This window comes from Bacillus sp. 275, from assembly GCF_001999205.1.
In the GTDB taxonomy this organism is placed as follows: Bacteria; Bacillota; Bacilli; order Bacillales; family Bacillaceae; genus Bacillus; species Bacillus velezensis.
In genome coordinates this window covers 171,376-229,046 of the sequence record NZ_CP019626.1, presented here as the reverse complement: position 1 = coordinate 229,046, position 57,671 = coordinate 171,376, and the positions used below count along the sequence as shown (strand labels likewise).

Genomic DNA, 57,671 nt, shown 5'->3' with positions numbered 1-57,671 from the left:
GGAAACAGGCGGAGCACTGCGGCGGGCCTGTGTCAGCTCATTCGGCTACAGCGGCACAAACGCTCATCTCGTTATCGAAGAGTATCAGCCGAAAGACCGGGGAAGCCGTAAGCCTGATGAGACAAACATTTTTGTGCTGTCGGCGAAAAAAGCGCCTCAGGTAAAAACCTATGCCGAGTCTGTGATCGAATTTGCAAAAGCCAATCAGAATATCAATCTTTCAGATATGGCGTACACGCTTCAAACCGGGCGTGATGCGATGGATTACCGTCTTGCGGTTACAGCCGGTTCGAGAGAAGAACTGGTCAGCCGTTTAACCGATTTTGTAAACGGAAATACGGGTGAAGGGATATATCAAGCCCATATCAAAACGGCTAAAAAAGAAATCAAAGCATTTGAAACGGACGATGACCTGAAGCAGCTTGTGAGGTCATGGTTCGATAAGAAAAAATACGCCAAAATAGCAGAATTGTGGGCCAAAGGGCTCCAGATGGACTGGGACAGACTCTATCAAGGCGAAAAACCCCGCAGAATCAGTCTGCCGGCTTATCCGTTTGCGAAGGAGCCGTACTGGCTGCCTGAGCCGAAAGTCATACCGCAGGAAACAGAAGACCGGCGCGAGGCTGTGCTTTTAGAAAAGCAATGGGTTCCGTGTGAGATCGATTCGGCCGGTGAGAAAAGCGGCAGGACGGTCATGATTCTGGCTGATGGAAGAACAGCGGAGCTAGCCGAAGAGACTGCAAAGCATTTCGCTGACTCATTCATTCTCCCGGTCGATTCGGCTGACACTGCAGCTAGCGATTGGAATCACATAGATGGCGCAATCGATCTGACGGGATGCGGAGACGAAGACCCTTCACTGGAAGGGATCAGCCGGCTCCAGACTCTGATTGATACAAGCCGCCGGCAGGCGCGGCCGCTGACGCTGCTATATGTAACAAAAGGCTTGGAGCCATTTCAGCAGAAAACGATTCATCTTGCAGGAGCGGCAAAAAGCGGCCTGTACAGAATGCTTCAAAATGAGTATCAAAACGTGACGTCCAGACACATGGATGCCGATACAGATACGGATCAGCAGACGCTTGCCAAACAGATTGCAGATGAATTTGCGGCGGACAGCACAGAACCGGAAATCTGCCGCCGAAACGGACAGAGATACCGTGCTTTATTCAGGGAGATTCCAAGCGGGAAGCGAGCAGAACATAAGCCCGCACCGTTTCCTGAAGACCATGTGCTTTTCATTACCGGAGGCACGAGGGGACTGGGTCTCTTATGCGCCCGCCATTTCACAGAAAAACACGGCGTGAAAAAAGTAGTGCTGACAGGCAGGGAGCCGATTCCTCCCCGCGATGAACGGTCAGCCGTTAATACGAGGCTGAAAGAGAAGATACGGGCGATTGAAGAGCTTGAAGCAAAAGGAGTGCAGGTGGCGGTGATCAGTCTGAAATTGTCTGATCATGATGCGGCGGCAGCGGAAATTGAAACGATCCGGCGCACGATGGGACCGATAGGCGGCGTCATTCACTGTGCGGGATCGGTTAATTCAGTAAATCCGGCGTTTATCAGAAAGACTGCCGACGATATACAAGAAGTGCTGGAACCGAAAGTCGCCGGGCTTCAAACATTAAGCAGCCTTTTCACAAATGATCCTTTGAAATTTTTTGTCTTATTTTCTTCAGTATCTGCAGTCGTTCCGGCGCTCGCGGCGGGACAGTCGGATTATGCGATGGCAAATGCGTACATGGATTATTTCGCGGCGGCTCATCAGCATCAATATCCGTTAGTCAGCATTCAATGGCCGAACTGGAAGGAAACCGGATTGGGTGAAGTCCGCACAGAAAGCCTGAAGCAGACCGGGCTGCTGGGACTGTCCAACGCGGAAGGACTTGACTTGCTGGACCGCATTTTATCTGAAAACATCCGCCCGTCCGTTCTGCCGGCTATCATTGATCGGAGCGAATGGCATCCTGACAGGCTGCTCTGTCAAGAGAAAACACAAAAAGCCGTAGTAAACGGCAAAGCCGCTGAAAAACATTCAGACAGAGAACTGCTTCTTGATACGAAGGCGTGGCTTGTGAAACTGTTTTCCGATGAGCTGAAAATCGCTCCGGAAGAACTGGAAACAGACGAACCGTTTCAGGATTACGGGGTTGATTCGATCATTTTAGCGCAGCTTTTACAGCAAATGAATCAAGCGCTCAAAGAGGACTTAGATCCGTCTGTTTTATATGAACATCCGACGATTGACGCGTTTGCCGAATGGCTTGTATCCAATGGGCAGCCGCTGCTTGCAGAAAGGGAGGAGCCTGATACACAAATCTTGGTTCCGGCTGCCGTACAAACGGTTCACACTGAACAAAAGCGTGATGCCGTAACTGAAGACATTGCCGTCGTCGGAATGAGCTGCCGTTTTCCGGGAGCGGAATCGTTAGAACAATATTGGGACTTGCTGAGAAGCGGCAGGTCCGCAATCGGCTTCGTCCCGGCGGAACGTTTCGGATATGCAAATCAATACGTTGCGGGATTGATTGACAATATGGATCACTTTGATTCCGAATTCTTTTTCATTCCGGAAAACGACGCGAAAGCGATGGACCCTCAGGCATTGGCGGTGTTGGAAGAGAGCTTGAAACTTTGGTGCCATGCCGGCTATTCCCGTGAAGAAATCAAGGGTATAGAGGCCGGTGTGTATATCGGAGGCCGCAGCCAGCATCAGCCTGATCCTGAAATTCTTGCGAATACCCGCAACCCGATCGTTGCGGGCGGGCAGAATTATTTAGCGGCAAACGTTTCGCAATTTTTTGATCTGCGCGGGCCGAGCATCGTGCTTGATACGGCTTGTTCATCGGCTTTGACAGGAATGAACATGGCCGTTCAGGCACTGAGGAGCGGCGATATCAAAGCGGCGGTAGTTGGCGGTGTCAGCCTGCTGAACACGGATGCGGCGCACCGGATGTTCCAAGAGCGCGGGCTGTTAAACGAAAAGCCGGCATTTCACGTATTTGACAAGCGTTCAGGCGGAGTTGTCCTCGGTGAAGGCGTCGGCATGGTGCTGTTAAAAACAGTAAGCCAGGCGCAAAAAGACGGCGACACGATACACGCGGTCATTAAGGCCGCCGCCATGAACAATGACGGCAGAACGGCAGGCCCGTCAGCTCCTAATATGCAGGCGCAAAAAGATGTCATGCAAAGCGCGCTTTTCAAAAGCGGCAAAAAGCCGGAAGACATCAGTTATATCGAAGCAAACGGATCGGGTTCCGCTGTAACTGATTTGCTTGAGCTGAAGGCGATTCAATCCGTATACCGCTCTGGCCAGCATGTTCCGCTCGGCATCGGGTCAATTAAGCCGAACATCGGGCATCCGCTTTGCGCAGAAGGCATCGCAAGCTTCATTAAAGTCGTATTAATGCTGAAGCATAAACAAACGGTTCCGTTCCTCTCAGGAGATGAACCGATGCCGCATTTTGATATAACAAAGACAGATTTTCATTTTCATAAAACAGCCGGCGAATGGGATGCATCCAGACCGTCAGCAGCCATCAACTGCTTTGCCGACGGCGGAACGAACGCCCACGTCATTCTGGAAGCTTGGGAAGAAAAAGATACCCGAATGAAAAGAAAGCCGCTGCCGGTACCGTCATTAAGACGTAAGGCTCTGGTAAAAGAACCTGACGTACTAGCGGAGAAACAAGAGCTTCCTGCGAAAAAAATGTTTTGGAAAGCATTTAAATGAGAGAGGAGTGGGAAGGAATGATATCGGAAAAAATCAATATCTCACTGGATCATCCCATCATGAAGGGCCATAAGGTCTTTGGTGAAGCGGTATTGCCCGGTCTTGCTTATATCGATTTGATTTATCAGGTTTTTCAGGAACACGGTTATGTATACAATGAGCTCGAATTGAAGCACGTTACGATTTATCAGCCTTTAACCGTCAGTGAAACGGCTGCAATCATTCTGACCATTCAATGTTCTGATAGCGGAGATGGAAAGTGGCTCATCTCCCTTTCAGGGCAGAAACAGCAAGGTGACGAGCTGTCAGACAATATACAATATGCGACAGCTGAAATGGTGAAAAGAGACGCTGTGACATTTGACGAAACCATTGATTTCGGCGATGTGAAGCAGTCAGGCAGATCTCTGAATCTTGATGACATGTATAACCGATGCCTGGATCATGACTTGGTTCATTCCGGCATGATGAAATCGAACGGACGATTGTACGAAACAGAAGGCGGAATGCTGGCTGAGCTTTCTTGCGAAGAAGGAAAAGATTTCTTTTTATTCCATCCGGCACTTTTGGATGCGAGCGGAATCGGGGCGAGCGGTTTGCTTTCTGAAACAAACCGGCTTCATCTGCCTTTATATTATGAATCGTTCACGGCCGCCGACAGGCTGCAATCTGAGTGCACGGCGCGTATCGCCGCTTCCGGCGTCCGTCAGGAAAAAGAACTCACAACGATGACGATCGAGTACTTCAGCCGATCCGGACAAAAGGTGGCGGAGCTTAAAAACATTACGGGAAAAGCGGTTCGGTTCGAAGAAGACGAGAATACAGCCGAACAGAATCAACAGGCTGCAACTGAGCCGGAAAGCGCAGATGAAAAAGACATCATTCTGTTTTTAAAGAAGCTTTTGGCTGATAAGCTTGGGCAGCCTTGGGAGACGCTGGACGTTCTTGCAGGCTACTATGAGCTTGGGCTGGATTCATCTTCTTTGCTTGAGATTGTACAGGATATCAATAAAAAGACGGGTGCGGACCTCGCGCCCACTCTTCTCTTTGAATATACAAATATAAAAGAACTCGCAGCCTATCTGAAAAAGACCGTTTCATTTGAATGTGCGGAACGTGCAGCCGAACCATCACGGTCTGAAGCTGAAGCGCCGGACGCGCCAGAACATCATAAAAACACCGGAGACATCGCGATTATCGGAATGGCCGGCCGCTATCCGAAAGCGAAAAGTGTGGCGGAGTTTTGGGAAAACCTGAAGGCAGGCACGGATTGCATCACTGAAGTTCCGAAGTCCCGATGGGATTGGAAAACATATAAAAACGTAACGTCCCCGTCAGGAAAAACAGTATCAAAATGGGGCGGTTTCATTGAAGATGCCGACTGCTTCGATCCGCAGTTTTTCAGAATCTCACCGCGTGAGGCGGAAACGATGGACCCGCAGGAGCGCCTGTTTTTAGAAACATGCTGGGAAACGATTGAAGATGCGGGGTATACGCCTGAAACGCTGGGAAATAAAGGGGAGAAACAGCATCCGATCGGCGTATTTGCAGGGGTGATGCATAAAGATTATTCCTTAATCGGCGCAGAACAATTATCTGAGACTGATCCGTTTCCGGTTTCACTGAATTATGCGCAGATCGCCAACAGAGTGTCCTATTATTGTGACTTCCACGGGCCGAGCATCGCGGTGGATACCGTTTGTTCCTCATCATTGACCGCCGTCCATCTGGCCATTGAGAGCATCCGCCGCGGCGAATGTGAGGCCGCGCTTGCGGGAGGGGTGAACTTGTCACTGCACCCGGCGAAATATCTCAGCTACGGAAGCGTGGGCATGCACTCAAGTGACGGCCGCTGCCGTACATTCGGCGAGGGCGGGGACGGCTACGTTTCCGGAGAAGGAGTCGGTGCGGTATTGCTGAAGCCGCTGGAAAAAGCCGAACAAGACGGCGACCGCATTTACGCGGTCATTAAAGGAAGCGCCGTTAACCACGTCGGGAAAGTAAGCGGAATTACCGTCCCGAATCCTGCTGCACAGGCAGAAGTCATTAAGGCCTGTCTGAAAAAAGCAGGTATCAGCCCGCGGACCGTCAGTTATGTGGAAGCCCATGGCACAGGTACTTCGTTAGGAGACCCGATTGAAATTGAAGGTCTGTCAAAAGCGTTCAGCCAAGGGACGCAGGATCAGCAATTTTGTTCCATCGGTTCGGTCAAATCAAATATCGGTCACGCAGAATCAGCGGCGGGGATCAGCGGGTTAACAAAAGCGGCGTTGCAGCTTCATCACAAAACGCTTGTCAAATCACTGCATTCTGCGGAATTAAATCCTTACCTGAAATTTGAGGAATCTCCTTTTTACGTACAGCAGCAGACTGCTCCGTGGAAGCAACCGTCAGCTGAAGAAAACGGTAAAGTCACACATTATCCGCGCAGGGCCGGGCTCAGTTCCTTCGGTGCATCAGGTTCGAATGCCCATATCATTTTAGAAGAATACATTCAGCCTGAACAAAAAGCGCCTGCACCTGAGAACGATGCAGCAAAACTCATCCCGCTGTCAGCAAGAAATAAAGACAGGCTTCTGGCCTATGCGGAAAAACTAGCCCGATCGCTTTCAGAAAAGACGGTGCTGTCTGAACTGGCTTATACAATTCAGACAGGACGTCAAGCAATGGAGGAGAGAGCTGTCTTCCTTGTAAATGACATCCGCGACTTGAAGCAAAAGCTGAATGATTTCGTAAAAGGAAACGAAAACATCCCCGGTTTATGGCGCGGACAAGCTGAGCTGCCGGAGATGAGCGAAGCCGCTCCTGAGACGGATGATCCGATACGGCTTGCCGAGGTATGGGCAGAAGGGAAAACAGTAGATTGGAATAAGCTGTACGGTTCGGATAAACCGCGTAAAACAAGCGTTCCGACTTATCCGTTTGCAAAAGAACGCTATTGGATTCCGAAGCAGAAAAAACAGGAGAAAAGCCCGTCAGGCACAGTGCTGCATCCGCTTTTACAAGAAAATACGTCAGATTTTTCGCAGCAGCGCTTCACGTCTCTTTTTACGGGAGATGAATTTTTCCTATCTGACCATGTCGTCAACGGACAAAAAATACTGCCGGGCGTCGCCTATTTGGAAATGGCCGCAGAGGCGGTCAAAAAGGCTGCTGCCGTGACGGAAAAAGACCATAGCGTCACACTCAGGCAGGTTGTTTGGGTCCGGCCGGTCATGATTGAAGACAAACCGAAGGAAATACATATTGCCCTTTACCCAGAAGATAATGGTGAGATTACCTATGAAATATACAGTGAGGCAGAAAACGGCGAAGATCCGGTTATTCACAGCCAGGGTGAAGCGGTCATTACCGAACCGGGAAGCGCCCAGATTGATATCGAGTCTGTCAAAACTTCCTGCAATTTAGGAATTGTGACTGCGGAAGAATGTTACGGTGCTTTTGAGAAGATCGGTCTGGATTACGGAGAGGCATACAGGGGCGTACAGCAATTGCTGATCGGAGAAGACCGATTATTGGCCCGTATTTCACTCCCAGCAGCTGTACATGACAAAAAAGAACAGTATACGCTTCACCCGAGTATGATGGACGCCGCTTTTCACGCATCCGTCGGTCTGCTTGTCCGATCGATACATGACGATGCAGACAGCCACGAGCTTTCTTTGCCGTTTGCGATGCAGGAAGTGGAAGTGTTCGGGCCGTGTCCTGAACATATCTGGTCATATATCCGGTACACAGAAGGCAGCAAAGCAGATGACAACGTAAGAAAATTTGACATTGATATGTGCGATGATGCCGGTACAGTTTATGTCCGGATGAAAGGCGCGTCCGTCCGGGCGCTTGACACAGGCCAAACAGCGGGCGGAGAAACCTCGGAGGCGCCTGTCGGCCATACAATGCTGATTCCGGCTTGGGAGCCTGTTGCGCTTGAAAAAGCCGGGGAAGCAGCGGTGGATAAGCAGACGGCAGTATTCGGCGGAACGGATTCGAGACATACGCGCATAAAAGAACACCTGCCGAACGCTTCCTATTATCCGATCAGAGGTACGGATGATATCACATCTCTTACGCACATGCTTGAAGGACAAAAAGAACTGGAGCAAATCATTTGGCTTGCTCCGCAGGCTGAGAGTGCGGACAGCCTCAAAGAACAGGAAAGAAACGTTCTTCATGTGTTCAAGCTGATGAAAGCATTACTTGCCTTAGGGTACGGAGAAAAACGTTTGGACTGGTGCATCGTCACAGCAAATGCCCAGCCGTTTTCGGATCAAGACAGCGCCGACCCGTCACAAGCCGCAGTCAGCGGACTTGCCGGAACAATGGCGAAAGAATATCCGCACTGGCATATCCGCATGATTGACACAGAAACGGACGGCAGCTGGCCGATCGAAGAGGCGCTCAGTCTTTCTGCCGGGAAAAACGGTCAAATTTGGGCGTACCGCAATCAGCAGCTGTTTGAGCGGCAGCTGATACCGCTTGACAATATGCCGAAAAACGGCACGCTGTACCAAACAGGCGGGGTTTATGCCGTGATCGGAGGCGCGGGGTATCTTGGCGAGGCATGGAGTGAATACATGATCCGCCGCTACAAAGCACGCATCATTTGGATCGGAAGAAGCACACTGAATGATTCCATACAGGCGAAACTCGACCGGCTCAGCGCATTCGGCCCGGCGCCTGAATATGTTTCCGCCGATGCCGCCGACAGTGCTTCCTTAGAGAGGGCTTATCAGTTCATAAAAGAGCGCCACACAAAAATGAACGGAATCATCCACTCGGCAATGGATCTGTCTGAGCAAAGCTTAAATAATATGAAGACAGAAGAGTTCAAATCGGTGCTGCGGGCAAAAGCCGATGTAAGTGTGTCCATGGCGGAGGTATTTGGACGGGAGCCGCTTGACTTTGCGCTCTTCTTCTCCTCGCTTGTGGCATTTATCCATAACGTGAAACAAAGCCATTATGCCGCAGGATGCGCTTTCAGTGACGCATTTGCGAAAGAACTTGATCAGACATGGAATTGTCCGGTCAAAGTGATGAATTGGGGCTATTGGGGCAACAGCGAAGCGGCTGAAGACGGCGACTTTATTCAGCTGATGGATCAGATCGGATTGGGATTAATCGAACCGGACGCTGCAATGGAGGCGCTTGAAACCCTTATGACGCTGCCGGTTGATCAGGCGGCTTTCATTCATACGACAAAACCGGTCGCAGTCGAAGGGATGAATGAAAGAGAAAAGATTTCCGTTTATCCGCCTCAGCCGCTTGTCTTTTCACAACAGCCGAAGGTCGCTCCGCCCGGCGCACGTCTTGTTAGAGAGGCTGAACATCAGGAGCTTGATGATTTTCTGTATCAGCTGTTGATCGCCCAGCTTAAAGAAGCAGACTTGCTGACGCCGCAAAGCCTTAAAGCGTATGAGCCCGAACATGAATACTTTAAAAAATGGCTCAATCAAACGATCGCTTTCCTTCTGGAACATGGCTATCTGGAAGGGAATGCGGATTCATATAAACTGTCGGCGCGAGCCGAAAACACAACCGCCGCGCTATGGCAAAAATGGGAGCGGGAAAAAGAGGAATGGCTCAATAACGCCGATACAAAAGCGATGACTGTTTTAGCCGAGACGATGCTTAAAGCACTGCCGGACATTCTGCGCGAAGACGTGCCGGCGACAGACATCATGTTCCCGCACTCTTCAATGGAACTTGTTGAAGGAATTTATAAGCACAATCAAGTCGCGGATTACTTTAACAGCGCCCTGTCAGATACATTAACGGCTTATGTGAAAGAAAACATCAGCAAACATTCAAAAGCCGAGATCCGCATACTGGAAATCGGAGCGGGCACAGGCGGCACAAGCGCAGGCATATTTGAAAAGCTTAGGCCGTATCAAAACCATATAAAAGAATACTGTTACACCGATGTATCGAAAGCTTTTCTCGTGCATGCGGAGACGGAATACGGCAAACGGAATCCTTATCTGACGTATAAGCTTTTTAACGCAGAAGCGCCGCTTGCCGGCCAGGACATAGAGCCGGGCGCATACGACATCGTCGTTGCGGCCAATGTGCTCCACGCGACGAAAGACATCCGCCAGACGCTGAGAAACGCCAAAGCCGTTTTAAAAGACAACGGTTTGCTGCTCTTAAATGAAATGGCGGGAAACAGCCTGTTCCCGCATATTACTTTCGGACTGCTTGAAGGCTGGTGGCTGCATGAAGATTCTGCCCTTCGTATTCCGGGGTGCCCGGGCTTGTATCCGGAAAGCTGGAAACGCGTGTTAGAAAGTGAAGGCTGGCATTCTGTCTTCTTCCCGGCAGAAGCGGCACATGAATTAAGCCATCAGATTATAGCGGCAAAAAGCAACGGCATTGTTCGCCAAAAAACGCTTAAAGCAGGGGCCGGAAAACGGACCGCTCCGCCAAAAGCAGTACATGCGCCGGAACTTCAGGCGCAAACAACGGTGCAAAAAGGCGACACGTCTTTAACAGAAAAAAGCACCGAGTACTTGAAAACGTTAATCGGAGAAACATTAAAAATTCCGCCGGCTCAAATTGATCCGAAAGCGCCGCTTGAAAAATACGGAATTGATTCTATCGTCGTCGTACAGCTGACAAACGCGTTACGAAATGTATTGGACCAAGTCAGCAGCACTTTATTTTTTGAATATCAGACGATTGAGGCGCTCGTCGCTCACTTAATCAAGACGAAAAAAGACGCGATGATCAAACTGACGGGACAAACGCCTGTTCAGGAAGAACGGAAGGCATCACTAGAACCGCAGGCTGTACAGCCTGCTAAGCCGCTTCGCACTGACTGGCGGCGGAGGGAAAAACGGGCAGCCAAAGAGACCGTCCGGCAAAGTTCGGTTCGCGACGTGGCCATCATCGGTGTTTCAGGACGCTACCCGCAGGCAAAAACAGCGGCTGAGCTTTGGGCTAATATTAAAAAAGGAAAAAACTGCATAGAAGAAATCCCGCGGGAACGCTGGAACTGGCAGGATTACTACGATGAAGAGAAAGGTAAAGAAGGCTCTATTTATACGAAATGGGGCGGCTTCATTGAGGATATGGACAAGTTTGATCCGCTGTTCTTTCAGATTTCTCCTTTGGAAGCGGAGCGAATGGACCCGCAGGAGCGATTATTTTTAGAAACGGTGTATGCGAGTATCGAGGATGCCGGCTATACGCCTGACAACCTGTGCCAAAGCAGAAAAATCGGTGTTTTTGCCGGCGCGATGAACAAAAACTACCCGACAGGCTACGGCTATTGGTCCATTGCCAACAGGGTATCTTACCTTTTTGATTTCCAAGGGCCGAGCATTGCCGTTGATACAGCCTGCTCTTCTTCTTTGACGGCCATTCATCTGGCGCTTGAGAGCATATACAGCGGTTCAAGCGAATGTGCGATTGCCGGGGGCGTAAACATAGTGACCGACCCGATCCATTATATGAATCTGTCAGTCATGAACATGCTTTCCGCAGGCGACACGTGCAAATCGTTCGGAGACCGCGCGGATGGTTTTGTCGACGGAGAAGGGGTAGGAGCGGTCGTATTAAAGCCGTTGGACCGAGCGATTGCCGACAACGATCACATTTACGGTGTGATTAAAGGAAGCACCATTAACAGCGGAGGCAAAACGAACGGATACACCGTTCCGAATCCGAATGCGCAGGCCGCCTTAATAAAAGAAGCTTTCGAAAGGGCAAACGTCCCGGCGCGCACCGTCAGTTATATTGAAGCCCACGGTACGGGGACCGCATTAGGAGATCCGATTGAAATCGCCGGATTAACGAAAGCATTTGAAGAGGATACAACAGACAAACAGTTTTGCGCCATCGGCTCCGCAAAATCAAATATCGGTCATTGTGAAAGCGCCGCGGGCATTGCGGGTCTGACAAAAATACTATTCCAGCTCAAAGACCGCCAAATTGCGCCGTCCCTGCACGCGGAACAGCTGAATCCGAATATTGATTTCGCGTATACGCCGTTTGCCGTTCAGCAGGAGCTCGGTGAGTGGAAACGTCCCGTCATCGGCGGCAAAGAGCTTCCGAGAAGGGCGGGGTTAAGCAGCTTCGGCGCGGGAGGAGCAAACGCCCACCTCGTCATAGAAGAATATACGGCAGACAAAGAGCCTGATGAGATGCCGGCAGATCAGCCCGCCATCATCGTCCTGTCCGCGAAAAACAGCGAACGGCTCACTGAAAAAGCAAAACAGCTCAGAGACGCCATCCGTGAAAAAAGATACAGCGGCAGCGACCTTATGAGCATAGCCTTTACTCTTCAGACTGGCCGGGTGCCGATGGAAGAGCGTCTCGGTTTTATCGTCCATTCACTTCATGAACTTGAGGAAAAACTGAATGGATTTATCGCCGGACAAAACAGCGCCGGACTGCACCGTGACGGCACGGAAGAAAACAAACGGATGCTTGCCGTATTTTCGGCGGATGATGATCTGGAAACAATCATAGACGCTTGGATCAGCAAACGGAAATATTCTAAGCTGCTTGAGCTTTGGGTAAAAGGATTGGACATCGATTGGGCGAAATTATACGGAGACCGTCCTCCGGCCCGCATCAGCCTGCCTGCTTATCCGTTTGCGAAAGAACGCTTCTGGCATCAGCAGCCTGTACAAAGCAAGGCAGCGCCCGTTAACGCGCCGGCTGATGAAAGTGATCCGGCGGAACAATTTGAAGTAATGGCTTTTAGAGAAGTTCTTAAAGAACAGGCTCTGCCGGCAGCCGGAGAAAAGAGAATCAAAACGGTGATTTCTTTCTTATCTGATCAGAAGAAGCAGCAGGAAGCCGTCTCTGTGATCAAATCGTATGACAGTGGCATTGACGTTATTTTTATCGCTCAGGGAGACCGGTATGAGGCTCTGTCCGCCGGCCGCTGCCAAGTGGTGCGGGAAGATCCGCAATCATATGTGAACGCTTTTGCGGATATTCAAAAAGAGTACGGTGAAGCTTCTGCCATTTGGTATTTATGGGCGCTTGAAGATAAAAGCTGCATCGAAGATTATTCATGTATCGTCCATATTCTCAAAGCAATGGCTGAGACCGATCTGCAGCCGGAAAGGCTGTTATTGGCGGGGGAATATGCATCCGGTCTGGAAAGGTGCTACTTGGAATCATGGATCGGCTTTGAGCGTTCGCTCGGCATTGTTCTCCCGAAAACAAGTGTTACCGGCCACTTCAGAAAAGCCGGTGCGGCCATAACGGACTGGATGAGAACCATTTGGGACGAGCTGAAAGCTGAAACAGACCAAACCGTTTTCTTGGAAGAGGGAAAACGATATGTCTATCACACCGAACCAACCGGACTAACGAAAGAAAACGGCAGGATCAGAACCGGCGGAACATATCTCATTACAGGCGGATTAGGAGGGCTCGGCTACTTATTTGCCCGCCATCTCGCCCGGAACTACCAGGCAAATGTCATTCTCACGGGGCGGTCGCCGATCAATGAAGAAAAGAAAGAAAAAATGAAAGACCTGGAAAATCTCGGCGCAGGTGTTCTTTACGCCGAAGCCGATGTTTGTGATCCGATCGGAATGGGCGACTGCATCAAGCGCGCGAAAGAACGATTCGGAGCCATTCACGGCGTCATTCATGCGGCCGGCATCGAAAGCAGAACATCCGTCTTTGAAAATGAAATCGGGAATTTCCGCAGTACGCTTGAACCGAAAATAAACGGAAGCCTGCTTCTTGACGAGTGGCTGAAAAACGAAACGCCTGATTTCATCTGCTACTTTTCATCCACATCGGCTGTTTTAGGAGATTTCGGCTGCTGTGATTATGCGGTCGCGAACAGGTTCCAAATGGCGTATGCCAACTATAAAAACGAACAATCAGAAAGCGGAAACGCTTTTGTCATCAACTGGCCGGTCTGGAAAAACGGCGGAATGGCCGTCGGCGGTGAAGAGACGACGGGCATGTACCTGAAATCAAGCGGCCAGCGCCTGTTAGAAACAGATGAAGGCATTGAGCTATTTGAGCGCGTCATTTCTCAAGACAACACCCAGTGCCTTGTCATTGCCGGCGAAAGAAGCCGTGCCGAACGATTTTTAGGCATACGGCGGGACGATTCATCAAAACCGGATGCGCTTTTGGAAACCGTGAGCCGCCGCATCCCGGAAGAAAGCGCAGAAAAACGGCTCGAAGCGGATTTGAAAGAGCTGATACACAGTCTGCTGAAAATATCGAAAGATAAACTCGTCCTGCATAAAAACTGGGCGGAATTCGGATTTGATTCCATCTATTTAGCCAAATTTGCCGCTCTTTTGACGAGTCATTACGGCATTGAAGTCACTCCGGCGTTATTTTACAGCTATGCCACGCTCGGAGACGTCATCAGCTATTACTTGACAGAACACAAAGAAACGATCGAAACGTTTTACAGAACGGAAGAAACCGAAACAGAAGCCGCCGCTCCGGATAACAAGGAGTATACGGATCAGGAGATCATCGCCATGATGAAACAGGTCTCTGAGGGGACATTAGATTTTAAAAGAGTGCAAGACATCATAGAAGGGAGTAAGACCTATGAATCATAAAGAACTTCTCGATGCCTACAGATCAGGAACGCTCACCATCGCTGAAGTAGAACAAAAGCTTCAGGCTTTCAAGCGGACAACTGCAAAACGTCCGCTTTCTGAAGGCCAGAAAGGTTTGTGGATGCTTCAGAAAATGTTTCCGGAGATGAGCGCATATAACATTCCGTTATGCTTTCGTTTTCAAAAGCTGGATATCGAGACATTCAAAAACGCCCTTTTGTCCGTGCAGCGCCAGCACCCTATTTTGACCAGTGTGATAAAAGAGGAAAACGGCCTTCCGTATCAGATAGAAGATACGGATCGGCATTTTTCGATTGAAGAAATGGATCTTTCTGAATTAAGCGGGCGTGATGCGCTTACGTTTATTAAAGAAAAAGCAAAAGAACCGTTCTCGCTTGAAACCGGGCCGCTCCTGCGTGTTCAAGTATTCCGGCGGGCGAAGCGGGAGCCGATTGTGTTAATCACCATTCACCATATCATTTTTGACGGCGTCTCTCTTATGACGTTTATGTCGGCGCTGCTGGACGCTTATGTAAAAGCAAGCGAAGGCAAAGAACCTGTCATGCTTCAGCAGGCCGCAGATTATCATGACTTTGTGAAATGGGAAAAAGAGCTGCTGGAAAGCGAAGCGGGAAAAGCGCATCTCTCTTATTGGAAAAAGCAGCTGGAAGGACCGCTGCCGGTGCTTGAGCTTCCGTCGGATTATCCGAGATCATCGGTTCAAACTTGCAAAGGGCAGGCGTATCAGCGCTTGCTTCCTGATGAACTGAACCGGCAGATTAAAGTTTGCGCCCAAAAAAATAATGTCAATGAATCCGTTGTGTATCTCGCTATTTTCAAAGGACTGCTTTATCAATATACGAATCAGGAAGATGTCATCGTCGGCATGCCGACGATGGGGCGTTCTGAGGCTCAATTTGAGTCTGTCATCGGATACTTTATTAATATGATCGCGGTCAGAAGCAGGGAGACGGGCGCCAAATCTTTTACGTCGTTTTTGAAGGAGCTGCAGCTGACACTGGCAGAAGGGCTGTACCATGCCGCGTATCCGTTTCCCGCGCTTGTCAAAGAATTGAAGACGGAACGCTCGCCTGCGGTTTCGCCTGTTTTTCAAACCGCGTTTTTCTATCAAAACTTCTTCCGGACAGAAGGAGCGGAAAAGCTGGCGGAACTATATCAATCACTCGGCATTGAAATGATAGAAGACATTCATCAGGAAGGCGAATTTGAGCTTGCGCTTGAAGTCTATAAAAAAGAAACGGGAACCGTCCTGCAATTTCTGTACAACCCGGATGTCTACAGCCCTTCTTTCATCGAACGAATGGCGGAGCATTATATGAAACTGGCAGAAAAGGTGCTTTCTGATCCGGAGATCGCTTTTGAAGCCTGTTCCGGCCTGCTCAATCAAAAACGGGATGAAAGCCGTTCATCCCATCAGCCGAATGAGCGCTGCATTCATGAAGTGTTTGCGGAAAAAGCCGGACGCCACCCTGACAGAGAAGCCGTCACATTCGGTGAAAACAGTCTTACATATCGCGAATTAGATGAACGAAGCACGGCGCTCGCTGTGTACCTGCAAGAAAAGGGCGTCACACCGGAATGCCCGGTCGGCATTTGTACGAAGCGTTCTTTTGAGATGGTCATCGGCATCCTCGCCATTTTAAAAGCGGGAGGCGCGTATGTACCGCTGGACCCGGCTTTTCCAAACGAACGGATGGCCCACGTGTTGACTGACAGCGGCGTGTCAATCGTATTAACACAGGAAAAGACGCGCGGCATGATTGAACAGTTGGCCATCGGCGGTGTGAGCACGGTGGAAATTGAAAACAGCGGACGTTCTGTCAGCGGGGCAAAACTGACGCCGCGTTCAAAACCGCATCATCTCGCTTATATTCTATATACGTCCGGAAGCACGGGAAAACCGAAAGGCGTCATGGTTGAGCACAGAGCCATCATGAATACGCTGCAGTTTTTGGAAGCTGAGTATCCGGTCGCACAAGAGGATGCCTATTTGTTAAAAACGAATTACGTATTTGACGTTTCGATTTCTGAATTATTCGGCTGGTTTATCGGAAACGGACGGCTTGTCATTTTGCCGCCTGGTGCAGAAAAAAATCCGCAGCTTTGCATGGAATATATCCAAACCCACCAGGTCACGCATCTGAATTTTGCGCCCGCCGTGTTTAATGTATTTCTGGAAACGGTAAAGCGGCATACGGCATTTACAGAAGACGGCCCTGTGAAATATGTGATGGTGGCCGGAGAGGCGTTTCCGAAAGATTTAGTTAAAAAGTCAGTTTCCATCTTCAAACATGCCAGAATTGAAAATATATACGGCCCGACGGAAACATCCATTTATGCCGCTTACTACAGCTGCGGCCAAAAGGAAATCACAAGCAGGAATACGCCGATCGGGAAACCGATTCACAATACGCGGCTTTATATCGTCGATGAAAAGCTCAGCCCCGTCCCTGACGGTGTGGCCGGGGAGCTTTGCGTGGCCGGCGCCGGTCTGGCCAGAGGCTATTACAATCAGCCTGAGCTGACGGCGGCATCATTTATTGATAATCCGTTTAGTGAAGGAGAAAAACTTTACAAGACAGGTGATTTGGCCAGATGGCTGCCTGACGGAAATATAGAATATGCCGGCCGGATTGACAGTCAGGTGAAAATTCGCGGCTTCCGCATCGAATTGGGAGCGATTGAAACGAAATTGAGCGAACATCCGGATATCCTTGACCAGGCGGTTGTGGTTCAGGAAAAGAACGGACATAAAAAGCTGATTGCTTATTATACGGCCCGCTCCGGTCATACGGCAGACGAAAAAGCGCTCCGCAACCATCTTTTATCGAGTCTGCCGGATTATATGGCGCCTGCCCATTTTATCCGTCTGGATGCGCTGCCGTTAACACCGAGCGGAAAAGTGAACCGCAAAGACCTAAAACAGCGCAAGGTAATCGTTCACCGGTCTGAAAAGACGGGCAGACTGCCGTTATCAGAAGCGGAAGCGAAAGTGACCGCAATATGGGAAGACCTGCTGAATACGGCGGGCATCAAAATCGAAGACGGCTTTTTCGATGTGGGAGGCGACTCGCTTCTGGCTGTTGCGGCGGCAGAACGCATTAAACAGGAGCTTGAATGCGATTTTACCGTCACGGATTTATTCGAACACTCTACCATTCAGGCGATCAGCCGATTTATTGTTGAAACAAAACAGGCGGCTGAATCAGAGGCGTCCTGCCAAGATGAGAGAGAAAGAGAACAAACACCGCAAAACGGGGTGCCGTCTTACTTTGATGACAGTGTGGCGATAGTGGGGATCTCCTGCCAGTTCCCCGGCGCGAAAAATCATCATGAGTTTTGGAAGCAGTTAAGAGAAGGAAAGGAAAGCGTCCGGTTCTACTCGGAAGAAGAACTTCGGGAAGCCGGCGTGCCTGAAGATTTGATCGAAAATCCCGACTATGTGCCGGCATTATCGACGATAGAAGGAAAAGATCTCTTTGACCCTGAGTTCTTTCACATTTCTCCGAAAGACGCAGAATTTATGGATCCTCAGCTTCGGCTTCTGCTGCTTCATTCTTGGAAAGCCGTCGAGGACGCGGGATATGTATCGAAAGAGATTCCGAAGACAAGCGTTTATATGTCGGCAAGCAATAATTCGTATCGGTCGCTTTTGCCGGAAAAAACGACAGAAGGCCATGAATCTCCCGACGGCTATGTGTCATGGGTGTTAGCGCAGAGCGGCACGATTCCGACGATGGTTTCCCATAAGCTCGGATTAAAAGGGCCAAGCTATTTCGTTCATTCCAATTGCTCATCATCATTAGTCGGTCTTTATTCAGCCTACAAAAGCATAACGAGCGGAGAATCGGAATACGCGCTCGTCGGCGGAGCAACTCTGCATGCAGCGAGCAGCATCGGCTATGTGCACCAAAACGGATTGAATTTTTCAAGCGACGGGCATGTCAAAGCATTTGACGCTTCAGCCGACGGTATGGCGGGCGGAGAAGGAGCGGCCGTCATTCTGCTGAAAAAGGCGTCACAAGCCGTTCAGGACGGAGATCACATATACGCCATGCTCAGAGGCATCGGTCTGAACAATGACGGAGCGGATAAAGTCGGTTTTTACGCACCAAGTGTAAAAGGTCAGACTGACGTCATCCAGCATGTTTTAGACAGCACGAATATTCACCCGGAGACGATTTCCTATATCGAAGCGCACGGCACAGGAACGACATTGGGTGATCCGATTGAAATGTCCGCGCTGCAGCAAGTGTATAAACGTTACACGGACCGGGAGCAGTATTGCGGGATCGGCTCCGTAAAAACGAATATCGGACATTTGGATACAGCAGCAGGTCTGGCCGGGTGCGTCAAAGTCGCCATGAGTTTATATCATCGGGAGCTGGCGCCTACCATTAATTACACGTCACCGAATCCGAATATCAAATTCAGCGGTTCGCCGTTTTATGTGGCGGATAAGAGAAAACCGCTGCCGGAGAGAGAGACGCCGCACCGCGCAGCGTTAAGCTCATTCGGACTCGGAGGAACAAACGCACACGCCATTTTTGAACAGTATGAAAACAAAACGATCAGCGGATCAAATGACGGACAGCCGCCTTATATCGTTCCGCTGTCAGCGAGAAATAAGCAGCGTCTTACTGCCTATGCATCTTGTTTATCCGGCTTTCTGGATGAAGCCGAAAACGATGTTTCCTTGCATGATCTGGCATTTACGTATCAGACCGGACGTGAAGCGATGGAAGAGAGAGCCGTTTTTATCAGTCATGATCGTCACGATTTGAATCGTCAGCTGCAGGATTTCATCAACGGCAATGACCAAAACATCTTACGGGGCGAAAAAGTGAGAAGCAGAGAAGTGTCAGCTCAGGAGATGGAAGAGCTTGCGGCATGTCAGACACGGGATGAAAAGCTGAAAGCACTCGCGGCGCTCTGGGTTGAAGGAGCGCGTGTCGATTGGGGCTTATTGTATCCGGATTCCGCGCCGCAAAGAATCAGTGCGCCGACCTACCCGTTCGCAGAGGAGCGCTTCTGGCCGGAGGAAACGGTGAAGCAAACGGATACCAAACTTTTGCATCCGCTGGTACATCAGAATACATCCGTCTTGCAGGAGCAGCGGTTCAGTTCGGAATTCACGGGAAAAGAGTATTTTATTGCTGAGCATATCATTAAAGGAATGGCGATCGTGCCGGCTGCCGTTACCCTTGAGATGGCACGGGCCGCGGCGGAGAAAAGCATCGGCGGGGCAACAGAGGAATCTCTGGGCCTGCGCTTAAAGAATATTGTATGGGTCCGTCCGGTGATAGCCGATCAGGAGGCTGTCCGTGTCCATATCGGACTTTATGAAGAAGAGGACGGACAGATTCATTACAGAATGTACGGGGGTAACGATTCTATCGGTGAAGAAGCTCCTCTTTATAATCAGGGCATCGCTGAAATCATCCGGAAGGAACCGGAGGAAGCGGCGGATATTGAGCAGCTGAAGCGCCGGTGCACGCAGGGAACAATCGAATCTCAAGCGTTTTACAAAGGAATGATCGGCGCTGATTACGGGCCCGGATACAAAGGGGTGCAGCTTGTATACAAAGGCGAAGGCCGGCTGCTTGCTAAATTGAAGCTTCCTGAATCCGTCTCTCATACAAAAGCTGATTATATCCTTCATCCGAGTATGATGGACGGTGCGCTTCAGGCCGCCGAATATTTGCAAAACGTGACGAGAGCGCTGCTTGCAGAAAGCGGGGAACCATTCAAAGCCGCATTGCCGTTTGCTTTAGAGGAGCTGGACGTTCTGAATCCGTGCGCTGATGATATGTGGGTGCACGTCACATTCAGTGCGAACAATAAAGCCGGCGATCCTATCCAAAAAGCCGATATTGATTTATATGACAATAACGGCGGGCTTTGTGTGCGGATGAGAGGTTTCTCAACGCGGATCATGGAAGAAAACGCGGGTGCCGGCGTTTCGGTCAGCCGTACGGACACATTGCTCGCTGAACCGATCTGGAAAGAGCAGACGGAACCGGCGGACCACGAGCCAACGTATGAAGAGCATATTATTTTCCTTTGTGAGTACGATGAAGCCGTAAAACAGGCCGTGGAAGCAAAGCTTGAACATGCAAGCGTCATTATCTTGGACGATCGTCCCGCATCTATTGCAGAGCGGTATCATTCTTATGCGGGCCAGCTGTTTGACCATATCAAAACCATAATGAAAAGCAAGCCGAAGGGCAGCGTTCTTTTTCAGGCTGTTACGCGGTCAGCAGGCTTACAGCAGGTGTTCTCAGGCATTACCGGCCTCTTAAAAACCGCATGCCTTGAACATTCCAAGCTGATCTGTCAAATGATCGAAGCCGAAGAGAAAGAAAGTGCTGAAGGCATAGCGGAAAAAGCGTTCGAAAACCGTATGCATGCCGAAAGCGTCCATGTGAAATATGAAAACGGCAAGCGCTTTGCCGCTGATTGGGGAGAGATGGATATTTCTCAAGCGGAGCCGGACATTCCGTGGAAAGACGAAGGTGTTTATCTCATTACAGGAGGTGCCGGAGGTTTAGGTCTGATCTTTGCAAAAGAGATCGCAAACCGTACAAAAGACGCCGTCATCATACTAACCGGCCGATCCGTTCTCAGAGAAAAGCAGAAAGACATGCTGGAAACAGTACGTGCTGCCGGCGCTTCTGTTTTCTATGAGCAGACCGATGTCACGGACGAAGCAGAAGTATACCGATTGATCCGCAATATCCGCAAACGGCATGGCAAGCTGGACGGGATTGTTCACAGTGCCGGCATTATAAAAGACAACTACATGGTGAAGAAGACGGCAGAGGAATACCAACACGTTCTCGCTCCGAAAGTGAAGGGCCTTGTGTATCTTGATGAAGCGTCACAACATGAGAAATTAGATGTCTTTATTGTCTTTTCATCCTTATCAGGTGTGCTTGGAAGCGTCGGCCAGGCTGATTATGCGTCTGCAAATGTCTTTATGGAGATGTATGCCGAGTACCGCCGTTCTTTACAAGCCGCAGGACAAAGATACGGAAAGACGCTTTCTGTCAGCTGGCCGTTATGGAAAGAAGGCGGAATGCAGGCAGGAAAGCAGACGGAAGATATGCTGATGCAGGAGGCGGGAATCGCACCGCTCGGCACAGATGCCGGCATCAAGGCTTTATATCAAGGCTTGATGAGCGGGACAGCCCGGATGACGGTTGTTGAAGGAGATGTGAAACACATGAAAGCAAAACTGTTCCGCAAAGAGAATGATCATCCGGAAGCAGAGACCGGCGTACGTCATGACATTGATGCTGACAGCCTGCTTGAAAAAGTGAAGCATCTGTTAAAACAGCAGACGGCCTCACTGTTAAAAGTAAACATTGACAAAATTGATCCTCATGAAGAAATGACAAAATACGGGCTGGATTCTATCTCGATGACTGAGTTTACGAACCAGTTAAACAAAACGTACCGGCTTACGTTAACGCCGACGATTTTCTTTGATCATCCGACAATCCATGAATTTGCCGTTCATTTAATCAGTGAATACGAAGAGGAATTTGCCGGACGGTTTGCGGTAAATACAAAAACGGTTCAATCGGCAAGACCGGTAAAAGAGACTCAAATCACGCGCCCGGCCGTTAAGCGACGCCGCACTCTGCCTGAGACACTTCCGCAGACAGTGCAGCGGGGCCAAGGGCCGGAACCGATCGCAATCGTAGGCATCAGCGGGATTTTCCCGATGGCAGAAGACATTGAAGCTTACTGGCAGAACCTGAAAGAAGGCAAAGACTGCATGACCGAGATTCCGAAAGACCGCTGGGACTGGCGGGACTATTACGGGGATCCCGCAAAAGAAGCCAATAAAACAAACGTCAACCAAGGCGGGTTTATTGACGGGATTGCTGAATTTGATCCATTATTTTTCGGGATTTCACCCCGGGAAGCGGAGCAAATGGACCCTCAGCAGCGCCTCTTGCTGACGTATGCGTGGAAAGCGATCGAAGATGCCGGGTATGCGTCAAAGAGTCTCTCAGGCACAAAGACAGGTGTGTTTATCGGGACCGGAAATACCGGCTACGGTTCGCTTTTAGCCAAGACCGATGCGGCGATTGAAGGGTCATCCGCGGCGAATACAAGTCCGTCTGTCGGACCGAACCGTGTCAGCTATACGCTCAATCTGCACGGGCCGAGCGAACCGATTGATACCGCCTGCTCAAGCTCGCTCGTTGCCATACACCATGCCGTTTCTTCAATTGAAGAAGGAACGTGCGACATGGCTTTGGCGGGAGGAATCAATACGATTGTTCTTCCGGATGTGTATATCAGTTTTGACAAAGCGGGCGCGCTGAGTAAAGAAGGAAGATGCAAAACGTTCTCTGATCAGGCTGACGGTTTTGCCCATGGTGAAGGAGCCGGTCTCTTTTTCCTCAAAAAGCTGAAAGCCGCTGAGGCGGATGGGGACCATATTTACGGCGTCATTAAAGGAAGCGCGGTGAATCACGGCGGCCGCGCGGCATCTTTAACAACGCCTAACCCGAAACAACAGGCGGAAGTCATTAAAGCCGCATACAAAAAAGCGGGCATTGATCCGAAAACAGTCTCTTATATCGAAGCGCACGGCACCGGAACAGAACTGGGAGATCCCGTTGAAATTAACGGCCTGAAACAAGCGTTCAGCTCGTTTGCAGACGGAAAAGAGAAAGCGGCCGGCTATTGCGGCTTAGGGTCGGTCAAAACGAATATCGGCCATTTATCCCTTGCCGCGGGAGCAGCGGGCATTATTAAAATTTTGCTGCAGATGAAGCATCGGACACTAGTAAAAAGTCTCCACTGTGAGACGGTAAATCCGTACATTCAGCTTGAAGACAGCCCGTTTTATCTGGTGCGGGAGACAATGGAATGGAAGACGCAGACGGACGAACGCGGAAACGAACAGCCTCGCCGCGCGGGCATCAGCTCATTCGGCATCGGAGGCGTGAATGCCCACGTCGTCATCGAAGAATACATTCCAGAAGACAGAGAGGAAGCAGATGATTTTCATATCGACCCATGTCTTTTCGTTCTGTCCGCCAAAAATGAAAAACGCCTGAAAGAGCAGGCAAAACAGCTGAAACGTGCGCTTACTGAAAAACGGTACGATCAATCCTCCCTCGTTTCTATGGCATATACCCTCCAAATCGGAAGGGACGCCATGGAAGAACGCCTGGCGGTTATTGCCGGATCTGCAGAAGAACTGCAGGAAAAACTGTCACAGTTTATCACTGGAGATAAGCACGCGGACTTGTACAGAGGAAGAATAGACAAAGGCACGCTGCAAATGCTGACGGAAGATGAAGAAATTCAAGAAGCCGTTGAAAAATGGATGGCACGCGGCAAATACGCGAAGCTGCTTGAATTATGGGTCAAAGGGCTGAACGTCGATTGGGCGAAGCTGTATGGAGACCGTCCGCCTAAACGCATGAGCCTGCCGTCGTATCCTTTTGCAAAAGACCGCTATTGGGCGGCAAAAAGCACCGGAAAACACGAAAAAACAAGCACTGTATCTGCGGGAAAACAAGACACGCTTCATCCGCTTCTGCACAGAAATACTTCAAACCTTGCAGAACAGCGGTTCAGTTCAATCTATACAGGAAAAGAATTTTACCTTGCGGACCATGTTATAAAAGGCGTACCGATTTTACCGGGAGTGGCACATCTTGAAATGGCGCGCGCAGCAATGGAACAGGCATCTGAAGTTCCGGCCGGACAAGGAAGCGTCAAGCTTAAGAATACGGTTTGGGTGCGGCCGATCACCATTGAGGACGAGCCGGTTCATGTCAACATCCGTCTCATTCCTGAAACGGCAAATGACGTTCAATTCGACATTTACAGCGGCCGGGAAACAGATCAGCCGTCCGTTTACAGCCAAGGGGCAGTATCAGTCCGCCCTGACGCCGAGGCTCCGGTCATTGATCTCCAAAAGCTGAGATCACAATCCGCCGAGACACCGTTTTCTGCAGATGAAGTGTACGATATGTACCGCAAAATCGGTTTTGATTACGGCCCGGCTTTCCGGGGTGTCAAAGCGATTTATACAGGTAGTGATTTCGTATTGGGCAGACTGTCACTTGATGCGGCTTGTGCGGACACGGTACAGGAGTATGTCATGCATCCGGGCTTAATGGACTCTGCATTGCAGGCATCAAGCATATTAACCGGAACAAATGATGAGAAACTGATGCTTCCGTTTGCGGTTCAGGAGCTTGAAGTATTCAGCGCATGCGCTGCCGAGATGTGGGTTTACGCCAGACTTTCTGAAGACCACAAAGCCGGCCAGATTGAAAAACGCGATCTTGATATTTGTGATGAAAACGGCAAGGTTTGCGTAAGACTGAAAGGTTTGTCATTCAGAATGGCTGAAAAAGAACCTGAGAAAAAAGAAAAAGCTCCGGAAACGCTCATGCTTGAGCCGGTATGGACCCGAAGTGATGAAACCGCCGTTCAAACGGAACCGGTTTTTGCCCGGCATATCGTGTTGCTTTGTGACACAGACGCCGGATTGAAACAAGCCGTTGAAGCCGCGGGAGCTGAATGTATTGAAATGACCTCCCAGCACGGGAAAGCGGCGGCGCGCTTCCGTGATTATACAGGACGGATATTGGAGACGCTGCAAAAACTGCTGAAGGAAGAGACGGATGGAGACGTCCTCATCCAGACGGTTCTCTCTAAAACAGATAAGCATCAGCTGCTCTCAGGCATTTCAGCTTTGTTAAAAACAGCCGGCCTGGAACATAAAAAACTGAAAACCCAGCTGATTGAAATAGAACCGGCGGAAAACGGCAGAATCACAGACATCATCAGAGAAAATAAAACACGGGCTGATGACAGCCATATCAAATATGAAAACGGCATCCGATACAGCGCAGATGTCAAAGAAACGGCCGTGTCCGGCGGCAAAATACGCATTCCGTGGAACGACGGAGGCATATATCTCATTACCGGAGGAGCCGGGGGCTTAGGCTTTATTTTCGCGAAAGAAATCGCCCGCAAAGTCAAAGAGCCGACACTGGTTTTGACAGGCCGTTCCGCATTAAGCGAGAATCAGCGGATGCAGCTGCAATCGCTTGAATCACTCGGAGCAAAAGCGGAATACAAGCAGGCTGACGTAACAAACGCTCAAACTGCGGCAGACCTGGTCAAAACAATTGAGACGGAATATGGCGGCCTTCACGGCATCATTCATAGCGCGGGTGTGATGAAAGATCAGTATATCGCAAAGAAAACAACCGAAGAGTTTTACAGTGTATTGGCTCCTAAAACGGACGGATTTGTCAACCTTGATGAAGCAACCGAGCATTTAGCGCTGGACTTTTTCATCGTTTTCTCATCCATTTCCGGCGTCACCGGGAATGCGGGACAGGCGGATTATGCGGCGGCAAACGCATTTATGGACAGCTATGCGGCATACCGCAACGCACTGGTTACCGCAATGTACCGCCACGGTCACACATTGTCGGTCAATTGGCCGCTTTGGAAAAACGGCGGAATGCAAGTCAATGAAGAAATGGCGAAGCTCACCGAAAAAAGAACCGGCGTAACGCCGATGCGCACTGAGACCGGAATAGAAGCTCTTTACAAAGCATGGAGCATGGGGAAAACAAGCGTGCTCGTCATGGAAGGAAACCGCGCCGTAATGCGGGAAAAGCTGCTTCAAAAGACTCCTGCAGCCGCTTTTGCACCGGTTAAGAAAACAGATGAAACGCCTGCGCCGAAAGACCTGACGGCAAAACTTCAGGAATTGCTGGCAAAAGAGGTTTCCGGGCTTCTGAAAATAAACATTGAAGAAATCGATATCGAATTGGAGTTTAATCAATACGGATTTGATTCCATTACGCTGACGGAATTCGCCAACAAGCTGAATGACACTTATCAGCTTGATCTGACACCGACCGTATTTTTTGAATATGCGACGATTCAAGCCTTGGCGCATCATTTAGCAGAAGACTATCAAACACAATTTGCCGGCAGCACACAGCCGAAAGAAGAAAAACAAAGCGGTGTAACAGATGATGGCGGCATCAGACTGGCGGGGAACAAACGATTTGCAAAAACTGCCGTACAGCCTGTTCAGACGGCGGCTGAACATAAACCGGAACCGATCGCCATTGTCGGCATGAGCGGAGTGTTTCCGAAGGCCGCAAATATTGATGAGTATTGGCGCAACTTAGAAGAGGGAAAAGATTGTATAACAGAGGTGCCGGCGGATCGCTGGGACTGGCGTGAGTATTACGGTGACCCGCTTAATGAAGCCAACAAAACAAATGTAAAGTGGGGCGGATTTATCGACGGAGTTGCGGATTTTGATCCGCTGTTCTTCGGAATTTCACCGCTGGAAGCCGAACAGATGGATCCCCAGCAGCGCTTGTTAATGATGTATGCGTGGAAGGCGATAGAAGATGCGGGATATTCCGCTAAAAGCCTTTCCGGCACGAAAACAGGCCTGTATATCGGCACGGGGAATACCGGATACGGCTCACTGTTTTCCGACCTGGATATCGGCGGTGCGTCAGCTGCAAATATGAGTCCGTCAGCGGGGCCGAACCGCGTCAGCTATATGCTTAATCTGCATGGTCCGAGTGAACCGATCGACACGGCTTGTTCCAGCTCGCTGGTCGCGATTCATCACGCCGTATGCGCCATTGAAAACGGGAACTGCGATATGGCGATCGCCGGCGGCGTGAATACCGTCGTCACACCGCAAGGCCACATCGCTTATGACAAAGCCGGCGCTCTGAGTAAAGAAGGGAAATGTAAAACATTCTCCGACAGGGCGGACGGATTTGCCGTCAGTGAAGGTGCCGGAATTCTGTTTTTGAAAAAGCTGTCAGAAGCGGAAAAAGCGGGCGATCATATTTACGGTGTCATTAAAGGCAGCGCGGTCAATCACGGCGGACGTGCGAACTCCTTGACGACGCCGAATCCGAAAGCCCAGGCGGAAGTCGTCAGAACGGCTTATGACAAAGCAGGCGTTGATCCGAGAACAGTCACTTATATTGAAGCGCACGGAACCGGAACGGAGCTTGGCGATCCGGTCGAAATCAACGGCCTGAAATCCGCCTTTCAAAAGCTGTACGAAAAAACAGGCGATCCCGCCGTTTACGCGAGTCACTGCGGTCTGGGATCGGCCAAAACCAATATCGGCCACCTGTCACTGGCAGCCGGTGTCGCGGGTGTGATCAAAGTGCTGATGCAGATGAAGCATAAAACACTTGCAAAAAGCCTCCACAGCGAGGTCATCAACCCGTATATCAAGCTGAAAGACAGTCCGTTTTACATCGTACAGGAAAAAAGAGAATGGACGGCATTGAAAGACGAAAACGGCAATCATCTGCCGCGCCGTGCGGGAATCAGTTCTTTCGGCATCGGCGGCGTAAACGCCCATGTCGTCATTGAAGAATATATCCCGAAGGAAGAAAGGAAAACTGCTGTTTTCACACACCCTCAAATCTTTGTGCTGTCGGCCAAAGAAGAAGAGCGTCTGCAGGAACAGGCGCAGCAGCTGGCGCAAGCTTCTTTTACGGATGCGGATCTTGCCGATGTTGCTTACACGCTTCAGCAGGGGCGTGATGCCATGGAAGAAAGAGCGGCCATTATCGCTTCCTCGGCCGAAGAACTTCGGGACAAGCTAAAGAGCTGTGCGAAAGGACGTTATGATATAGCGGGCATTTATAAAGGAAAAGCGGGTAAAACCTCCCTGAAATCCATTCTGGCAGGTGCAAACGGCGAGGCGGATATCGAAGAGCTGATAAGCCGCCGAGAGAATGACAAGCTTGCGGAATTATGGGTGCAGGGCGCGGATATCAAATGGGACGGCCTATATTCTGATATCAAGCCTCAACGGATGAGTCTTCCTGCTTACCCGTTTGCGAAAGAGCGGTACTGGATCACGGACAATCGGCCGAAAGCAGAGAAACCGCAAGCTGTGCCGACGTCGCGGGTACTGCACCCGCTGCTTCACGAAAATGTATCAGATTTAACAGAGCAGCGGTACCGATCCGAATTTACGGGACAAGAGACGATTTTCACCGATCATCTTATTAAGGGCAAGCCGGTTATGCCGGGCGTTGCCTACTTGGAAATGGCTAGGGCGGCGGTTGCTCAGGCAGTCAAAGGGCAAAAGGAACGTCCATCTGTCACCCGCCTGAAAAACATCGTTTGGGTTCGGCCGATCGAAGCGGGAAACCGCCCGATTGAAGCGCAGATCAGCCTGAACCCGAGGGAAAACGGTGAAATCGTGTATGACATTTACACGGATTCACAAACAGAAGCAAGCGGCAGGCAGATACACTGTCAGGGCGCTGCCGGCATTCTCAGCGCCGGGGAGGCTCCGCACCGTGATATAGGCGCACTGAAAGCTCAATGCGGCCTCAGTATACTGACTTCTGAACAGTGTTACGGCTTATTCAGCAAAATCGGCATTGACTACGGTCCCGGACAACAAGGAATTCAGCAGATTCATATCGGAAGCAATCAAGCGTTGGCTGAGCTCCGGCTGCCTTCCTTCCTCGAAGAAACGGCAGATCAATACGTTCTTCACCCGTGTATGCTTGATTCAGCTTTGCAAGCGACAATCGGTCTGAAGCTGCACGCCGATGATAACCAGCTGTCACTGCCGTTCGCCCTTGAAGAACTGGACATTTTCAGCCCGTGCACGACAAGCATGTGGGCGTATGTCAGCTCCCGGGGAACGGATGAAAAAATACAGCGTATGGACATTGACTTATGTGATGAGACAGGCCGGGTCTGTGTCAGAATTAAAGGGATTTCTTCCAGAATGATGGAAGGCCCCGCGCCGGAAACATCATTAAATGGAGCAAACCTTCTGGCTCCGGTGTGGGATCTCGCGGAATTCCGTGATCAAAGCCCGGCATATAAGACGGAAGAGGTTGTCTTTATCGCGGGGGATGAGGAAAGCGCGGCTTTTCAATTGCATCATCCTTCTGCGAAACGGCTTCATATCAACCCGGAGGATGAAATAGAGGCTGTTGCGGCTGAACTGAAAGCAACAGGGTCTTTCGGGCATATCGTATGGATCGCTCCTTTTCACAGCGCTGATGACATGGTAAAAGCTCAGGATGCGGGCGTCATCCAGATGTACAGAGTGATTAAGGCCATGCTTGCTTTAGGATATGGAGGCAAGCGAATCAGCTTGACTGCAGTCACAATAAAAACACAGTCCGTACAGCCGGCGGACATTATTGATCCGGCTCATGCAGGCATTCACGGTTTGGTCGGCTCGCTCGCAAAAGAGTATCCGAACTGGCAAACAAGGCTGATTGATGCCGGCTGTCCGGAAGACGTTTCAAAGGCGGAGCTGTTCTCAGCGCCGTTTGATGAGCAAGGCAATACATGGGCGTACCGGAACAATCACTGGTACAAACAGCGCCTCATTCCTGTACAGCAGCCGGTGTCAAGCCGGCCCGCCTACCAAAAAGGCGGCGTTTATGTCGTCATCGGCGGTGCGGGGGGCATCGGCGAGGCATGGAGCGAATATGCCGTGAAAACGTATCAGGCGCGAGTCGTTTGGATCGGCAGACGAAAACATAACAGCGCCATCCAGGAAAAAATCGACAGACTCAGCCAATTCGGCCCGGCGCCGATTTATATTGAAGCTGACGCGGCAAATCCGAATGAGCTCACACGGGCGTATGAAACGATCAAACGCACGCACCCGCAAATTAACGGAATTATCCATTCCGCAATTGTTTTAGAGGATCAGAGCCTGGCAAATATGCCGGAAAGCCGTTTGAAAAGCGTGCTCGCTGCGAAAGTCAATGTCAGCGTGAATATGGCCCGCGTGTTCCGAAATGAGCCGCTGGACTTTGCTTTGTTCTTCTCATCTGTTCAATCATTTGCACGAGCGGCCGGACAAAGCAATTATGCTGCCGGATGCAGTTTCAAAGATGCCTTTGCCGCTCATTTGGCTCAAGTTCGGCCGTATTCGGCGGCAGTGATGAATTGGAGCTACTGGGGCAGTGTCGGAATCGTATCATCTGCCGACTATCAAGAACGGATGAAACAGGCGGGAGTCGGATCAATTGAAGCGCCGGAAGCAATGGCGGCGCTTGAACGATTGCTCGGCGGCCCGTTGAATCAGTTCGTCATGATGAAACAGGCGGAAGAGCCGGAGGAAAAACCGGAAGAAATGATAGAAGTATACCCTGAACATCACGGCTCGGCGATGCAAAAACTGCGAAGCTATCAGCCTAAAGTAACAAGACATGTACAACAATTGAGTTAAGGAGGGGACGGCTTTGCAAAACACTGAAGATCTTCTTTACAAACTATTGGCAGGCCAGCTGAAATCTGTCGGATTTTTCACGGAAAACGAAACGCAGCCTGTCATGCAGGGGTTTTACGGCAGGTGGCTGGAAGAAAGCATCTCCATCTTGGTGGAAAAAGGCTTTTTGAAACAGTCAGGCAGTACGTATGTGTTAACAGGTCCGATAGAGCGTACGGACGTTCTGTGGCAAGAATGGGATGAAAAGAAAGCTCCTTTACTCAAGGACAGCAGCAAACAGGCGATGATCACCTTAGTGGAGACCGCTCTCAGAGCTTTGCCGGATATTTTATCCGGCAGAGTTTCTGCCACTGATGTTCTGTTTCCTGATTCCTCAATGGAATTGGTTGAAGGAATCTATAAAAACAATGAAACGGCAGACTATTTTAATGAGGTGCTCGCTGACACATTGACGGCTTTCATTGAAGAACGCCTGAAAGAAGACCCGAACGCGGAAATCCGGATATTAGAGATCGGAGCGGGGACGGGTGGGACGAGCGCGGCCGTGTTCAAAAGATTAAAAGAGTACAAACATCATGTGAAAGAATATTGCTACACCGATCTGTCAAAGGCCTTTTTCATGCATGCTGAAAAAGAATACGGTCCCGACAATCCGTATTTGACTTATAAGCGGTTTAATGTGGAAGAGCCCCCGGCTTTGCAGGGTATAGAGGCGGGCGCATATGACGCGGTAATTGCGGCAAATGTGCTTCACGCGACAAAAAATATTCGGCGGACACTTCGCAATGCCAAAGCGGTGCTTAAAAAGAATGGGATTTTGCTATTAAATGAGATTAGCAGCCATTCGGTTTATTCTCATCTGACATTCGGTCTTTTGGAAGGCTGGTGGCTGTATGAAGACGCCAAACTGCGCATTCCCGGATGCCCGGGGCTGTATCCTGAAGCGTGGCAGTCTGCGCTGGAAAGCGAGGGATATCGGTACGTTACATTTATGGCGGAATCGTCACATCACCTCGGCCAGCAGATCGTGGCGGCAGAAAGCGACGGCGTCATCAGGCAAAAGCAGCCGGACGCGCAGGCGGTTGAAGAAACTGCGGCTTCCAAAGAGCAGGCTGATTTCACAGAACCGTCTTTCTCAGTCACAGACCGGACTGTGCAATTCATAAAAGAAACGTTAGCCAAGTCCATAAAGCTTGCTCCCGAGCGCATTCAGCCGGAAACCAGCTTTGAAAAATACGGCATCGACTCCATTTTGCAGGTGAATTTTATCCGTGAACTGGAAACATTGACGGGCGAGCTGCCGAAAACGGTCTTATTTGAACACACGAATACGAAAGAACTTGCCGAGTATTTGCTGGAAACTTACCCGGATAAGCTGCAACAGGCATTCGGAGCCGAACAAGCGCCTCCTGAAACAAAGCATCCGGAACCTGCAATGAATGAACCGGTGCCGCTTGTCACGGAAACGCGGCGGTTTATCACTGAACCAAAAGAGCCAAAAGCGCCAAAGCCGGAAACAGAAACCGTCACCGTTAATCGTTCTGATCGTGACGACATTGCCATTATTGGCATCAGCGGCCGCTATCCCGAGTCTGAAACCCTCGATGAGCTGTGGGAGCATTTAAAAGCCGGAGACAGCTGTATTACGAAAGCTCCGGAAAACAGATGGAAGTCCGGTCTTCTGAAAACGATGGCAAAAGAAACACGAAAAGAAGAACACAAAACACGGTACGGCGGATTTCTGCAGCATATTGACGCTTTTGACCATCACTTGTTTGACATCCGGGAAGACCATGTGATGGAGATGACGCCTGAGCTCCGTCTAAGCCTTGAAACCGTATGGGAAACATTTGAAAACGGAGGCTACTCGTTAGAAAGAGTAAACGAATGGCAGGAATCAGACAGCGGCATCGGTGTATTTATGGGCAGTATGTACAATCAATATTTCTGGAATATCCCGTCATTGGAAAAAGCTGCGCTCAGCTCTAACGGAGGGGATTGGCATATCGCCAACCGCATTTCCCACTTTTTCAATTTAACGGGCCCGAGCATGGGCGTTACGACCGCATGCTCCAGCTCACTGAGCGCCATTCATCTCGCCTGTGAAAGCCTGAAGCTTAACAGCTGTTCCATGGCGATTGCCGGAGGGGTCAATCTCACGCTTGAACCGTCTAAATATGATGCGCTCGAACGGGCGAATTTGCTTGAACAGGGAAGTGAAAGCAAAAGCTTCGGAACCGGCACGGGCCTGATGCCGGGAGAAGGAGTCGGGGCGGTGCTCTTGAAGCCGCTCTCCAAAGCGCTTGCCGACAAAGACCATATTTACGGGGTCATTAAAAGCAGCGCGTTGTGCCATAGCGGCGGAAGGCAGATGTACACGGCTCCGGATCCGAAACAGCAGGCGAAGCTCATGGCGGCTTCCATCGACAAGGCCGGAATCAATCCGGAAACAATCAGTTATGTTGAATCAGCGGCAAACGGCTCTGTATTGGGAGATCCGATTGAGGTCATTGCCCTGACAAATGCGTTCGCGCAATATACTGATAAAAAACGTTTTTGCGCGCTTGGATCCGTCAAGTCAAATCTCGGTCATTTAGAGGCGGCTTCCGGCATGTCCCAGCTCGCGAAAGTGCTGCTGCAAATGGAGCGGGAAACATTAGTCCCGACGATTAACGCAAAACCGCAAAATCCGAATATCAACCTTGAACAAACGGCTTTTCACCTGCAGGAAAAAACCGAGTATTGGGAGCGTATGAGGGATGCCGAAACGGGGGACATCATACCGCGGAGAAGCATGATTAATTCCTTCGGGGCAGGCGGGGCATATGCAAATCTCATCGTAGAAGAATATATCAGCCCGAATTCCGATCAGGCCCGTCACGGCGATGAGGAATATATTTTCCCTGTGTCAGCGAAAACAAAATGGAGTTTTGAAGCCTATCTTGACAGACTGGCGGCCTTTTTAGAAAAGACGCCATCTCTTCATCCGGCCGCCATCGCATCCGCGCTGCAAAAAAGAACGCATCATTCGGAGTATCGGGCGGCATTTACGGCTTCCTCCATTCAGGAACTGTTGGAAAAGCTGGCCGCTTACCGTATGGATCAGCGGAATCTCAATTTCTCCGATTCTGATATTGGCCGACGTGCGCGGCAATGGGAAAAAGGAGAGAATATCGCGTTTGATCAGTTGCAGCAAGAGCACGCCGTTCATCTGCCAGCCTACGCTTTTGACCACGGGACTTCTTTTCAATTCGGTGAATCAGAAAACGCTGCCGGCGTTCAGGCGGTATACAGTGATGACGATCCATACGTGAAAGGGCATCAATTCAGCGGAGAACCGGTACTCGTCGGCGCTACATATAACAGTCTGGCAGTCGATCGCTTTTGTGAAATTTTCCCTGAAGCGGAAGGAGGACAAATTAAAAAACTGAATTACGCGAGCCCCATTACCGTAAAAAAAGGCGATCGCATCGAGCTGAAAACAGAATCGAAACAAAATGGAGATGGATTTGAACTGAGCATAATGCACCGCAGCCGCACGTCTCCTGATTGGAGCATAGCGGCGTATGCCGAGTGCAGCCCGTATCTGTTTCAAAAGCAGCACGCGGATCTGGCGGCCATTCAGCGCTCTTACCGGGAAGTGAGCCGGATAGATGAGTTATACGGAGACGGAACGGGAACCGTCGTGTGGGGAGAAGAATTTAAAACGATCACCCGCCTGTACAAAGGCACTGATGCCGTTTTAGCGAAAGTGAACCTGAACAATAGCGACTCACAACAAGCGCATCATTATGCCGTAAATCCGTTCATCGCCAACAGTGCTTACTTGGCCTCACTTTCTTTATTGGATCAAACGGAGGCGGAAAGCTATCTGCCGTTCGGCATTAATTCCGTCACCTTCAGCAGCCCTGAAGATCTTACCGATTGCTGGCTGCACATCAAGCTGACCAAACAAACGGGGGAAATGATTCTGATTAACGCAGATGTCATCAGCAGCCGATCGGAAGTGGTGATGCGTTTTGAAGGCTATGCCCTGAAACGGTTCCGTCCGAAAACCGAACAGATGAATCAGCCGGCCCGAACGGCTGTTAAGAATGCGGGAGCACCGATTTCTGCCGGCAGTCTGACAGATGATATCCGCAGCTACGTCCTTGGCAAGCTCGCCAAGATGATGGATGAACCCGGGCCATCTCTTCGTTCTGACGCGAATATCATGGAATTGGGACTTGATTCAGCGAGCCTGATCGGGCTGACAAAAGAGATCGGCCAAGAGGCGGACATCGATGTGAATCCAACATTGTTTTTCGAGTATCCGACCGCGGAGGAGCTGACCCGCCACTTCGCGTCAGCATATGAGAGCAAGTTTTCTCAACTGCTTGCCGATCATAAGCATTCAGAAGAGGCCAGGGTCACGGAAACAGAAGAGCGCACTTTACCGAAGAAACAGCATACGCCTTGTGATAACGCCGATGTCAAGCAAGGAATCGCGATTATCGGTATGTCAGCTCAGTTTCCGCAATCCCCGGATATCCAGTCTTTTTGGGAGCACATCGTAAACGGGGATCACTGTATTACCGAAATTCCGGCGGACCGCTGGGACTGGCGCCGTTACGCCGGTGATGAGAATGACACGAGTCTCAGATGGGGCGGTTTTATTGACGGTGTCGGCGAATTTGACCCGCTCTTTTTCGGAATTTCTCCTAAAGAGGCATCACAAATGGGGCCGGAGCAGTTTCTGCTTTTGATGCATACATGGAAGGCAATGGAGGATGCGGGCCTGACAAATAAGGCGTTATCAAGCAGACCGACAGGCGTTTTCGTTGCCGCGGGCAACAGCGATCCGAACAATGGAACAGCCATTCCGTCCATCATTCCGAACAGAATATCATATGCCTTGAATTTACAAGGACCGAGTGAATATTACGAGGCTGCCTGCACGTCAACCCTGGTGGCATTGCACAGGGCGGTTCAATCAATACGTCATAACGAATGTGAGCAGGCTGTCGTGGGCGCCGCCAATATTCTGCAGTCGCCGAAGGGCTTTATCGGTTTTGATTCAATGGGGTATTTAAGCAAAAACGGCCGGGCGAAATCGTTCCAAAAAGATGCCGATGGCTTTGTCAGAAGCGAAGGGGCGGGCGTTATCATCATCAAACCGCTTGAGGCGGCAATTGAAGACGGCGATCATATTCACATGGTCATTAAAGGAACAGGAGTGTCTCACGGCGGTAAAGGCATGTCGCTTCACGCGCCGAATCCGGCGGGAATGAAGGCCGCGATGAAAAAAGCGTACGAAGACACCGATGTTGATCCGCAAACTGTCACTTATATTGAAGCGCACGGCATTGCCTCCGAAATGGCAGATGCGCTGGAGTTTAATGCAATCAAAGCGGGTTACGGCGAGTCTGCAAATCAAGAGGAAAGCGCGCCTTGTTATATCAGCACCGTGAAACCTTGCATCGGACACGGCGAACTCGCTTCCGGACTGGCCGCCCTTATAAAAGTGGCGATGGCCATGAAGCATCATACCATCCCGGGCATTCCCGGATTTACAGCTGCAAATGAGCAAATGGCCATTCAGAAAAGCCGCTTCCGTTTCACCGAAGACAATCAGGAATGGACACAGCTCACCGACCATACGGGCAGACCGATCCCGCGCCGGGCCGCAATTAACAGCTATGGCTTCGGCGGCATGAATGCGCATGTCGTCTTGGAACAGTACAACCCGCGCCATAAGGACAAAGAATCTGCGCAAGAACCGCAGCTTATCGTGCTTTCTGCTAAGAGCGAAGGGCGTCTTAAGGCGGCCGCAAGTCAGCTGGCTGATTTTGTGCAAACTGGAGATACTCCGTCATTGCGGGATATTGCTTATACGCTTCAGACCGGCCGTGAGGCGATGAACTGCCGCCTGGCACTCGTTGCCCGCAATCAAGATGAATTGCTGGAAAAACTGAAAGAGTACAGAGCATTTTCCGAAGAAGGCAATGGAATGAAAAGCTTCTTTACAGGCAGTCAGCAGACTGGATCAGGAGATATCGGCGTTTTACTGGAAGGGACTCTCGGTACAGTCGTCACAGAGACGCTGTTGGCTGAAAACAATCTCGAAAAGCTTGCATTTTGCTGGGTGAAAGGTGCGGATATACCGTGGGACAGACTCCACCAAGGCAAATCTGTTCAAAGAGTGCCGCTTCCGACATATCCTTTTGAAAACCATAAGTATTGGAACGGCGGTCAGTCAGAAGACATCAGCCTTGCACCGGTTTCACAGAATCCTCAGATCCGCTGCGGGAGCGCGGCTGACATTGTGGCAGACATTTTGGGGATGAAGGCAGCGGAAATTGATCAAAATAAGCCGCTGACTGAATACGGCTTCGATTCAATCTCCTCTATTCAGCTGTTGAAGAAACTTGAGGACGGAGACAGCCGCATCAGTCTGGAGGCTCTTCAGAAATGCAGCACTCTTCAGGAGATCGGCATGCTGTTAAAAACGAACCAATCGCAGGAGGCGGGCCGAAATTTTCCTGAACTCGTCAAGCTGAATGATAGAGAAAAAGGCCGTCCTGTTTTTTGGTTTCACGGCGGAACGGGAGGCGTGGAAGCATACCAGCCATTCGCCAAAAAGAGTCAGCGTCCTTTTTACGGCATCCAGGCAAGAGGTTTGACAGGGAAAGAGCCGCTGCAAGGAATTGAAGAGACGGCCGCTTCTTATAAGAGAATCATCCAAGCGGTACAGCCGAAAGGCCCTTATGACCTCGGCGGATATTCCTTGGGCGGCATGCTTGCATATGAAACCGCGCGCCTCTTGCAGGAGGAAGGTCATACGGTAAAAAGCGCCGTCATGATCGACACCCCGTACAGTGAAAAATGGAAAGAAAGAAAACCATCTGTTAAGTCAGTCATGCTGCAAACGATCAATACGATGCTTACAGCTTATCTTAAGCCTGAAAACCTTGAAGAGGCATTAATCAGCAGAGAAGACATTACCGTCCAGGCTGAGGAAGAAGTAATGAAAGAATTGATCGGCCTTGCCAAAAAGCGCGGTCTGCCAAAATCCGAAGAAGCAATCCGGATGCAGCTGGAGCAAATGATGAAGACGCAGCTCGCTTACGGAATGGAAGAGTATGACATGAAGCCGCTGCCTCATCCGGAAGCGCTGCAATGCTACTACTTCCGTAATAAAAGCGGTTTGTTCCTCGGAGATCTTGAACGTTATCTGACAGCAGAGGAAGAACAAAATCCGTTAGACCATGATGCGTATTGGAAAGAATGGGAACGCCAGATGAAACAGTTTCACCTGCTGGACGTCCACTCTTCCAATCATGTCACAATGCTGTCGGAACCAAAGCCGCAAAACGCCATTAAGGCATTCTGCGAAAAACTGTACGCAAACAAAGGAACGATCAGCGCAAATTTCCTTAAATCTTTCAGAAAAAAGCTGGACGAAACAAATGAGTTGGTAAAACGGTAATAGAGAACGGCCGGAGCAATCCGGCCGCTTTTTTTATCTATATAGAACTAAATTTACTATGTACTAAATTTTCATTGTTGTATTGATTTCTGTTTATAAGACATTAAAAAAACCCCCGATAAACAGGGGGGCGATATTAAAATCTGACAGGCAATGTTTCAAGCCCTCTCAAAAACACATTTTTTCTCCATGTTACATCCTCGGGCGCGCCTTTCAGCTCTATATTCGGAAACCGTTTTAAAAGCGCAGTAAAGGCAATGGATGCTTCCATCCGGGCGAGCGGAGCCCCGAGACAAAAATGAATGCCGAATCCAAAAGAGATATGACGGTTCGGTGTTCTCGCTATATTTAATGTATCAGGATCATCGAAATATTCCGGGTCCCGATTGGCTGAACCGATGCCGATAAATATCATATCGCCTTTTTTAATGGAAACATCTTTATAGGTGAAATCTTCAATCGCCCATCGATTTGCCATCATGATGACGGGAGAGGTATAACGCAAAAGCTCTTCGACCGCCGTCTGGATATTTTCCGGCTGCCGCTTTATCTTCTCCATCTGGTCTTTGTGCAGAAGAAGCGCCAGGGTGCCGGAGCCGAGAAGGTTAACCGTTGTTTCAAGCCCGGCAACGACTAACAAAAACAGCATGGAATACAGCTCTGATTCACTCAGCTTTTGGCCGTCCTCTTCAGCGTAAATAAGCTTGCTCGTCAAGTCTTCACCCGGATGTTTTCTTTTTTCTTCGATCAGTGTTTTCATATATTGTTTAAATTCTTTGAGAGCCTGGTTGGTCGCATCTTGTCCGCTTTCTGACGTGTCGACCATTGCGTTTGTCCACACTTGAAATTTGGCGCGGTCCTCTTTCGGAATTCCGAGCAGCTCGGAAATGACGATAAACGGAAGCGGTGCGGCGAAATCTCTCATGATATCAGGGTCTGCTTTTGTTTCCATTTCATCCAGCAGCTCTTCTGTGATCTGCTCTATCCCGGTGCGAAGCTGCTCAATCATCCGGGGAGTGAACCCCTGATGCACCAAAGATCGAAGTCGTGAATGATCCGGGGGGTCTTTTGCCAGCATATGCTCTGAGACAAAATCGATATCTTCACTGACATTCAGCTTCGCGATCAGCTCCTTCGGCATGACCCGTTTTACATCTCTCGTAATTCTGCCGTCTTTTAAAAACGCCATACAATCATCATAACGCGTGATGAGCCAAGCCGGAAAGGTGCCTCCAAAACGCTGCAGTTCGAATTTATGTATGGGGTCCTGCGCTCTGAATCTGCTTAAAACCGCAAAAGGGTTTTCGTGAAACTCGGGTGAGTGTGGGTGAAACATTGTTTTTTCCATCTGGATTTCCCCGCCTTCATGTTTTTGAAAAGACATAACAAACAGCCGGTGCCTGCCGACCGGACGGCATTCCTCCTTTTATCTGCCGAAGACACTGATCACAACGGCTCATAAGTATGTCTAAAATATATAAGGAAACAGAAGCCGGTTCAATAGACAAATCGTAAAGCCGCCATTTTCGTTGATTATCAACAAAACAGCAAACTTTTTTTGCCATTTCATCATGTATGTTAAATCCTGCTAATATACATATTTACGCTTCATATCAACGTCTTAAGGAGGATGTGAATGAATGCGTTTATGAAATGGGCGGCAAGTCTGCTTTTGGTGATCTCTCTTCAGTTCGGCCTTACGGGCGCCGGTATCCATTCGGACAGTGCTGCTCGTGCCGCATCCCGATACGATCAGGTGCTGTATTTCCCGCTGTCAAAATATCCGGAGACGGGAAATCATATAAAAGACGCCATTTCGGCAGGTCATTCTGAGATTTGTACAATTGATCGGGGCGGAGCAGAGAATAGAAGGAAAGAATCATTGAAAGGAATTCCGACAAAGCCCGGGTTTGACCGTGATGAATGGCCCATGGCAGTCTGCACAGAAGGCGGGGCGGGGGCTGATGTCAGATATGTAACCCCGTCGGATAACCGCGGGGCCGGTTCGTGGGTTGGAAATCAAATGAGCGGATATTCCGACGGCACGAGAGTATTATTTATCGTTCAGTAGCTTCTCCGGTTCGCCGGAGTTTTTTTATGCTCTGAAAAAGCGGCACGCCGGCTGGACATATGAAATGGCAAAGAGTAAACTTATATGTTGGAATCAGCATGAGAAAGGATTGGATCACATTGACAGTGACTACATACCGAAATATTGCACTTTTACTTCTTTGTTTAACAGCGGGAATTGTGGATGTGATCGGTTATTTAAGCCTGGGACATATCTTTACCGCCAATATGACGGGGAACATCGTTCTGTTCGGCCTGGCGATCGGCAACTCGTGGCACCTTGCCGTACTCAAATCGTTAACCTCGTTAATCGGATTTATTGCCGGCGTTATTGCCGCGGCCCTGCTTGTAGGCAATAAAAAGAAATCATTTTGGCCCCCTGCGGTAACTGCCGCTTTAGCTATTGAAGGAGCTGTTTTGCTGCTGTTTGCTTTGTTCTCCTGCTTTTTTGCAGATGCCATTTCTGTTTATGTGCTGATTATGCTGCTCAGCTTCGCAATGGGAATGCAGACGACAGCCGCGAGAAAACTTGGTGTAGCGGGGATTTCCACGACCGTATTAACGGGAACGCTCGCTAATTTTTTTGAAGATCTCACCGCAAGGTTTTACAAAGCGGACAAGCGGAAGCAGTTTACGAGAGATGCTGTATTGCGCGCGCTTGCTTTGGTGCTGTATTGCTTTGGGGCGGTCATCGGTGCATTCGCTGAACCGGATTATAAGTTTGCCGTGATCTGGCTCCCGATTATCATTATTTTAGGCATTATGCTTTGCGCATTCACGATGTTCCACGGATATTCAGAAGAAAAAAATCAATAAAAAAACGCCGCTGATTCAGGGCGTTTTTTCTTTTTATTGCTCTTTCCGGATCCCGATTGTATAAACGGCCCGATCTGTATGTACCTTTAATCCGTCTTGCTCCTTTTGGATGGTGATGTCGCCGAGCAGTGGGATTTCATACGCATCTTGGGGAAGCGGGACATTTCCTTCCTCCGTATAGGTTGTGCCGTGCCCTTTTAAGACGAGTTCTTCATCCGCTACATAGTCATCGGGATGGTTTGTCCGGCGGACGAGAACATCATCAAGGTGAAGCATGATCTGGTCCATATCAGAAATCTCGTTTCGGCTGTCTGTCAGCTCTCCTTTTCTGATATCAAGCGTTTGTCCGATCTGTTTTTGCAGCCATTCAGACAATTCGGTGTTTGTAAGTGCCATTGTGATTCCTCCTTTTATCTACACCATACTTATTCCCTATTTTTTTAGAAATACACTGCCTTGCATTGATCTTTTTTTCTGACAGCCTTTGTGAAGCGTTCCGAGTTCCTTCATTATAAATGTTTCATCTGTTCACCTGAAAAACGGAGTCATCTGCAGGTTTAGACGACCCCGTTCTCATGATAAAAAGGTTACTCTTTCGGCACGGCGTTTTCAGCGTTAACTGCGCCCGCTCCGTAAATGTTCGGATCTTCATTTGTCCATTGATCCGGACTTTGTTTGATCAGTGTTTTCACTTCGTCAGGCGAAAGCTGCGGGTTCTGCTGAAGAATTAAGGCAGCAATGCCCGCACAGATCGGAGTGGCCATGGACGTGCCCGACAGACTGAAATACAAGGAGCCTACACGGTTTGATTTCTGTAATTTGTCAAGGTATGAACGCGGAGAACGGAGAGATACGATATCGACCCCGGGCGCAAGAATGTCAGGCTTCTCTTTTCCGTACACCGTCGGGCCGCGGCTTGAGAAAGAAGCGACCGTATCGTCCTCATTGCTGGCCGTATCATTGTCATCATAGGCGCCTACCGTGATGACCTTCTCGCTGACACCGGGGCTTGAAATCGTTTGAGCTTCCGGACCGGAGTTGCCCGCGGCGACGCAGACGACGATTCCTTCATTCCATGCCTCCTCAACGGCTTTGACGAGCGGGTCGTCCGTTTCTTTATCATATCTGAGCGCATCTCCGCCCAGTGACATGCTGATGATTCTGATCGGATTCTTTGTGTGTTCTTTATTATATTGTATGCACCATTCCACACCTTCAATGATATCAGCCAAGGTTCCTGATCCTGATTTGTTTAAAACCTTGACTCCGATCAGATCAGCTTCCGGCGCCGGCCCCTGATATTTACCGGAAGATGAAGCGCCGCTGCTTGCGATATCACCGGCGCAATGGGTGCCGTGTCCGTTGTCATCATACGGTTCTGTCTTTTGGTTGACAAAGTCCGCAAATCCGATAACTCTGCCTTCTAAATCGGGATGCTGATAGATTCCGGTATCAATAACGGCGACGGTTACGCCTTTTCCTGTTAATACGGTGCCGTTACGGGTCACTTCTTTTGCATGAGACGATTCAGCTGCCGTATCAAGGAGCGCTTTTACTTCACGGTTTAAATAGATTTTACGGATATCCCGGCATTGCGAAAGAAGCATGTGAAGGGCGGATGGAGTGACTTCGGCGCTGCAGCAATTGATTGTTTGAAACTGCTTTTTTATGGTGCAGCGTTTTTCTTTTGATAAGACCTGTCCTGTGCTGTGAAAACCGGATTCATGGCAGCCCTCTTCAAATTCAATGATGACTGACATTTTCTTTCTGTTTTTCACCTTTTTTTCGAAAAACTTGTGCAAAAAGCAAGGTGTCCATTTGAAAGGTTTATATAACTGTAATACGTTTTCTCTGAGCGGCCAGTCCAGCTTATGAGCATTTGACCGCACCATTTGTACCATTGAGTAACCAAACATATATACTTTTCCTCCCATTCTGGCGATTCTCTCTATACCATATGAACAGGCCGTATGTTCGGTCAGTTTGTTTGTCCTTCAGGAGCGCTGGTTACTTGCGGCTTTTTCAGGAGAAGAAATCGAGTTGAAACGGAACTTTTGTTCGTTTATAGTGAAGCCGGCGGAAGGAGGTATATACATGAACATAATATTGAGACATTCCTTGGAAAAACAGCTTCCGATTGATATTATATATATGAAAAAAGACGGCTCCATTTCAAAACGGACCATTATGATAAAAAAAGGGGATGAGCGGGCTGTAACGGCATTTTGCTGTACAAAAAGGCAGATGAGAACTTTTTTGACGGGCTCCATTCTGTCCTGTGCATTTGCTTCGGGAGGCGGATATTCATTTTTAAAAGCGTATTCTTGATGCCGTCCGTTTCCGGCCGTGAATCTCCCGCCCCTGAAAATTCGGGCGTTCCTCCCTTTTTTTTTGCCCTCTCTCAACCTTTTTTCACTGATGCCCGGCATTTGAGCGCTTGAACCGTGACAATCCATTGATTTTTCGAAACCGGGAAGTTTTTCACTGATGATAATGTTAATAGAATGTTAAGATAAGACCTATTGACAAAAATCCATATAATGAACATGTCATTTTTCAGAAAGGAGCAAAGAAGGAGAGCTGATGAAAAGAATTTTACTTAATGTCATCATTATCGTAGCAATGGTCTTACTAATAAGATGTGCTCATTATGCGTCAGACCCTGATCCCTCGAATTCTTCTGATACATACACAGATTTTAAAGATTTGGCTGAACATGAAGACCCCGATGATTATCATATATCGTACAATAAGCGAAAGGGGAGCCCCGTATTGATCATGTCGCCGCACGGAGGGAGAATTGAGGGCGGGGTGAGCGAGATCGTCCGCTCTTTCAGAGATGATTATTCAACCTATCTGTTTGAGGGATTAAAAACGCATGATAACCAGACTCTTCATATTACGAGCACCAGGTTCGATGAGCCTTCAGCAGTCGAAAGCATTAAGCAGCACCATTATGTTATCGCAGTTCACGGTTATAAAGGCGACGAGAAAAATACTCTTGTCGGAGGAAGCGACCGGAAGCGGGCGAAAAAATTGGTGAGAGCTCTCGAACGAAACGGATTTTCTGCAGAATTGGCAACCTCAAAAACCGGTCTGGCCGGGGTTGACACCGAAAATATCAATAACCAGGCGCAAACCGGGCTGAGCATACAGCTTGAGATCAGCAGAGAACAGCGGGAAGCGTTTTTTGATAATTTTGATTACCGCGAAAGGGAATTCACAAAAACGGAGGAATTTTACCGGTTTGTCCGTACGATAAAAAGAGTGATCAATCAAGAGTATTCGTAAGCTTAAAAAAAGACAAACGAGTGAAAGATGAGTAAACTGAAAAAAAGGAGGTTTGTCCCTTGGCAAAACATCACTTTTATTTAAAAGCAAATTGGCCCGGAAATCGCAATGACGTCGGCGATATTAAAAGCGGCCGGCTGGAAACGGCTGTGTCCATTCCTAAGGAAATGGACGGACCCGGAGAAGGCACAAATCCTGATGAAATGCTGCTTGGAGCGGCCGCGACCTGTTATATTATAACGCTTGCGGCGATGATGGAAAGAAGCGGCCTGGATAAAGAAGATCTACATATGGAATCTGAAGGAATTGTAGACGTCACGAACGGTGTGTTCACGTACCAGAAAATCATTCACCGCCCGTTTATATTATTAAAGCCGGATGCAGCCGAAACGGACTTTACGCTCGCCAGGAAGTTAGCGCAAAAAGCAGAGTCCTCATGTATGATTTCACGAGCGGTCCAAGGAAACGTGGAGATGGAGCTTGAGGTTGAAGTAAAAGCTGCCCGCGCTTGACGAGTTCAAACGGTCAGCTCCGGGCCGTTTGATTTTTTTTAGCTTTTTGAGACTTGGAACGGTTCAGCAGGATGACGCCCGTGATGACCAAAACAAGCCCGATCATCATTTTGACTGTCATGGCCTCCTTAAAAACAAAAAAGCCGACAATTGCCGTTAAAGCGGTGCCGACACCTGACCATGTCGCGTATGCGGCGGATAAATCAAGGCTTTTCAAAGAGAAGCTCAAAAACATAAAAGAGGCTCCGATTCCGGCAATGACGCCGAGAGCGGGCCACAGGTGCGTAAAACCGTCCGACAGCTTCAGCATCGTGCTCCCGAACACTTCTGATACAATGGCTAATGCCAAGCAAAGTAATCCTTTCATCAGCATGCCTCTCCTTTCTACCAATTCATCAAAATGACACCGGCCAATAAGAAAAAGAGTCCGATGACGGCCTGCTTGTCCAGTTTTTCATGAAACCATTTCGCTCCGATAATGGATGCGAGCACCGTTCCTGCTCCGCTCCATGTTGCATAGGATAAGCTAAGCGGAATGAGATTCAGTGTCAGTGAAAGCATATAAAAGGCCAATGAATAGCCTGCCACTACAAGCGCGCTCGGCAAAAACCGCGTAAATCCGCGGGAGACCTTCAGCATGGCCGCGCCGATTGACTCTGATAAAATAGCAATTGTGAGGAAGATATAACCCAGAATCATATCAAATCCCCCTCTCATCATAATCCTTATGCCTTTTGTTTAAGGCAGTAAAATAAAATAATATCCGAACTTTGCCCGCCAAGTCAAGACATTAGGCCTATATAAAAAGGCCCCCGGGGAGGAGCCTTTTTGATTCGTCAATAGTAATACGGATAGCCGTAGCCGTAACCCCCGTACAGGTACGGATTGAATAAAGCGCTTCCGACAAGCCCCCCGACAAGCCCTCCGACAAACGGTCCGCCGTAAAAACCAAACGGCCGTCCGAATCCATAACCAAACCAAGGCCGGCCAAATCCAAAACCCGGCCGTCCGAATCCAAATCCGAATCCGGGACGTCCGAATCCGAAGCCCGGCCGTCCAAACCCAAATCCAGGCCGCCCGAACTGTCTCATATCACTATCTACTGCGTATGCGTATTCTTCATTCATAATTAAGGTACCTCCAAGAATAAATTTGAGATGATAACAGAGTATTCAGCCCACCAATTTTTGATTGGGCGTTTATCAAAAAATAAAGGAGTGAGCTTTTGTGGGCCTGTATCAGTCCGATTGGTCAAAAAAACCTCCGCACACACACGCATACCGGGCGGTTACGGATGTAGTGCAGGGGCATTACCATTTGATTGAAGGCTTTTCGCAGCCGGAAAACGGCAGCAATACAGATGAGCATACACATTTCTATACGGGCATCACCTCGTTTGAAAACGGCCATTTTCATAGGTATTACGGCATTTCCGGCCCTGCCATCCCGAGGGTTGACGGAACACATTACCATGAGCTTTCAGAGACCACCTTTGCCGCCTACAATGAGCCGATTCAGATCCAGCACGGCGGCGTCGTTTACGATCCGCGGGAGGAAGGACGGAAAACGCACCGCCATACACTCAAAGGAAAAACGAGAGAGGTTGTCGGAAACGAGCCGATCGGGTGGTAGCGGACGTTTAGCGCTCAGGAAAAAGGGCAAAATGGATAGGTGCCTGAAGAAATGAATGCTATAATTAGGGGGAGATTTATAAAAGAGAGTGATACATATTGAAAAATAAAAAACAGCCTGTCGTCATACTTGTCGGACCGACGGCAGTCGGAAAAACAAAACTAAGCATCGGACTCGCGAAAATGCTGAATGCGGAAATCATCAGCGGAGATTCCATGCAGGTATATAAAGGGATGGACATCGGAACGGCCAAAGTCACCGAAGAAGAGACAGAAGGCGTGCCGCATCACCTGATTGATATTTTGGAGCCGTCCGACACTTTTTCAACGGCGGATTATCAAAAAATGGTGAGGGGAAAAATCACCGAGATTGCCGATAGAGGAAAGCTGCCGATGATTGTCGGAGGGACGGGTCTGTACATTCAGTCCGTGCTGTATGACTATACGTTCACGGAAAACTCCGGCGACCCTGTATTCCGGGAGCGCATGGAGAAATTGGCGGCTGAAGAAGGGGCGGAAGCGCTTCATGCCAAGCTTGCGGCAGCCGACCCGGAAGCGGCGGCAGCCATTCATCAAAACAATACGCGAAGAGTCATCCGCGCGCTCGAAATCTTGCATGTATCGGGAAAAACAATGTCAGAGCATCTTAAAACCCAAAAACGGGAGCTGCTTTACAATGCGGTTCTTATCGGTCTTACAATGGACAGAGAAGTGTTGTACGGCCGGATTAACGAGCGCGTTGACCTGATGCTGGAAACCGGCCTTCTTGACGAAGTAAAGCGGCTGTATGATATGAATATCCGGGACAGCCAATCGATTCAGGCGATCGGCTATAAAGAGCTGTATGAATATCTTGATGGAAAAGTGCCGCTCCCTCAGGCTGTGGAACAATTAAAACAAAATTCTAGGCGATATGCGAAACGCCAGCTGACCTGGTTTCGCAATAAAATGCCCGTTTCATGGACAGATATGACGCCGCCTGTTGATATTGAGCAGAAAAAAAAGGAAATTTTCGAGTGCATAGCAGGAAAACTGGAAATTTAATCGAAACAGTATTGTATTGAGAACCAAGGAGGACGAAACATGAAACCGATTAATATTCAAGATCAGTTTTTGAATCAAATCCGAAAAGACAATACGTTCGTCACGGTGTTTTTACTCAACGGCTTCCAGCTTCGCGGCCAGGTAAAAGGCTTTGACAACTTTACCGTTTTGCTCGAAACGGAGGGGAAGCAGCAGCTTATTTATAAACATGCCATCTCCACGTTCGCCCCGCAAAAAAACGTCCAGCTTGAGCTTGAATAGACTTTTTGAAAAAGACCATGAACAATGGTCTTTTTCTATGCGCATCTGTATATTGCAGGCTGTATATCGGAAACATAAAAGGGGGTTCGGAAAATCGTGTTCGAAAGTGAAAATGAACTGAGAAGAATCAGGATTACGCTCGTTTGGATCGCTGTTTTTTTGCTGTTTGGAGCTTGCAGCAATCATGAGACTGTGGTGACGGATGATGACGGCGGCTCAACGGATACCGAACCGCAGACAGAAGGCATGGTGCAGCTGGAACATAATCGTTTCGGCATCGTTGAGGACGGTTACTTAAAAATATACCGCTATGATGAAAAAACGAATAAAATCGAACTGAAAAAAGAAACGGCGCTGGATGAGCTTGAATAAATTTCACAAGCGTTCGAATTTACAAAGCGGGCCGCACAAGCTACACTAAGTACTGACATTGATCATGCAGAGGGTGAGACGATTGAAACACAAGGTGATAATCAACCATTGGGAAGAAACTTGTGAAGATGATTCCTGCTATGAATATGGAACCAGCATCATCGTTGACGGCAAAGAACTGATCAGAGAGGCTTCCATCACAAGCGCTCTGAAAGCCGTACTGAAAGAAATCGGTGCTGATGTGGAGATTGAAGAAACCGTTGAAAGCGAAAAAAAATGTGATTCTTACAAAAAATAAGAATAAAAGTCTAGACTACTAAGCAGTTTTTTTTCATGTTATGATAGACATCGGCTTACACATGACACCTTGAGTAGGATGAGAGATGATTCTCGTTCTGCTCTCTTTTTTGGGCGTTAATCGGGCCAGAGCCAAAGTCCGCTCTTTCAAAAATATGAATTTTTTATAAATCGATCTCAATATGTTGTGTTTTTCTGAGAGGTTAGTATACTATATATAGTGTTAAGAGATTCATTATTTTTGATAGGTCGTGATAAGGATGGTTCAAATCATATTTGATTCAAAGACAGGGAATGTTCAGCGTTTTGTGAATAAAACAGACTTTCAGCTGATCCGCAAGGTGGACGAAACGGACCACGTGGACACTCCGTTTGTTTTGGTCACCTACACGACAAACTTCGGTCAGGTACCGGCATCAACACAATCATTTCTCGAAAAATACGCCCATCTCTTATTAGGAGTCGCTGCGAGCGGCAACAAAGTATGGGGCGATAACTTTGCAAAAAGCGCCGATACCATTTCAAGACAATATCAGGTGCCGATCTTGCACAAATTTGAACTCAGCGGCACATCTAAAGACGTTGAATTGTTTACTCAGGAGGTAGAAAGAGTTGTCACAAAATCAAGTGCCAAAATGGATCCAGTTAAATAACGAAATCATGATCCAACAAGATGGAAAATTTCAGTTTGATAAAGATAAAGAGGCTGTACATAGCTATTTTGTTGACTATATCAATCAAAACACAGTTTACTTTCACGATTTAAAAGAGAAGCTGGATTATTTGATTGAAAACCAATACTACGAAGAGGAATTCTTAAGCCTTTACTCTTTTGAAGACATTAAAGAAGTGTTTAAGACAGCTTACGCAAAGAAGTTTCGTTTTCCTTCCTTCATGAGTGCGTTTAAATTTTATAATGACTATGCTTTGAAAACGAATGACAAGAAAAGAATCCTCGAGCGCTATGAGGACCGAATCTCAATCGTCGCGCTGTTCTTCGCAAACGGCGACACTGAGAAAGCAAAAGAATATGTAAACCTGATGATCAACCAGGAATATCAGCCGAGTACACCGACATTTTTGAATGCCGGCAGAAAACGCCGCGGAGAACTGGTGAGCTGCTTCTTGCTCGAAGTCAATGATTCCTTAAACGATATTTCACGGGCGATCGATATTTCCATGCAGCTGTCTAAATTGGGCGGCGGGGTTTCTCTTAATCTGTCCAAGCTTCGCGCGAAAGGTGAAGCGATTAAAGATGTTGAAAACGCCACAAAAGGCGTTGTAGGCGTCATGAAGCTTCTTGATAATGCGTTCCGTTACGCTGACCAAATGGGCCAAAGACAAGGCTCAGGCGCGGCGTATTTAAATATTTTCCACCGCGATATCAATGATTTTCTTGATACGAAAAAGATTTCTGCGGATGAAGATGTGCGCGTCAAAACGCTTTCTATCGGTGTCGTCATTCCGGATAAGTTCGTTGAGCTTGCACGTGAGGACAAAGCGGCTTATGTATTCTATCCGCATACGATTTATAAAGAATACGGCCAGCATATGGACGAAATGGACATGACCGCGATGTATGAAGAGCTTGTCGACAACCCGCGTGTCAAAAAAGAAAAAGTGAATGCGCGCAAATTGCTTGAAAAGCTTGCCGTTCTCCGTTCTGAGTCAGGTTATCCGTACATTATGTTCCAGGACAACGTAAACAAAGAGCACGCGAATAACCACGTATCAAAAGTGAAATTCTCGAACCTTTGCTCTGAAGTGCTTCAGGCCTCACAGGTTTCGGCTTACACAGATTATGATGAAGAAGACGAAATCGGCTTGGACATTTCCTGCAACCTTGGTTCATTAAATATTTTGAATGTCATGAAACATAAATCGATTGAGCGCACGGTGAAACTCGCGACGGATTCCCTGACTCATGTATCTGAGACGACGGACATCCGCAACGCGCCGGCAGTCAGACGCGCGAACAAAGCGATGAAATCGATCGGCTTAGGCGCCATGAACCTCCACGGCTACCTGGCTCAAAACGGCATCGCGTATGAAAGCCCGGAAGCAAGAGATTTCGCGAATACGTTCTTTATGATGGTGAACTTTTATTCCATCCAGCGTTCAGCTGAGCTTGCGAAAGAAAAAGGCGAAACGTTTGAGCATTATGAAGGCTCCACTTATGCAACGGGAGAATATTTCAATAAATATATCGAAAAAGAGTTCTCACCGGCATACGAAAAAATCGCTGCGCTCTTTGAAGGCATGCACATTCCGACAATCGAAGACTGGAAAGAGCTGAAGGCGTTTGTCGCTGAAAACGGCATGTACCACAGCTACAGACTGTGCATCGCGCCGACAGGCTCCATTTCCTACGTCCAATCCAGCACGGCGTCCGTTATGCCGATCATGGAACGGATCGAAGAAAGAACATACGGAAATTCAAAAACGTATTACCCGATGCCGGGGTTAGCGTCTAATAACTGGTTCTTCTACAAAGAAGCTTATGATATGGACATGTTCAAAGTGGTGGATATGATCGCGACAATCCAGCAGCATATCGATCAGGGAATCAGCTTTACCCTGTTTTTGAAAGATACGATGACAACTCGTGATCTGAACCGTATTGATCTGTATGCCCACCATAGAGGCATCAAAACCATTTACTATGCAAGAACGAAAGATACCGGGCAGGACAGCTGTCTTTCTTGTGTCGTTTGATTAAAGGAGAGTTTACAGTGACAAAAATTTATGACGCAGCAAACTGGTCAAAGCATGAAGATGATTTCACCCAAATGTTTTACAACCAAAACGTAAAGCAGTTTTGGCTTCCGGAAGAGATCGCATTAAACGGCGATCTTCTCACTTGGAAGTATTTGGGTAAAAATGAGCAGGATACGTACATGAAGGTGCTCGCCGGCCTGACACTGCTTGATACAGAGCAGGGGAACACGGGCATGCCGATTGTGGCCGAGCACGTCGAAGGCCATCAGCGAAAAGCGGTTCTTAATTTCATGGCGATGATGGAAAACGCGGTGCACGCAAAATCATATTCAAATATTTTTATGACGCTTGCTCCGACTGAAACGATTAATGAAGTATTTGAATGGGTTAAACAAAATAAATATTTGCAGAAAAAAGCGCAAATGATTGTCGGGCTTTACAAAGCCATTCAAAAAGATGATGAAATTTCACTGTTCAAAGCGATGGTTGCTTCCGTCTATCTGGAAAGCTTCCTTTTCTACAGCGGTTTCTATTATCCGTTATATTTCTACGGACAAGGAAAACTGATGCAAAGCGGTGAGATCATTAACCTGATCCTTCGTGACGAAGCGATTCACGGCGTGTATGTCGGTCTCCTTGCTCAGGAAATTTATAATAAACAGACAGAAGAGAAAAAAGCAGAGCTTCGTGAATTTGCGATTGACCTTCTGAATCAGTTATATGAAAATGAGCTTGAATATACAGAGGACTTGTACGATCAAGTCGGACTCTCACACGATGTAAAGAAATTCATCCGCTATAACGCCAATAAAGCTTTGATGAACTTAGGGTTCGATCCTTACTTTGAAGAAGAGGATATTAATCCGATCGTATTAAACGGATTAAACACCAAAACAAAATCACATGATTTCTTCTCCATGAAAGGGAACGGCTACAAAAAGGCGACGGTAGAACCGATTAAGGACGAAGATTTTTATTTTGGCCAAGATGAAGAGCAGATATAATATCTGCTCTTTTGGCTTGAATGGAGAGGTAAGACAGGAGGAACGGGCATGAATAAAATGGATGAAATCATCTTGGCTGCACCGCGGAGTGACGTCTTTCAAAACGAAATGCTGACATTTCAGGGAGTCAACAGCGAGGAGGAACGTATCGTAAACATTATGGCTCAAATTGAGGCGCATTTTTTTGAAATCAGAAGAGGCGACGCGGAAGAGGATCCGCGATTTAAACAGCCGATTCCGTATGTCGTCATCCGCCGCGATGATGAGGTGTTTGTGTATGAACGGCTCGCGGGCGGAGGGGAATCGCGCCTCCACAATAAGCTTTCTCTCGGCTTCGGCGGACACATGAACCCTATGGAAGGGGCGGCTTCATTTTCGGAAGTGCTGAAACAGAATACCGACCGGGAGCTGGCGGAAGAACTGTACATTCGCGAGGAGGACAAACAAAACATTGTCACACTCGGCCTGATCAATGATGATGAAAACGATGTAGGGAAGGTGCATATCGGCATCCTTTCTGCGCTCCAGTTAGCGTCTGCGGCACAAGTCGAAGTGAAAGAAAAAGATCAAATCGCCGGGCGCTGGATGAAACTGAGCGAACTGAAAGAGGAAAATGTGTATCAGCGTCTTGAAGCTTGGTCTCAGTTTGTCGCCGATATACTTCAATAACAAAAAACCCCCGTTCGTCCCAAAAAAGGGAGAGCGGGGGTTTTTTCATTTAGTCTTGTATAATGAAGGCATCAAATCCGGCTTTTTCGGCCCGCGCGGCCAACGCTTCAGCGTAATCTCTGGAAGAGAATGCGCCGATCTGCACTTTAAATAAGCCGCCTTTTGGAAGCACAATCGCGTCAAAACCTTTAGACTCCGCATCGGCGGCAAGCGCATCAGCATTTGCTTTCACTTTGAATGCACCGATTTGCACTTTATATAAGTCAGCCTTTTTTTTTAGACCGAAAGCTTGCTCCAAGCCCTTGGCATGTCCTCTTGCAAGGCTTTCAATAAAACTGGCTGTTTTCAGTTTGTTTGCATCAGCTGACGTATCAACAAAACCATTCTCCGTCAAAATCGCCGGCATACTTGTCTCCCGCAGCACATGGAAGTTGGCTGTTTTTTTTCCTCGGTCATTAAAACCCGATGCTTGAATCACTTGCGTGTGGACGGCTGATTGGTAAGTCGAGGTCGGCGCTCCGACACCGGGGTAAATATAGCTTTCGAATCCGGTTCCGCCTCCTGAGTTAATATGAATGGATAAAAAATAATCTGCGCCCCAGCTGTTGGCGGCATCCGTTCTTTCCGTCAGGCTGACCGTCTTATCGCTTGTCCTGCTCATCGTGACAGAAACTCCTTCATACTCATTCGTCAGAATCGTGCGCAAAGCCAGCGCGATCTCCAGCGTGACCGCTTTTTCCTGAAGTCCGTTTCCGGTTGCACCTGAATCAGTTCCGCCATGACCGGGGTCTATAAAAATTTTAACCATTCTCCATCACCTCATTACAGCATATGATGATATTCAAATGGTGCTTGTACGGCTGTCATTCATAAAAAAAATGAGAAATATACCCAACATTTCCCGGAAAATAAAAATAAATGGTTTGTCCTCCCGTTTCTGCTGAATACAATAAGAAATGAAAAATATTTCTCGGGAAAGCGCAGGATTCAACATCATTCCCGAAGAGAACGGAAAAAGTGACAGATAAAGAGGAAAACGGGTCTCATGATGATAGGCGGATGTCACAGAACCGCTTCATCATGAGTAAGATAAAGAGAGAACAGAGAGGTGAGCATGTTGGAGCGCGCTGTAACCTATAAAAATAACGGACAAATTAACATCATTCTTAATGGCCAAAAGCAAGTGCTGACAAATGCGGAAGCTGAGGCGGAATATCAGGCCGCCCTGCAAAAAAATGAAGCCAAGCACAGCATTCTGAAAGAAATTGAAAAAGAAATGAACACATTAGTGGGTATGGAAGAAATGAAACGCAACATTAAAGAAATTTACGCGTGGATATTCGTCAACCAAAAACGGGCCGAACAAGGGCTTAAAGTCGGAAAACAAGCTCTTCATATGATGTTCAAAGGGAACCCCGGCACCGGGAAAACCACCGTCGCGAGACTGATCGGCAAGCTTTTCTTCGAAATGAACGTGCTTTCCAAAGGACATCTGATCGAAGCGGAACGTGCTGATCTGGTCGGTGAATACATCGGACACACAGCGCAAAAAACGAGAGATCTGATTAAAAAATCGCTCGGGGGCATTTTATTCATTGATGAAGCATACTCACTTGCAAGGGGCGGAGAAAAGGATTTCGGTAAAGAGGCGATTGATACGCTTGTCAAGCATATGGAAGACAAACAGCATGAATTTATTCTGATCCTGGCAGGGTACTCGAGAGAAATGACACATTTCCTGTCATTAAATCCCGGCCTGCAATCGCGTTTCCCTATCAGCATCGATTTTCCGGATTACTCTGTCACTCAGCTGATGGACATCGCAAAGCGCATGATAGCAGAGCGGGAGTATCAATTAAGCCAGGAAGCCGAGTGGAAGTTAAAAGATTACTTAATGACAGTGAAAAGCACGACAAGCCCCATAAAATTCAGCAACGGGCGCTTTGTCAGAAACGTGATTGAAAAATCAATCCGCGCTCAGGCCATGAGACTTTTAATGGGAGACCAATACTTAAAAAACGATTTAATGACGATCAAGAGCCAGGATTTACTTATACAAGATGAGGCGGCAGCTCACGAATAGACCTCTCAGCCGGTTTGAGGGGTCTCTTTTTTATTTCTCTCTTTAAAACCCGCCGGATGTGTGGTATACGCCCTGCGGGTTTGGTATGATAGTACTACTGCCCAATACGACACAGAAAGGAACATCCATTTGAACGAACAGGAAGGAAAAAGAGAAACGGTCATTTTGGTCGGCTGCCAGCTTCCGCACATGACAGATGAGCACTTTGAACATTCCATGGAAGAGCTTGCTTCATTGACAAAAACGGCTGACGGAACGGTGCTGACCCGGATTACGCAAAAACGGAACAGAGCGGATGCCGCTACATATATAGGCAAGGGGAAAGTAGACGAGCTGAAGGCGCTGTGTGAAGAGCTTGAAGCGGATCTGATCATTTTTAATGATGAACTGTCACCGAGCCAGCTTAAATCACTCGCCACTGCAATTGAAGCGAAGATCATCGACCGCACGCAGCTTATTTTGGATATTTTCGCAAAAAGGGCGAAGACGAGAGAAGGAAAGCTTCAGATCGAATTGGCCCAGCTTCAATACGCGCTGCCCCGTCTGAGCGGACAAGGAATCAATCTCTCAAGACAAGGCGGCGGAATCGGGACGAGAGGGCCCGGTGAGACAAAGCTTGAAACAGACCGGCGCCACATTAGAAACCGCATACACGAAATTAACGTGCAGCTGTCAACGGTTATCCGCCACAGAAGCCGTTATCGGGAGAGACGTAAAAAGAACGGCGTGCTTCAGGCTGCACTCGTCGGTTATACCAATGCCGGAAAATCAACATGGTTCAATCAATTAACAAGCTCAGACAGCTATGAAGAAGATCTGCTGTTTGCAACACTTGATCCGATGACGAGAAAGATGGCGCTCCCAAGCGGCTACAGCGTCCTTTTGTCTGATACGGTCGGCTTCATTCAGGACCTGCCGACGACGCTGATTGCGGCTTTCCGCTCAACGCTTGAGGAAGTGAAGGAAGCAGACTTGATCATTCATGTCATTGATTCATCCAATGAAGATTATGCCGGACATGAACAGACTGTCCTCGGTCTGTTAAAAGAGCTTGAGGCAGATGATATTCCGGTGCTGACCGCTTATAACAAACGTGATGATACACTTCCTGACTTCATCCCGACAGCGGGAGAAGGCCACATCATGATCAGCGCCAGAATCGCCTGGGATGAAGCAAAACTAAAAGCGGAAATCGAAGCTTATTTGCGCCGGGAGCTGATGACGCCGTATGAAGTTCATGTGCCTGCCGCCGAAGGCAAATTGATGTCACGCATCAAATCAGAGACCATGATCGACAGCCTTTATTTTAATGAAGAAAATGAACGCTACGAAGTCTCAGGTTATGTACAGGAAGAACAAAGCATACTCGGAGAACTGAAGAAATTCATGTAAGGAAGGTATACACAACATGTTTGACACACTGACCCATGGCGCTCTTTTACAAAAAACCGCCGAAGAAACAGAAGCGGAAATCTCCGCCGTTCATAAAAGAATAGAAGAAATCAGTGAACGGAATGAATGGAGAGTCCTGCAAAGCTACAGAAAACATAAAGTAAGCGATACGCATTTTACGCCTTCAACCGGATACGGTTATGATGATATCGGACGAGATACACTGGAGAAGATCTATGCTGATGTGTTCGGAGGAGAGGCGGGACTCGTGCGGCCGCAAATCATTTCCGGAACGCATGCGATTTCAATCGCGCTCTTCGGTGTGCTGAGACCCGGGGACGAATTGCTTTATATAACAGGCAAGCCTTACGATACACTCGAGGAAATCGTCGGAGTAAGAGGCGGGGAGTATTCAGGCTCGCTTAAGGAATTTCAAATCGGATACAATGCAGTCGATTTAACATCAGAAGGCAGAGTGGACTTTGAAGCTGTCCGGGCTGCAATCCGGCCGAATACAAAAGTGATCGGCATCCAGCGTTCAAAAGGATATGCGAATCGTCCGTCTTTCAGAATAAATGAAATTAAAGAGATGATTCGTTTCGTAAAGGAAATCAAAGAAGATGTCATTGTTTTTGTGGACAATTGCTACGGAGAATTTGCAGAAGAGCGGGAACCCTGCCACGTCGGAGCGGATCTTATGGCCGGCTCCCTGATCAAAAACCCGGGCGGCGGCCTTGCTAAAACGGGCGGCTATCTTGTAGGGAAAGCCAAGTGGATTGAGGCCTGCTCTTACCGGATGACCTCCCCGGGAATCGGAAGTGAAGCCGGCGCTTCGCTTTATTCACTGCAGGAAATGTATCAAGGTTTCTTTCTCGCTCCGCATGTAGTGGCGCAAAGCTTGAAGGGAGCGGTATTTACCGCCCGTTTTCTTGAAAAGCTCGGCTTTACGTCAAACCCTGCATGGAATGCGCCGAGAACGGATCTGATTCAATCAGTTGAGTTTCAGGACCCTGATAAGATGATCGCTTTTTGCCAGGCGATACAATATGCTTCACCGATTAATGCGCATGTGACGCCTTATCCGAGCTATATGCCGGGATATGAAGACGATGTCATTATGGCAGCGGGCACATTCGTACAGGGAGCAAGCATTGAATTATCAGCAGATGGACCCATCAGACCGCCTTATGTCGCGTATGTCCAAGGAGGATTAACCTACGCGCACGTGAAAAATGCGATTTGCAGCGCCGTAAATGCTTTAATGGAAAAAGAGCTGATTTAGGCCGTTTGCAATTTTCAAAGAATTTGATGTTAAGATTCCTTACATTGTGTTGACACAAAATATAACATCACCTATAATGAGACTAAGATAAGAAAAGGAGGAAATTGAGATGAGTGATAACATTCGCCGCTCAATGCCTTTATTTCCAATTGGGATTGTCATGCAGTTAACAGAACTTTCTGCC

The 57,671-nt window shown here is 48.6% G+C and carries 29 protein-coding genes (2 of these 29 only partly in view); 22 read left to right on the top strand and 7 right to left on the bottom strand.

Annotated features, from left to right (window positions below):
- The 4 genes in view from BZ167_RS00795 to BZ167_RS00780 are tightly spaced (at most 17 nt apart) and all read left to right on the top strand, a layout consistent with a single transcriptional unit that may run on beyond the window.
- Positions 1-3,733, top strand: partial view of a type I polyketide synthase gene (locus BZ167_RS00795; RefSeq protein WP_077391911.1) — the final stretch only. 9,674 nt of this gene lie to the left of the window's left edge; the window shows 3,733 of its 13,407 coding nt (coding positions 9,675-13,407); its start codon lies beyond the left edge, outside the window; its stop codon occupies positions 3,731-3,733.
- A 17-nt stretch (positions 3,734-3,750) separates the two neighbouring features.
- The gene (locus BZ167_RS00790; RefSeq protein ID WP_061046772.1) at positions 3,751-14,286 is read left to right on the top strand and encodes a type I polyketide synthase; all 10,536 of its coding nucleotides are present in this window, start codon (positions 3,751-3,753) and stop codon (positions 14,284-14,286) included.
- Complete coding sequence (locus BZ167_RS00785; RefSeq protein ID WP_077391910.1) at positions 14,276-30,577, top strand: non-ribosomal peptide synthetase; 16,302 nt, start codon at positions 14,276-14,278, stop codon at positions 30,575-30,577. The genes BZ167_RS00790 and BZ167_RS00785 overlap by 11 nt, the downstream gene beginning before the upstream one ends.
- A gap of 13 nt (positions 30,578-30,590) precedes the next feature.
- Positions 30,591-38,045, top strand: coding sequence for a beta-ketoacyl synthase N-terminal-like domain-containing protein (locus tag BZ167_RS00780; protein WP_077391909.1), 7,455 nt, complete (start codon positions 30,591-30,593; stop codon positions 38,043-38,045).
- Between the two features lie 136 nt (positions 38,046-38,181).
- Here the strand turns inward: BZ167_RS00780 and BZ167_RS00775 are convergent, their stop codons facing one another.
- A complete protein-coding gene (locus BZ167_RS00775; RefSeq protein WP_061861480.1) occupies positions 38,182-39,393 on the bottom strand; it encodes a cytochrome P450 family protein in 1,212 nt (403 codons plus the stop codon).
- A 288-nt stretch (positions 39,394-39,681) separates the two neighbouring features.
- Here BZ167_RS00775 and BZ167_RS00770 point away from each other — a divergent pair, with 288 nt between their 5' ends.
- Positions 39,682-40,116 carry a sporulation-specific Dnase NucB gene (locus BZ167_RS00770; protein WP_015417516.1) on the top strand — a complete coding sequence of 145 codons (435 nt, stop codon included), beginning with the start codon at positions 39,682-39,684 and terminating at the stop codon, positions 40,114-40,116.
- A 59-nt stretch (positions 40,117-40,175) separates the two neighbouring features.
- Positions 40,176-40,931: a YoaK family protein gene (locus BZ167_RS00765; protein WP_003154084.1), complete on the top strand. Its 756-nt coding sequence runs from the start codon at positions 40,176-40,178 to the stop codon at positions 40,929-40,931.
- Between the two features lie 33 nt (positions 40,932-40,964).
- On the opposite strand, the gene BZ167_RS00760 is transcribed toward BZ167_RS00765, so the two are convergent.
- Both BZ167_RS00760 and BZ167_RS00755 read right to left on the bottom strand, forming a co-directional pair.
- Positions 40,965-41,327 (bottom strand): protein YmzB, encoded by a 363-nt coding sequence (locus BZ167_RS00760; protein WP_031379099.1) that lies wholly within the window; start codon positions 41,325-41,327, stop codon positions 40,965-40,967.
- 191 nt (positions 41,328-41,518) lie between these two features.
- Positions 41,519-42,847: a serine protease AprX gene (locus BZ167_RS00755; RefSeq protein ID WP_015417518.1), complete on the bottom strand. Its 1,329-nt coding sequence runs from the start codon at positions 42,845-42,847 to the stop codon at positions 41,519-41,521.
- Between the two features lie 178 nt (positions 42,848-43,025).
- Here BZ167_RS00755 and BZ167_RS00750 point away from each other — a divergent pair, with 178 nt between their 5' ends.
- The 3 genes from BZ167_RS00750 (at position 43,026) to BZ167_RS00740 (ending at position 44,734) form a co-directional block, all read left to right on the top strand.
- Positions 43,026-43,259: a hypothetical protein gene (locus BZ167_RS00750; protein ID WP_015239897.1), complete on the top strand. Its 234-nt coding sequence runs from the start codon at positions 43,026-43,028 to the stop codon at positions 43,257-43,259.
- A gap of 255 nt (positions 43,260-43,514) precedes the next feature.
- Entirely contained in the window at positions 43,515-44,222 is a 708-nt protein-coding gene (locus BZ167_RS00745; RefSeq protein WP_007410381.1) for a poly-gamma-glutamate hydrolase family protein, read from the top strand.
- A gap of 59 nt (positions 44,223-44,281) precedes the next feature.
- Positions 44,282-44,734, top strand: coding sequence for an OsmC family protein (locus BZ167_RS00740; protein ID WP_014305039.1), 453 nt, complete (start codon positions 44,282-44,284; stop codon positions 44,732-44,734).
- Between the two features lie 13 nt (positions 44,735-44,747).
- Here BZ167_RS00740 and erbB read toward each other — a convergent pair whose 3' ends face one another.
- The 3 genes from erbB to BZ167_RS00725 all read right to left on the bottom strand — a co-directional run bounded on the left by erbB (position 44,748) and on the right by BZ167_RS00725 (position 45,861).
- Positions 44,748-45,101, bottom strand: a complete 354-nt coding sequence (erbB, locus tag BZ167_RS00735; protein ID WP_007410379.1) for an SMR family multidrug efflux transporter EbrB — start codon at positions 45,099-45,101, stop codon at positions 44,748-44,750.
- Between the two features lie 17 nt (positions 45,102-45,118).
- The gene (gene erbA, locus BZ167_RS00730; protein ID WP_007410378.1) at positions 45,119-45,433 is read right to left on the bottom strand and encodes an SMR family multidrug efflux transporter EbrA; all 315 of its coding nucleotides are present in this window, start codon (positions 45,431-45,433) and stop codon (positions 45,119-45,121) included.
- Between the two features lie 137 nt (positions 45,434-45,570).
- Positions 45,571-45,861 (bottom strand): hypothetical protein, encoded by a 291-nt coding sequence (locus BZ167_RS00725; protein ID WP_061860570.1) that lies wholly within the window; start codon positions 45,859-45,861, stop codon positions 45,571-45,573.
- A gap of 100 nt (positions 45,862-45,961) precedes the next feature.
- Between BZ167_RS00725 and BZ167_RS00720 the strand changes: the two genes are divergently transcribed.
- The 9 genes from BZ167_RS00720 (at position 45,962) to BZ167_RS00680 (ending at position 52,730) form a co-directional block, all read left to right on the top strand.
- A complete protein-coding gene (locus BZ167_RS00720; RefSeq protein WP_014417831.1) occupies positions 45,962-46,366 on the top strand; it encodes a YmaF family protein in 405 nt (134 codons plus the stop codon).
- 98 nt (positions 46,367-46,464) lie between these two features.
- Positions 46,465-47,409 carry a tRNA (adenosine(37)-N6)-dimethylallyltransferase MiaA gene (gene miaA, locus BZ167_RS00715; RefSeq protein ID WP_007410375.1) on the top strand — a complete coding sequence of 315 codons (945 nt, stop codon included), beginning with the start codon at positions 46,465-46,467 and terminating at the stop codon, positions 47,407-47,409.
- Between the two features lie 39 nt (positions 47,410-47,448).
- Positions 47,449-47,670: an RNA chaperone Hfq gene (gene hfq, locus BZ167_RS00710; RefSeq protein ID WP_003154064.1), complete on the top strand. Its 222-nt coding sequence runs from the start codon at positions 47,449-47,451 to the stop codon at positions 47,668-47,670.
- 96 nt (positions 47,671-47,766) lie between these two features.
- Entirely contained in the window at positions 47,767-48,042 is a 276-nt protein-coding gene (locus BZ167_RS00705) for a YmzC family protein (protein ID WP_007611597.1), read from the top strand.
- An 82-nt stretch (positions 48,043-48,124) separates the two neighbouring features.
- Positions 48,125-48,340 (top strand): hypothetical protein, encoded by a 216-nt coding sequence (locus tag BZ167_RS00700; RefSeq protein ID WP_003154062.1) that lies wholly within the window; start codon positions 48,125-48,127, stop codon positions 48,338-48,340.
- A gap of 259 nt (positions 48,341-48,599) precedes the next feature.
- The gene (nrdI, locus tag BZ167_RS00695; RefSeq protein ID WP_003154061.1) at positions 48,600-48,992 is read left to right on the top strand and encodes a class Ib ribonucleoside-diphosphate reductase assembly flavoprotein NrdI; all 393 of its coding nucleotides are present in this window, start codon (positions 48,600-48,602) and stop codon (positions 48,990-48,992) included.
- Positions 48,952-51,054, top strand: a complete 2,103-nt coding sequence (nrdE, locus tag BZ167_RS00690) for a class 1b ribonucleoside-diphosphate reductase subunit alpha (RefSeq protein ID WP_007611605.1) — start codon at positions 48,952-48,954, stop codon at positions 51,052-51,054. Before nrdI ends, nrdE begins: the two co-directional genes overlap by 41 nt.
- Before the next feature lie 17 nt (positions 51,055-51,071).
- The gene (nrdF, locus tag BZ167_RS00685) at positions 51,072-52,061 is read left to right on the top strand and encodes a class 1b ribonucleoside-diphosphate reductase subunit beta (RefSeq protein WP_012117608.1); all 990 of its coding nucleotides are present in this window, start codon (positions 51,072-51,074) and stop codon (positions 52,059-52,061) included.
- Positions 52,062-52,109: 48 nt separating this feature from the next.
- Complete coding sequence (locus BZ167_RS00680) at positions 52,110-52,730, top strand: hypothetical protein (protein WP_053104414.1); 621 nt, start codon at positions 52,110-52,112, stop codon at positions 52,728-52,730.
- Positions 52,731-52,779: 49 nt separating this feature from the next.
- Here BZ167_RS00680 and BZ167_RS00675 read toward each other — a convergent pair whose 3' ends face one another.
- Positions 52,780-53,538 carry an N-acetylmuramoyl-L-alanine amidase gene (locus tag BZ167_RS00675; RefSeq protein WP_053104415.1) on the bottom strand — a complete coding sequence of 253 codons (759 nt, stop codon included), beginning with the start codon at positions 53,536-53,538 and terminating at the stop codon, positions 52,780-52,782.
- A gap of 306 nt (positions 53,539-53,844) precedes the next feature.
- On the opposite strand from BZ167_RS00675, the gene spoVK reads away from it, so the two are divergent.
- From spoVK to BZ167_RS00650, 4 genes are all read left to right on the top strand, one after another.
- Positions 53,845-54,813 carry a stage V sporulation protein K gene (gene spoVK, locus BZ167_RS00665; protein ID WP_007611621.1) on the top strand — a complete coding sequence of 323 codons (969 nt, stop codon included), beginning with the start codon at positions 53,845-53,847 and terminating at the stop codon, positions 54,811-54,813.
- Between the two features lie 129 nt (positions 54,814-54,942).
- Positions 54,943-56,205, top strand: coding sequence for a GTPase HflX (gene hflX / locus BZ167_RS00660; protein ID WP_061046768.1), 1,263 nt, complete (start codon positions 54,943-54,945; stop codon positions 56,203-56,205).
- A 16-nt stretch (positions 56,206-56,221) separates the two neighbouring features.
- A complete protein-coding gene (locus tag BZ167_RS00655) occupies positions 56,222-57,487 on the top strand; it encodes a methionine gamma-lyase family protein (RefSeq protein ID WP_047935741.1) in 1,266 nt (421 codons plus the stop codon).
- Positions 57,488-57,596: 109 nt separating this feature from the next.
- A protein-coding gene (locus tag BZ167_RS00650) for a MerR family transcriptional regulator (protein WP_007410366.1) crosses the window boundary here: on the top strand, positions 57,597-57,671 show its 5' portion. Its footprint extends 330 nt past the window's final position; the window shows 75 of its 405 coding nt (coding positions 1-75); it begins with the start codon at positions 57,597-57,599; its stop codon lies beyond the right edge, outside the window.

Coding starts and splice junctions, on each gene's coding strand:
- BZ167_RS00760 (WP_031379099.1), bottom strand. CDS start 41,327: ATGGCACTTACAAACACCGAATTGTCTGAATGGCTGCAAAAACAGATC.
- BZ167_RS00790 (WP_061046772.1), top strand. CDS start 3,751: ATGATATCGGAAAAAATCAATATCTCACTGGATCATCCCATCATGAAG.
- BZ167_RS00745 (WP_007410381.1), top strand. CDS start 43,515: ATGAAAAGAATTTTACTTAATGTCATCATTATCGTAGCAATGGTCTTA.
- hfq (WP_003154064.1), top strand. CDS start 47,449: ATGAAACCGATTAATATTCAAGATCAGTTTTTGAATCAAATCCGAAAA.
- BZ167_RS00655 (WP_047935741.1), top strand. CDS start 56,222: ATGTTTGACACACTGACCCATGGCGCTCTTTTACAAAAAACCGCCGAA.
- BZ167_RS00775 (WP_061861480.1), bottom strand. CDS start 39,393: ATGGAAAAAACAATGTTTCACCCACACTCACCCGAGTTTCACGAAAAC.
- nrdI (WP_003154061.1), top strand. CDS start 48,600: ATGGTTCAAATCATATTTGATTCAAAGACAGGGAATGTTCAGCGTTTT.
- BZ167_RS00785 (WP_077391910.1), top strand. CDS start 14,276: ATGAATCATAAAGAACTTCTCGATGCCTACAGATCAGGAACGCTCACC.
- BZ167_RS00750 (WP_015239897.1), top strand. CDS start 43,026: ATGAACATAATATTGAGACATTCCTTGGAAAAACAGCTTCCGATTGAT.
- BZ167_RS00770 (WP_015417516.1), top strand. CDS start 39,682: ATGAATGCGTTTATGAAATGGGCGGCAAGTCTGCTTTTGGTGATCTCT.
- erbB (WP_007410379.1), bottom strand. CDS start 45,101: ATGAAAGGATTACTTTGCTTGGCATTAGCCATTGTATCAGAAGTGTTC.
- BZ167_RS00725 (WP_061860570.1), bottom strand. CDS start 45,861: ATGAATGAAGAATACGCATACGCAGTAGATAGTGATATGAGACAGTTC.
- BZ167_RS00675 (WP_053104415.1), bottom strand. CDS start 53,538: ATGGTTAAAATTTTTATAGACCCCGGTCATGGCGGAACTGATTCAGGT.
- BZ167_RS00755 (WP_015417518.1), bottom strand. CDS start 42,847: ATGTTTGGTTACTCAATGGTACAAATGGTGCGGTCAAATGCTCATAAG.
- spoVK (WP_007611621.1), top strand. CDS start 53,845: ATGTTGGAGCGCGCTGTAACCTATAAAAATAACGGACAAATTAACATC.
- BZ167_RS00765 (WP_003154084.1), top strand. CDS start 40,176: ATGAAATGGCAAAGAGTAAACTTATATGTTGGAATCAGCATGAGAAAG.
- BZ167_RS00680 (WP_053104414.1), top strand. CDS start 52,110: ATGAATAAAATGGATGAAATCATCTTGGCTGCACCGCGGAGTGACGTC.
- erbA (WP_007410378.1), bottom strand. CDS start 45,433: ATGATTCTGGGTTATATCTTCCTCACAATTGCTATTTTATCAGAGTCA.